51 protein-coding genes and 1 pseudogene (1 of these 52 running past the window's edge) are annotated in these 56095 nt (G+C 66.5%); 21 read left to right on the plus strand and 31 right to left on the minus strand.

Going from position 1 to position 56095, the window contains the following annotated elements; all coding sequences use genetic code 11:
- A protein-coding gene (locus GcLGCM259_RS12040; protein ID WP_175419420.1) for an HNH endonuclease signature motif containing protein crosses the window boundary here: on the plus strand, positions 1-40 show its final stretch. 1523 nt of this gene lie to the left of the window's left edge; only the last 40 of its 1563 coding nucleotides appear in the window; the start codon falls outside the window, past its left edge; its stop codon occupies positions 38-40.
- Positions 41-92: 52 nt separating this feature from the next.
- Here GcLGCM259_RS12040 and GcLGCM259_RS12045 read toward each other — a convergent pair whose 3' ends face one another.
- Together GcLGCM259_RS12045 and GcLGCM259_RS12050 are read right to left on the minus strand one after the other, a co-directional pair.
- A complete protein-coding gene (locus GcLGCM259_RS12045; protein WP_138926733.1) occupies positions 93-1202 on the minus strand; it encodes a glutathione S-transferase family protein in 1110 nt (369 codons plus the stop codon).
- A 245-nt stretch (positions 1203-1447) separates the two neighbouring features.
- Complete coding sequence (locus GcLGCM259_RS12050; RefSeq protein ID WP_138176570.1) at positions 1448-2023, minus strand: NADPH-dependent FMN reductase; 576 nt, start codon at positions 2021-2023, stop codon at positions 1448-1450.
- A gap of 139 nt (positions 2024-2162) precedes the next feature.
- Here GcLGCM259_RS12050 and GcLGCM259_RS12055 point away from each other — a divergent pair, with 139 nt between their 5' ends.
- On the plus strand, positions 2163-2654 hold the full coding sequence (locus GcLGCM259_RS12055) for a MarR family winged helix-turn-helix transcriptional regulator (RefSeq protein ID WP_138926734.1): 492 nt from the start codon (positions 2163-2165) through the stop codon (positions 2652-2654).
- Here the strand turns inward: GcLGCM259_RS12055 and GcLGCM259_RS12060 are convergent.
- Positions 2644-4494, minus strand: a complete 1851-nt coding sequence (locus tag GcLGCM259_RS12060; protein WP_138926735.1) for an ABC transporter ATP-binding protein — start codon at positions 4492-4494, stop codon at positions 2644-2646. The two genes, GcLGCM259_RS12055 and GcLGCM259_RS12060, sit on opposite strands and share 11 nt — an antisense overlap.
- 168 nt (positions 4495-4662) lie before the next feature.
- Here GcLGCM259_RS12060 and GcLGCM259_RS12065 point away from each other — a divergent pair, with 168 nt between their 5' ends.
- A complete protein-coding gene (locus GcLGCM259_RS12065) occupies positions 4663-5052 on the plus strand; it encodes a MarR family winged helix-turn-helix transcriptional regulator (RefSeq protein ID WP_246049567.1) in 390 nt (129 codons plus the stop codon).
- 147 nt (positions 5053-5199) lie between these two features.
- Here the strand turns inward: GcLGCM259_RS12065 and GcLGCM259_RS12070 are convergent, their stop codons facing one another.
- Genes GcLGCM259_RS12070 through GcLGCM259_RS12080 form a run of 3 tightly spaced genes read right to left on the minus strand, consistent with a single transcriptional unit; the run spans position 5200 to position 9191 of the window.
- Positions 5200-7104 carry an SIP domain-containing protein gene (locus tag GcLGCM259_RS12070; RefSeq protein ID WP_138926737.1) on the minus strand — a complete coding sequence of 635 codons (1905 nt, stop codon included), beginning with the start codon at positions 7102-7104 and terminating at the stop codon, positions 5200-5202.
- Between the two features lie 3 nt (positions 7105-7107).
- Entirely contained in the window at positions 7108-8157 is a 1050-nt protein-coding gene (locus GcLGCM259_RS12075; RefSeq protein WP_138926738.1) for a FecCD family ABC transporter permease, read from the minus strand.
- Entirely contained in the window at positions 8154-9191 is a 1038-nt protein-coding gene (locus GcLGCM259_RS12080; protein WP_138926739.1) for a FecCD family ABC transporter permease, read from the minus strand. Before GcLGCM259_RS12080 ends, GcLGCM259_RS12075 begins: the two co-directional genes overlap by 4 nt.
- Positions 9192-9211: 20 nt before the next feature.
- Between GcLGCM259_RS12080 and GcLGCM259_RS12085 the strand changes: the two genes are divergently transcribed.
- Positions 9212-10006, plus strand: coding sequence for an MBL fold metallo-hydrolase (locus GcLGCM259_RS12085; protein ID WP_138926740.1), 795 nt, complete (start codon positions 9212-9214; stop codon positions 10004-10006).
- 14 nt (positions 10007-10020) lie between these two features.
- Here GcLGCM259_RS12085 and GcLGCM259_RS12090 read toward each other — a convergent pair whose 3' ends face one another.
- The 3 genes from GcLGCM259_RS12090 to GcLGCM259_RS12100 form a co-directional block, all read right to left on the minus strand.
- Positions 10021-11061 carry an ABC transporter substrate-binding protein gene (locus GcLGCM259_RS12090; RefSeq protein ID WP_138176551.1) on the minus strand — a complete coding sequence of 347 codons (1041 nt, stop codon included), beginning with the start codon at positions 11059-11061 and terminating at the stop codon, positions 10021-10023.
- Positions 11062-11366: 305 nt separating this feature from the next.
- Positions 11367-12719, minus strand: coding sequence for an FtsX-like permease family protein (locus tag GcLGCM259_RS12095; RefSeq protein ID WP_138926741.1), 1353 nt, complete (start codon positions 12717-12719; stop codon positions 11367-11369).
- Positions 12719-13441 carry an ABC transporter ATP-binding protein gene (locus GcLGCM259_RS12100; protein WP_138926742.1) on the minus strand — a complete coding sequence of 241 codons (723 nt, stop codon included), beginning with the start codon at positions 13439-13441 and terminating at the stop codon, positions 12719-12721. Before GcLGCM259_RS12100 ends, GcLGCM259_RS12095 begins: the two co-directional genes overlap by 1 nt.
- Positions 13442-13569: 128 nt before the next feature.
- Between GcLGCM259_RS12100 and GcLGCM259_RS12105 the strand changes: the two genes are divergently transcribed.
- On the plus strand, positions 13570-13827 hold the full coding sequence (locus tag GcLGCM259_RS12105) for a thioredoxin (protein ID WP_138926743.1): 258 nt from the start codon (positions 13570-13572) through the stop codon (positions 13825-13827).
- Positions 13828-13932: 105 nt separating this feature from the next.
- Complete coding sequence (locus GcLGCM259_RS12110) at positions 13933-14601, plus strand: YqaJ viral recombinase family protein (protein ID WP_425459782.1); 669 nt, start codon at positions 13933-13935, stop codon at positions 14599-14601.
- 162 nt (positions 14602-14763) lie between these two features.
- On the opposite strand, the gene GcLGCM259_RS12115 is transcribed toward GcLGCM259_RS12110, so the two are convergent.
- Positions 14764-15867 carry a mechanosensitive ion channel family protein gene (locus GcLGCM259_RS12115; RefSeq protein WP_054821715.1) on the minus strand — a complete coding sequence of 368 codons (1104 nt, stop codon included), beginning with the start codon at positions 15865-15867 and terminating at the stop codon, positions 14764-14766.
- 217 nt (positions 15868-16084) lie between these two features.
- On the opposite strand from GcLGCM259_RS12115, the gene GcLGCM259_RS12120 reads away from it, so the two are divergent.
- From GcLGCM259_RS12120 to GcLGCM259_RS12130, 3 genes are all read left to right on the plus strand, one after another.
- Positions 16085-16648: an AMIN-like domain-containing (lipo)protein gene (locus tag GcLGCM259_RS12120; protein ID WP_138176541.1), complete on the plus strand. Its 564-nt coding sequence runs from the start codon at positions 16085-16087 to the stop codon at positions 16646-16648.
- 146 nt (positions 16649-16794) lie between these two features.
- The gene (locus GcLGCM259_RS12125; RefSeq protein ID WP_246049569.1) at positions 16795-17799 is read left to right on the plus strand and encodes a PhzF family protein; all 1005 of its coding nucleotides are present in this window, start codon (positions 16795-16797) and stop codon (positions 17797-17799) included.
- 45 nt (positions 17800-17844) lie between these two features.
- Complete coding sequence (locus GcLGCM259_RS12130) at positions 17845-19359, plus strand: MFS transporter (RefSeq protein ID WP_246049570.1); 1515 nt, start codon at positions 17845-17847, stop codon at positions 19357-19359.
- Positions 19360-19513: 154 nt separating this feature from the next.
- Here the strand turns inward: GcLGCM259_RS12130 and GcLGCM259_RS12135 are convergent, their stop codons facing one another.
- Positions 19514-19954, minus strand: coding sequence for a DoxX family membrane protein (locus tag GcLGCM259_RS12135; RefSeq protein WP_138176537.1), 441 nt, complete (start codon positions 19952-19954; stop codon positions 19514-19516).
- 252 nt (positions 19955-20206) lie between these two features.
- Here GcLGCM259_RS12135 and GcLGCM259_RS12140 point away from each other — a divergent pair, with 252 nt between their 5' ends.
- Positions 20207-20896: a TetR/AcrR family transcriptional regulator gene (locus GcLGCM259_RS12140; RefSeq protein ID WP_138176535.1), complete on the plus strand. Its 690-nt coding sequence runs from the start codon at positions 20207-20209 to the stop codon at positions 20894-20896.
- A 114-nt stretch (positions 20897-21010) separates the two neighbouring features.
- Positions 21011-22240, plus strand: a complete 1230-nt coding sequence (locus GcLGCM259_RS12145; protein WP_138926746.1) for an acyl-CoA dehydrogenase family protein — start codon at positions 21011-21013, stop codon at positions 22238-22240.
- Positions 22241-22343: 103 nt separating this feature from the next.
- Here GcLGCM259_RS12145 and hrpB read toward each other — a convergent pair whose 3' ends face one another.
- Both hrpB and GcLGCM259_RS12155 read right to left on the minus strand, forming a co-directional pair.
- Positions 22344-24923, minus strand: coding sequence for an ATP-dependent helicase HrpB (hrpB, locus tag GcLGCM259_RS12150; RefSeq protein WP_138926747.1), 2580 nt, complete (start codon positions 24921-24923; stop codon positions 22344-22346).
- A 6-nt stretch (positions 24924-24929) separates the two neighbouring features.
- A complete protein-coding gene (locus GcLGCM259_RS12155; protein ID WP_138926748.1) occupies positions 24930-25712 on the minus strand; it encodes an alpha/beta fold hydrolase in 783 nt (260 codons plus the stop codon).
- 681 nt (positions 25713-26393) lie between these two features.
- Here GcLGCM259_RS12155 and mgrA point away from each other — a divergent pair.
- Entirely contained in the window at positions 26394-27455 is a 1062-nt protein-coding gene (gene mgrA, locus GcLGCM259_RS12160; RefSeq protein WP_246049572.1) for an L-glyceraldehyde 3-phosphate reductase, read from the plus strand.
- A gap of 242 nt (positions 27456-27697) precedes the next feature.
- Complete coding sequence (locus GcLGCM259_RS12165; protein ID WP_138926749.1) at positions 27698-29080, plus strand: NAD-dependent succinate-semialdehyde dehydrogenase; 1383 nt, start codon at positions 27698-27700, stop codon at positions 29078-29080.
- Between the two features lie 63 nt (positions 29081-29143).
- Here the strand turns inward: GcLGCM259_RS12165 and GcLGCM259_RS12170 are convergent, their stop codons facing one another.
- The 4 genes and pseudogenes from GcLGCM259_RS12170 to GcLGCM259_RS15400 form a co-directional block, all read right to left on the minus strand.
- Positions 29144-30262 (minus strand): HTTM domain-containing protein, encoded by a 1119-nt coding sequence (locus GcLGCM259_RS12170; RefSeq protein ID WP_138926750.1) that lies wholly within the window; start codon positions 30260-30262, stop codon positions 29144-29146.
- A 26-nt stretch (positions 30263-30288) separates the two neighbouring features.
- Complete coding sequence (locus GcLGCM259_RS12175; RefSeq protein ID WP_138926751.1) at positions 30289-31077, minus strand: DUF5819 family protein; 789 nt, start codon at positions 31075-31077, stop codon at positions 30289-30291.
- A gap of 186 nt (positions 31078-31263) precedes the next feature.
- Positions 31264-31803 (minus strand): LPXTG cell wall anchor domain-containing protein, encoded by a 540-nt coding sequence (locus GcLGCM259_RS12180; protein ID WP_138926752.1) that lies wholly within the window; start codon positions 31801-31803, stop codon positions 31264-31266.
- A 560-nt stretch (positions 31804-32363) separates the two neighbouring features.
- Positions 32364-32528, minus strand: a pseudogene (locus tag GcLGCM259_RS15400) (IS1/IS1595 family N-terminal zinc-binding domain-containing protein); the annotation flags it as partial.
- Positions 32529-32845: 317 nt separating this feature from the next.
- Between GcLGCM259_RS15400 and GcLGCM259_RS12185 the strand changes: the two are divergent.
- From GcLGCM259_RS12185 to GcLGCM259_RS12195, 3 genes are all read left to right on the plus strand, one after another.
- Entirely contained in the window at positions 32846-33469 is a 624-nt protein-coding gene (locus GcLGCM259_RS12185; RefSeq protein WP_138926753.1) for a DUF3060 domain-containing protein, read from the plus strand.
- 63 nt (positions 33470-33532) lie between these two features.
- Complete coding sequence (locus tag GcLGCM259_RS12190; protein WP_138175917.1) at positions 33533-34264, plus strand: response regulator transcription factor; 732 nt, start codon at positions 33533-33535, stop codon at positions 34262-34264.
- Entirely contained in the window at positions 34257-35231 is a 975-nt protein-coding gene (locus GcLGCM259_RS12195) for a sensor histidine kinase (protein ID WP_138926754.1), read from the plus strand. Before GcLGCM259_RS12190 ends, GcLGCM259_RS12195 begins: the two co-directional genes overlap by 8 nt.
- Here the strand turns inward: GcLGCM259_RS12195 and GcLGCM259_RS12200 are convergent.
- The 3 genes from GcLGCM259_RS12200 to GcLGCM259_RS12210 all read right to left on the minus strand — a co-directional run bounded on the left by GcLGCM259_RS12200 (position 35228) and on the right by GcLGCM259_RS12210 (position 39997).
- A complete protein-coding gene (locus GcLGCM259_RS12200) occupies positions 35228-36286 on the minus strand; it encodes a S66 family peptidase (protein WP_138926755.1) in 1059 nt (352 codons plus the stop codon). The genes GcLGCM259_RS12195 and GcLGCM259_RS12200 overlap by 4 nt on opposite strands.
- Positions 36287-36358: 72 nt before the next feature.
- Positions 36359-39076 carry an aminotransferase class I/II-fold pyridoxal phosphate-dependent enzyme gene (locus GcLGCM259_RS12205; RefSeq protein WP_138926756.1) on the minus strand — a complete coding sequence of 906 codons (2718 nt, stop codon included), beginning with the start codon at positions 39074-39076 and terminating at the stop codon, positions 36359-36361.
- A 381-nt stretch (positions 39077-39457) separates the two neighbouring features.
- The gene (locus GcLGCM259_RS12210) at positions 39458-39997 is read right to left on the minus strand and encodes a hypothetical protein (protein WP_138926757.1); all 540 of its coding nucleotides are present in this window, start codon (positions 39995-39997) and stop codon (positions 39458-39460) included.
- A 309-nt stretch (positions 39998-40306) separates the two neighbouring features.
- On the opposite strand from GcLGCM259_RS12210, the gene hutH reads away from it, so the two are divergent.
- On the plus strand, positions 40307-41836 hold the full coding sequence (gene hutH / locus GcLGCM259_RS12215) for a histidine ammonia-lyase (RefSeq protein WP_425459783.1): 1530 nt from the start codon (positions 40307-40309) through the stop codon (positions 41834-41836).
- 104 nt (positions 41837-41940) lie between these two features.
- Positions 41941-42363 (plus strand): aspartate 1-decarboxylase, encoded by a 423-nt coding sequence (gene panD / locus GcLGCM259_RS12220; RefSeq protein ID WP_138926759.1) that lies wholly within the window; start codon positions 41941-41943, stop codon positions 42361-42363.
- Between the two features lie 9 nt (positions 42364-42372).
- Here panD and uvrA read toward each other — a convergent pair whose 3' ends face one another.
- Positions 42373-44892, minus strand: a complete 2520-nt coding sequence (uvrA, locus tag GcLGCM259_RS12225; protein ID WP_246049889.1) for an excinuclease ABC subunit UvrA — start codon at positions 44890-44892, stop codon at positions 42373-42375.
- A gap of 224 nt (positions 44893-45116) precedes the next feature.
- On the opposite strand from uvrA, the gene GcLGCM259_RS12230 reads away from it, so the two are divergent.
- Positions 45117-45605, plus strand: coding sequence for a DUF6328 family protein (locus GcLGCM259_RS12230; protein ID WP_246049574.1), 489 nt, complete (start codon positions 45117-45119; stop codon positions 45603-45605).
- Here GcLGCM259_RS12230 and GcLGCM259_RS12235 read toward each other — a convergent pair.
- Positions 45602-46408 carry an oxygenase MpaB family protein gene (locus tag GcLGCM259_RS12235; RefSeq protein ID WP_138926760.1) on the minus strand — a complete coding sequence of 269 codons (807 nt, stop codon included), beginning with the start codon at positions 46406-46408 and terminating at the stop codon, positions 45602-45604. The two genes, GcLGCM259_RS12230 and GcLGCM259_RS12235, sit on opposite strands and share 4 nt — an antisense overlap.
- A 112-nt stretch (positions 46409-46520) precedes the next feature.
- Between GcLGCM259_RS12235 and GcLGCM259_RS12240 the strand changes: the two genes are divergently transcribed.
- On the plus strand, positions 46521-47195 hold the full coding sequence (locus tag GcLGCM259_RS12240) for a metal-dependent transcriptional regulator (RefSeq protein WP_138175901.1): 675 nt from the start codon (positions 46521-46523) through the stop codon (positions 47193-47195).
- Here the strand turns inward: GcLGCM259_RS12240 and GcLGCM259_RS12245 are convergent.
- The 8 genes from GcLGCM259_RS12245 to GcLGCM259_RS12280 all read right to left on the minus strand — a co-directional run bounded on the left by GcLGCM259_RS12245 (position 47192) and on the right by GcLGCM259_RS12280 (position 54247).
- Positions 47192-48067, minus strand: a complete 876-nt coding sequence (locus tag GcLGCM259_RS12245) for a metal ABC transporter permease (protein WP_138926761.1) — start codon at positions 48065-48067, stop codon at positions 47192-47194. The two genes, GcLGCM259_RS12240 and GcLGCM259_RS12245, sit on opposite strands and share 4 nt — an antisense overlap.
- Entirely contained in the window at positions 48064-48801 is a 738-nt protein-coding gene (locus GcLGCM259_RS12250; RefSeq protein ID WP_138175897.1) for a metal ABC transporter ATP-binding protein, read from the minus strand. The genes GcLGCM259_RS12245 and GcLGCM259_RS12250 overlap by 4 nt, the downstream gene beginning before the upstream one ends.
- Positions 48798-49757 (minus strand): metal ABC transporter substrate-binding protein, encoded by a 960-nt coding sequence (locus GcLGCM259_RS12255; RefSeq protein WP_138926762.1) that lies wholly within the window; start codon positions 49755-49757, stop codon positions 48798-48800. Before GcLGCM259_RS12255 ends, GcLGCM259_RS12250 begins: the two co-directional genes overlap by 4 nt.
- A gap of 168 nt (positions 49758-49925) precedes the next feature.
- Positions 49926-50276: a cupin domain-containing protein gene (locus tag GcLGCM259_RS12260; RefSeq protein ID WP_138926763.1), complete on the minus strand. Its 351-nt coding sequence runs from the start codon at positions 50274-50276 to the stop codon at positions 49926-49928.
- A 102-nt stretch (positions 50277-50378) separates the two neighbouring features.
- Positions 50379-51029 carry an aminoacyl-tRNA hydrolase gene (locus tag GcLGCM259_RS12265; protein ID WP_138175891.1) on the minus strand — a complete coding sequence of 217 codons (651 nt, stop codon included), beginning with the start codon at positions 51027-51029 and terminating at the stop codon, positions 50379-50381.
- A 76-nt stretch (positions 51030-51105) separates the two neighbouring features.
- Positions 51106-51456, minus strand: coding sequence for a cupin domain-containing protein (locus tag GcLGCM259_RS12270; RefSeq protein WP_138926764.1), 351 nt, complete (start codon positions 51454-51456; stop codon positions 51106-51108).
- Positions 51457-51556: 100 nt separating this feature from the next.
- Positions 51557-53374 carry an SH3 domain-containing protein gene (locus GcLGCM259_RS12275; RefSeq protein ID WP_138926765.1) on the minus strand — a complete coding sequence of 606 codons (1818 nt, stop codon included), beginning with the start codon at positions 53372-53374 and terminating at the stop codon, positions 51557-51559.
- Positions 53375-53623: 249 nt separating this feature from the next.
- Complete coding sequence (locus GcLGCM259_RS12280) at positions 53624-54247, minus strand: flavin reductase family protein (protein ID WP_138926766.1); 624 nt, start codon at positions 54245-54247, stop codon at positions 53624-53626.
- Between the two features lie 82 nt (positions 54248-54329).
- Between GcLGCM259_RS12280 and GcLGCM259_RS12285 the strand changes: the two genes are divergently transcribed.
- A complete protein-coding gene (locus GcLGCM259_RS12285; protein ID WP_138926767.1) occupies positions 54330-54908 on the plus strand; it encodes a sugar O-acetyltransferase in 579 nt (192 codons plus the stop codon).
- Positions 54909-54915: 7 nt separating this feature from the next.
- Here GcLGCM259_RS12285 and GcLGCM259_RS12290 read toward each other — a convergent pair whose 3' ends face one another.
- Positions 54916-55764 (minus strand): hypothetical protein, encoded by an 849-nt coding sequence (locus GcLGCM259_RS12290; RefSeq protein ID WP_138926768.1) that lies wholly within the window; start codon positions 55762-55764, stop codon positions 54916-54918.
- Positions 55765-56095 lie beyond the last annotated feature (331 nt).

A 56095-nucleotide genomic window follows, 5' to 3' on the forward strand; every position in this document is an offset into this window, starting at 1 on the left:
CTGGGTCTGGCACCCCAACCAGCCGGCACTGGCCGCGTAGGGCCACTACCGGCTGGGGCGTCGGCCGGGCTGGGGCCACCTGGGGCGTCGAACTAGGCCGGGTAGAGCGGGTTGTGCCCGGCCGGAACCCGTTCCTCCTCCCGCACCGGATCCGGTGCGGTGCCGTCCAGGAACTGGGGACCGTTGGCCAGCGACTCGCGCCCGTGGGGTTCGAGCCACACGGACAGGTCCGGGCCCTTGGGCACGATCTGGGTCGGGTTCACGTCCTCGTGCACGATGTAGTAGTGCTGCTTGATCTGCACGAAGTCGATGGTGTCGCCGAACCCCGGGGTCTGGAACAGGTCCCGGGCGTACCCCCACAGATTGGGCATCTCGGTGAGCTTGTTGCGGTTGGACTTGAAGTGTCCGTGGTAGACGGCGTCGAAGCGCACCAGGGTCACGAACAGGCGCACATCCGCCTCGGTGATGTGGTCCCCCATCAGGTAGCGGCGGGTTTCCAGGCGCTCCTCGAGCTGGTCCAGGGCCGCGAACAGGCGGTCGTAGGCATCCTCATAGGCCTGCTGGTTCCCGGCAAACCCGGCACGATAGACCCCGTTGTTCACCTCGGTGAAGATCAGCTTGATCAGCGGCAGCATTTCCTCCAGCTGCTCACGCGGGAACAGGTTCGGGGCCCCTTCGCGGTGGAACTGCTTCCACTGGGTGGAGAAGTCCCAGGTGATCTGGGGGTAGTCGTTGGTGACCACGCCGCCGCTGGGGATGTCCACAAGCGCCGGCACGGTGATGCCCCGCGGGTAGCCGGCGAAGCGCTTGAGGTAGTTTTCCTGCAGCCGCTCGGTGCCCAGCACCGGGTCGCGGCCATCGGGATCCAGGTCGAAGGACCAGCTGCGGGCGTCGTGGGTGGGCCCGGGCATGCCGACCGAGATCGCGTCTTCCAGGCCCATCAGCCGGCGCACGATCAGGGTGCGGTTCGCCCAGGGGCAGGCGCGTGCCGCGATGAGCCGGTACCGCCCGGCCTCCACGGGCCAGGTTTCGGCGCCCTCGCCCAGCGCGGCGTCCGGGTGGCCGATCTTGCTGTCCGACGGGCCGGCGGCCTGCTCCAGGTCGGTGTCCGCGTCCACGATCCGGTCCTGGATGTAGTTGGTGTCCCGCTTGAACTCGTCGCCGGTCACATAGGTGCCCTTGGTGGAATGTTCCTCGCTCATGATGCCCTCCTGCAATCATTGGTCACGGATGCAGCTCATTGATCACACCCTAACGCGTTGGCATGGCAGCGCAATGAGCGGGGTCGGTGAAAAATGTTAATGCTCGGTGGAAAACGTTAAAGCACTGGCGCGGGGGCGGGGAGGCGCTGCTCCGCGCACTCCCGCGCCGTGCGATGGGTTATCGGTGTGCCCGCCTTCGCGGCTCGCGGTCGGTGACCGGCTCGCGCGAGGCGGCGTGCCGGCTGCTAGGCGTCGGCCAGGGCCGGCTTGCGCACCGAGTTCATGGCGGTGGTCCAGGCGGCGAGCTGGTCAAACATCGGTTCCACCGAGGTGGCCGAGATCTCGGTCGGGGCGAAGCTGGTGAAGTTCTCAAAGTCGGTGAACAGGGAGAACAGCCCGGTCTTCTGCACGTGGGCGACCTGCAGTTCGGAGAGCATCCCGCGCAGGTGCTCGATCGCGCGGGCGCCCATGGCCGAGCCGTAGCCCACGATGCCGGCGGCCTTGTTGTTCAGCTCCAGGTTCACGTAGCTCAGTGCGTTGGCCAGGGCCGGCTGCACGGAGTGGTTGTACTCGCCGGTGATGAAGATGTAACCGTCGAATTCCTCCAGCTTGGCGGCCCAGGCCTTGGTGTGCTCCTGCTGGTAGTTCTGGTAGGCGGCCGGGAACGGCTCATCGAGCACCGGCAGGTTGAAGTCCTGGATGTCGACGATTTCATATTCGGCGTCCCCGCGCTGCTGGGCACGCTCCAGCACCCACTGGGCAACGGAGAGGTTCAGGCGTCCGGGGCGGGTGGAGCCGGTAACGATGGCGATCTTGTTCATGTGCTGCTTTCCTCACTGGGTCGAACTGCGCCATCAAATTGACGCGTCATCTATGTTTGCCAAAAACAGAATGCCACGGAATAATTGATGTGTCAACAACATCTAGCATTCCGGGGTTCCGACGAGGAGATGACGGCACATGGCCGAGGAAACGCGCTGGCTCGATGACCAGGAGCAGCGCCTGTGGCGCATCATCCGCGAGTTCCTGTGGCACTTTCCCAGTGCCATGGACCGCCAGCTGATGCGGGATTCAAAGATGCAGTCCGGAGAGTACTCCGTACTGGCCACCCTATCGGAATCCAGCTCCAAGCAGCTGCGCCCGGCCGATGTGGCGCGTGAACTGGATTGGGACCGCTCCCGCCTGTCCCACCTGCTGCGCCGAATGGAGAACAAGGGGCTGATCGAACGCTGCACGGACGCCCGCGACGGGCGCGGCAACCTGATCAGCCTGACCGAGCAGGGCTGGCACACCATCCGCACCGCCGCCCCCAGCCATGTGAACTTCATCCGCGAAGCCATCTTCGATCAGCTGGAGGCCGACGAGCGCGAGGTCATCGGCCGCGCCCTGACCCGGATCCTTTCCAACCTCGACGGCCAGCAGCCCGGCGGGCAGCCGGAGGCTAACTGCTGAGCTGGCGCGAGTAGTCGCTGCTGCCCAGCAGCCGGGCAAAGGCGCCGCCGGCGGCAGCCAGCCCATCGAACGAGCCTTCTTCCACGACGCGCCCGGCATCAAGCACCACGATCTTTTCCGCCCGGGCAATGGTGCTCAGCCGGTGGGCGATCAGCAGCGTCGTGCGCCCCTGGGCCAGGCGGTCCAGGGCCCGCTGCACCTGCGCCTCGGTCACGGTATCCAGCGCACTGGTGGCCTCATCGAGCACCAGCACCTTCGGATTGCGCAGCATCGTGCGGGCGATCGCCAGGCGCTGCTGCTCCCCGCCGGAGAAGCGGTGCCCGCGCTGGCCGACCATGGTCTCCAGCCCCTCGGGCAGCGAGGAGATCAGCTCGGCGATCTGCGCATCCTCAAGCACCTGCCACATCTGCTCCTCGGTGGCCTGCGGTGCCGCCCAGGACAGATTCTCGCGGATCGTGCCGTGCAGCAGGTAGCTCTCCTGGGAGACCACCCCCACCACCGCGGCCACATCCTGCGGGTCCAGGGTGCGAAGATCCTGCCCGTCCAGCAGCACCCGGCCGCTGGTGGGATCGGCCAGGCGCGGGATCAGCGAGCCCAGGGTGGACTTGCCCGAGCCGGTGGCCCCGACCACCGCGGTCGTCTGCCCGGCGACCAGTTCCAGGTTGATCCCGCGCAGCGTGTCCTGGTGCCCCTGCGGGTAGCGGAATCCAACGTTCTCCAGACGCACCTGTCCGCGCACCCGCGTCGGCTCCAGGCGCACGGGCCGCTCGGGCAACGGCAGCGCCTGGTCGGTATCCAGGTACTCAAAGACCCGGCTGAACAACGCCAAGGCGGAAACCCACTGCACCGAGACGCTCATCAGCCCCATGACCGGGCGGAAGATCCCGGCCTGCAGCCCGGTGAAGGCCACCAGCGTGCCGATGGTCATCCCGCCGGAGGTGGCCGGCAGCCCGGCGGCCAGGTAGAGCAGCGCCGGCACCACCGCGAAGATCACCGACATGGTGGCCATGCGCCAGCGTCCGGCCAGCTGGCTGCGCATTTCCAGGTCGATCAGCCGGGCGCTGGATTCGGAGAAGCGGGCGCTGTCCGCGGCGGTGGTTCCCATCAGCTTGGCCAGGCGCACCCCGGAGATGCTCAGCCGCTCCTCGATCAATGAGGTGAGCGTGGACATTTCGGCCTGCCGCCGGGAGGTGATCCGGCGGCGCAGCTGCGCGACCTGGCGGGCGAGGATGATGGCCAGGGGCAGCACCACCAGGGAGATCAGGCTCAACCGCCAGGAGATGGCGACCATCGCCGCCGCGGTGGCGACCACCGTGGTCAGGTTGGAGGCGATGGTGGTCGCCGAGTTGGTGACCACGGACTGCATCTGGCCCACGTCGTTAATGAGCCGGGACTGCACCTCCCCGGAGCGCGACCGGGTGAAGAACGCCAGCGACTGGCGCTGCAGGTGGCTGAACAGTGAGGTGCGCAGCCCGTGCATGACCTTTTGCCCCATCAGCGTGGCCCGCCAGGTCTGGATCACCCCGAACAGCGCGGTAATCACCGCAACCCCCACCAGCCCGGCGGCACCCAGCACCAGCGCGCGCACGTCCTGCTGCGGAATGGCGTGGTCGATCAGCTCGCGCACGATGAACGGCTGGGCCAGCCCGATCAGCGAGGAGGCTACGATCAGCAGCACCACCACGATCAGCGTGGCGCGGTGCGGGGCGAACAGGGCCCCGATGCGGCGCAGCGAGACCGGGTGCTGCTCAAGCTGGGCGCGGTCCTGGCGCAGCTTGCGTTCGCGGTTGGATCCGCCGGCGCGCTCGGTTCCGGGCGCTGCCCGATGGGTTTGGCTCATGTCCGCCTCCTGGGGTGCGGGAAAACTTACCACCCAATAATAACAGAGGTAACCTCACTATGTGGCTGCATCTTGAATTTCTTGGCGGCACTGCCATATTCTGAATCCATGCCCGATGCGAAAACACAGCCCGACTTGGCCTCCCTCTTCCACCGTGCGGCCCGGTCTGTGAGGCGGCAGACACGCCTGGCCCTGGACCCGCACGGCATCACCCCGCACCAGTCCCGGGCGATGATGCTGCTCGCCCGCGCCAGTCAGGGTGGGGATGGCCCTGGCGGGCTGCGCAATTCCCAACTGGCCGAACAGTTGCGCATCGCGCCGCGCTCGGCCACCGAGGTGGTCGACCAGCTGCAGGACAAGCAGCTGGTGCGCCGCACCCAGGACCCGGCCGACCGCCGTGCCTGGCTGATCAGCCTGACCCCGGCCGGCGCGGAACTGAGCGCCGTGCTGCGCGAGGACCGCCGCGTGCAGATGAACGACTTCTTCGCCCGGCTGGACCCGGCGGACCAGGCCCAGCTGGCCCGGATCCTCACCGCGCTGATCGACGACGACTGCTAGGCACGCCCCTTGGCGCAGCGCAGCGCACCGCACCGCACCGCATCCGCGCCGGGTTCGGGTTAACGACCGCGGGGCAGGAGCGCGGAACATCCGCACTCCTGCCCCGGCAGCAACTCCGTCTGGCGTCGAAAAAGGGAGGGTGGCAGCCTAGTTTTCGGTCTTCCCCTCGCGCCAGTAGCCCATGAAGGCCACCTGCTTGCGGTCGATGCCCACGTCCTTGACCAGGTAGCGGCGCAGCGTCTTGACCGCGGAGGCCTCCCCGGCGATCCACGCGTAGAACGGCCCGGCCGAGCCGCCGCCGGTTTCCCACAGGATCGTCGAATCGATGTCCACGTCCTCCGGGTCGGCGTTGGTGTGCACCACCCCCGCCGCGGGGATCGCCACCGCCTCCCGCACGGCGGACTCCAACAGCTTGCCGTGCGGCTGGGTGCCGCGGGTCAGCCACTGCACCGACACCCCGGAGGCGGTCGTGGTGCCCAGGATGTCCCCGGCCTCCGGGACCTCGATGAACGCATCGCCGGTCACCGTGGAGGGCAGCGCCTCCAGGATCGAGCAGATCGCCGGCGCGGCGGTCTCATCGCCCACCAGCAGCACGCGGGTGGCGTTGCCGGGCCGGAATTCGATGCCGCCGTAGCTGGCGTCGTTCAGCGCCTTGTTCGGCCCCAGCAGGAGCATCCGGTCCCCGAGCTTCGCCCCGGCGCCCCATTCGGTGGCCGGCCCGCCCTGCAGGTGCCCGTCCACGTAGCGTCCGTGCAGCACGAAGTCGATGTCCAGTTCCGGCCAGTCCCCGCTCTGGTTGTCGCGGTGCCCGGCGTCGCGGAAGGCGCGCACCGTGTAGGTGCGCATCACCCCGCGCTCCTGCGGGTCGATCGCCAGCCAGCGCTGGTACCAGCCGGCCTGCTCGGCGGGGCTGGTCAGCCCGGCCGGGCGCATCGCGGCCAGCTCCTGGGGCAGCATGCCGGCCTTGTTGGTGGCCAGCAGCAGCTTGATGCGCATGTCCAGCGGGTGGCTGTTGGTGCCAAAGTGCTCCAGGTCCGGACCGGCCAGGGTGATGCGCCGGAAGGAGTGGGAGATGTTCTCGGCGCGTACCACCTCGGTCTCAAACGCCAGGGTCGGGCAGTGCTCGGCACTGGGCCGCAGCTCGGCGGAGAGCTCCTGCCGCCCCTCCGGGGTCCGCGGCTGCTTCGCCGGCTGCTCGGTGACCTCCGGGGTGGAGATGTCCCGGCGCACGATCCCGTTCGCGGCCAGCAGGCTTTCGGCGCGCAGCACCCGGTGCTTGCCGATGGGCAGCACCAGCGGGGTGCCGGCCACCGGGTCGGGGATGACCCGCGAGGGCATCCCGAACACCTCCTTGACGGTTTTCTCGGTGACCACCACGCTGGGGTGCCCGGAGGCGAAGACCTTCCCGTCCTTCAGCGCCACCAGGTGGTCGGCGTAGCGGGCGGCCAGATTCAGATCGTGCAGCACGATCACCACGGTGATCCCGCGGGTGCGGTTCAGCTCGGCGATCACGTCCAGCACCTCGAGCTGGTGGGCGATGTCCAGGTAGGTGGTCGGCTCATCCAGCAGCAGCAGCCCGGTTTCCTGGGCCAGCGCCATCGCGATCCACACGCGCTGGCGCTGCCCGCCGGAGAGCTCATCGACCGGGCGTTCGGACAGCTCCGAGGTGCGGGTCAGCTCCATGGCCCGGGCCACGGCGGCCTCGTCCTCCGCGGAGAAGCGCTTGAACCAGCCCTGGTGCGGGTAGCGGCCGCGGCTGATCAGCTCGCGCACGGTGATCCCGTCCGGGGCGTTGGGGGTCTGCGGCAGCAGCCCCAGCTTCTTGGCCACCTCCCGCGCCGGGCGGGTGTGGATGTCCGAGCCGTCCAGCAGCACCTGGCCCTGGGCGGGCTTGAGCAGCCGGGCCAGCGCGCGCAGCAGCGTGGACTTTCCGCAGCCGTTGGCGCCGACCACCATGGTCACTTCCCCGGTGGGGATTTGCAGTGAGAGTTCATCGACGATGGTGACCTTGTCGTAGGCCAGCGTCAGGCCTGTGGCCCGCAGATCGGCCATGGGTTATCCCCCGTTTCCAGTTGAGTTGGCACGCACCAGGACCCATAGCAGGAACGGTGCGCCGAATGCTCCGGTGATCACGCCCACCGGCAGGGACACTTGCGCAAAGAGGTTCGCGGCCGCGAAGTTCGCCACCACGACGATCACCGCGCCGGTCAGGGCTGATAATCCAATGTTAATGGCCGATCGGGTCAGCGCGGCACTGATCGGCCCGGCCAGGAAGGCGACGAAGGCCAGCGGGCCGGTGACCGCCACCGGGATCGCGCCCATCGCCACCGCGGTGAACACCAGCAGCGCACGGGCCGCCGGAACGTTCAGCCCCAGTGCCGCGGCGGTGTCCTCCCCCAGCTCCAGCAGCTTCAGCTGGCGCACCACCACCGGCACCAGCACCAGGCCCACCACCCCCAGCCCGAGGCCCAGCACCGTCGCCGCATCCCAGGTGGCGGCGGACAGCGAGCCGGTCAGCCAGCGGATCGCGTCCCCGGCGGTGTTCAGCTGGGCCTGGGTGAGCAGGTACTGGATCACCGCCTGCAGCATCGCCCCGATCGCCAGCCCGGCCAGGATCAGCCGCGGGCCGGTGCGGGTGCCGGAGGCCGAGAGCCAGTAGATCACCGCCGCCACCCCCAGCCCGCCGGCCAGGGCGGCGGCGTTCATCGCCCAGCCGTTGACCCCGAAGTACACCATCGCCACGATCGCCGCGGCCGCCGCACCGTATCCGACGCCGATCACGTCGGGGCTGGCCAGCGGGTTGCCCAGCCAGCGCTGGAACAGGGCGCCGCTGACCCCGAAACCGGCCCCGGCCAGCGCCCCGACCACCAGGCGGGGCAGGCGGTCCTCCATCACGATGAACGAGGTGCCCGGCACGCTTTGCCCGCCCAGCACGGCCAGCACCTCGCCGGGGTCCAGGGCCTCGCGCCCCCAGAACAGGTAGGCGGCGGCGCCGCCCAGCAGCGCCAGCACCAGCCACAGGGCGCTGGCCGCTGCCCGGGTGCGCCGCGGGGCGCGTTCGGCCAGGGCGGCGGTGACCCGGGATTTTGAGGTTGGCAGGTTCACAGGCTCACCGCCTTCATGCCGCGGCGCATCAGCGCGATGAACAGCGGCGCGCCAACCAGCGCGCACATCACCCCGGCCTGCACTTCCCCCGGCGGGGCGATCAGCCGTCCAAGCACGTCGGCGGCGAGCATCAGCACCGGCCCGGCCAGCAGGCACCCCGGCATCAGCCAGCGGTAGTCCGAACCGATCAGCAGGCGCACCGCATGCGGGATGATCAGCCCGACGAACGCGATCGGCCCGGCCACCGCGGTGGCGGTCCCGGCCAGCAGCACGATCCCGATCGACCCCAGCAGCCGCATCCGGCCCAGGTTGAAGCCCAGCGCGGTCGCGGTCTGCTCGCCCATCGCCACCGCATTGGAGACCCGGGCGGTGCCCAGCACGATGAGGCAGCCCAGCAGCACCACCGGCAGGGCGGTGAGGTAGGTGTCCACCCCGCGCGCGGCCAGGGTGCCGATCTGCCAGAACCGGAATTCGTCCAGCGCGGCCCGGGAAATCATCAGCAGCGCGTTGGTCACCGCGGTCAGCCCCACCGCCAGGGCGGCGCCGGCCAACGCCAGCTTGATCGGGGTGGCGCCCTCCCGCCCGATGGAGGCGACCAGGTAGACCAGGGTCATCACCGCCGCGGCCCCGGCAAACGCGGCCAGCATCATCCCGCCCAGGCCCAGCGAGCCGAACAGCGCGATCGAGGCGACCACCGCCAGCGCGGCGCCGGCGTTCAGCCCCAGGATCCCGGGGTCGGCCAGCGGGTTGCGGGTCAGCCCCTGCATCCCGGCCCCGGCCAGCCCCAGCGCCGCGCCGGTGACCAGGGCCCCGACGGTGCGCGCAATGCGCGAATGCACCACCGCATGTTCCGGGTTGGCCGCGTCATAATCGGCCAGGGTGCCCAGCACCGAGGCCAACGGCACCGGCCGGGCCCCCAACGCCAGGGAGGCGCCCACGCCCAGGATGAGCAGCAGCAGCAGGCCCAGGCACACCCCGAGCTTGCGCCCGGGGCGGATCGCGGTGCTGCGCGTTGTACTTTCGATCGCGCTCATTGCTTCCTACACTCGTTGCTATGAAAGATCTTGCCAGTCCCACCATTCTGGGCCCCGGGCTCGCCGTGCTGCGGGCCGCGAACCCCTCGCAGATGACCCTGGAGGGCACCAACAGCTACCTGCTCTTCGACGTCCACGCCACGCTGGGCTCCGGCAGCCCCGTGGTGCTCATCGATCCGGGCCCGGACCTGGAGGAGCACCTGGCCGCGTTGGCCGCCCACCGGGTGGTGCTGGTGCTGATCACCCACCGGCATGCCGATCACACCGGCGGGATCGACCGGCTGCACCGGCTGACCAACGCCCCGGTGCGCGCGCTGCTGCCCGAGCACTGCCGCGACGCCGCGCCGCTGTCGGACCGGGAGGTCATCGACGCGGCCGGGGTGCGGCTGCAGGTGCTCACCACGCCGGGGCACACCTCCGATTCGGTGTGCTTCCTCCGCCAGGACGCGCCGGGGCTGTTCACCGGGGACACGATCCTGGGCCGGGGCACCACCATCCTGGAGCACCCGGACGGCACACTGGTGGACTACCTGGATTCGCTGCAGCGCCTGGCCGGGTTGCCGGACCTGCCGCTGCATCCAGCCCACGGGCCGCAGCATGCCGGGTCGCACGCGCTGATCGCCGCCTACCGGCAGCACCGCGAACAGCGCCTGGAGCAGGTGCGTGCCGGGTTGCGCGCATTGGGCAAGGCCGGGGCCCACGCCACGCCCGCTGAACTGCTGGACCTGGTGTACCCCGACCTTGATCCGCGCCTTGTCGGCGCGGCAACCCATTCGCTTGAGGCGCAACTGCACTACCTGGCGATCAACTCCTAGCCGCAAACGCGGCGCTACTTGGCCTCGGCGGCCTTCTGGGCGGCGTCGGCCAGCTTCGGCACGACGTTGTCGATGGCCCAGGACAGGGACAGCGGGGAGGCCGCGGAGACCGAAAGCACCTGCTGGTCGTTCTCCATGGCCACCAGCCCGCCGGTCTTGGAGGCCGGGATCTGGGCGAAGAGCTCGTTGCTCTTCAGCGCGTCCTGCACAGTGGTGCCCGAGGCGACCGAGGCGAAGAAGATGTCGGACTTCAGCTCATTGGCCTTCTCCGGGGACCATTCGAAGTAGAAGGAGCCTTCCGGGGTGTTCTGGGTGACCACTTCGGCCTGCTTCATGCCCAGCGAGGTCAGGAAGCGCGGGCGGTTGTCCTCCCCGGCGTACAGGCTGATGGTCTTGGGCTGGGACAAATCCCCGGCGATGAAGCTGGTGTCCTTGAAGACCGGGTACTTCTCGGCCTGCCCGGCCAACTCACCTTCCAGGTCCTCGATCAGCTGCTGCGCCTGCTCGTCCTTGCCCAGCAGCTCGCCGGCCGCTTCGGTGGTCTGCTGCCAGCTGGTCAGGTAGTTGGCCTCGATCGGCCCCACGGTCGGAGCGATCTTGGACAGCTTGTCGTACTCCTCCTTGGTCAACCCGGAGTACGCGGCAAAGATGGCCTGCGGCTTGGCCTGGGCGATCGCCTCGAAGTCGATCCCGTCGGCGACGGAGAACTGCGTCGGCGCGTTCTCGGAGCCGATCTGCGCGCCCAGCTCCTTGAGCTTGGCGTCCTTCCAGTCGGTCGAGTTGTTGGCGTTCTGCCCCCAGATGTCGCTGTCCATGCCGACCGGAACGGTGTCCAGGGCCAGCAGGGCGTCGGCATTGACCCAGGAGATCGTGGCGATGTCCTCGGGCACCTGGTCGAAGGTGGTTTCCCCATAGATGTGCTCGATGGTGATCGGGCCGGAGGCGGCAGCGCTGCTCTGCTGCGCCTCCTTCGCGGTGTCCGCGGCGCAGCCGGTCAGGGCCAGCGCGGTGGCGGCCGCCGCGGCGACCAGGGTATGACGACGAGTTAGTTTCATCTTGTTTCCATCTGCAGTAGCAAGGGACCAAAAACCGGCCAAGGTTGGTTAGGCAAACCATACCTGGACCGGATGCAACATTACGCGGTGCCGCATTCATTAGGCAACACGCGTCAACTGTAATTCAGGCCACAGCTTCGAGTGGGTTTCCGCCATCCCCGGTTTTCCGGTGCGGTGCGGCCACCGGCACCGATGAACAAATATTGCGCCCCAACCCGGAACCGCCCCGCCAGACGCTAAGGGAACGGGTCGGCGACAGCCCGATGCTCGCCGCCGACCCGTTCCGGGCCTGCCCGGTGCCCGCCCTATTCGGCGAGCGCGTGGATCCCGCCGCGCTCCCCGGCCGAAAGCAGGCGTTGCGGGGCGGCAACGGAAATCGCCAGGCGGATCAGCAGCAGCCCGGCGCCGGTCGCCCCGACGCAGACGGTCAGCACGGTCAGCGGCTGCATGATCAGGGCCATTCCGGCCAGCGGGAACACCAGGACCAGGGAGGCCAGCCCAAACCCGATGGCCGCGGTGAGGGTGGGGATCATGACCGACTTCACCCGGGCCCGGTTCATCAGCTCGTAGGGCATGCCCAGCCGGTTCAGCCCGTGGTACAGGTCCGCCCGGTCCAGGGTGGCGGCGGCCTGGGTGATCGTGCTGGAGGCGGCCACGCAGATGAAGCTCACCGCCAGGGTCAGCAGCACCCCGCTCAGCACGTCCTTGCCCAGGTGCTGCTCCCATCCGGCGCTGCCGGTGTCCCCGGTCAGCTGCATCATCGCCGCGCCGGTGCCGCCGACCACGGCGATGAAGGCGGCCATCGCCACCCCGGAGACCTGGCGCCAGGCCTGCTGCGGGGATTCCAGGATCATCCGGGCCGCCAGCAGTTGCGCCCCGTCCTGGGCCTTGCGCAGCTTGGCACGGCCCACCATGGCCACCAGCCACGGGCCGACCAGGTTCATCACGCCCAGCCCCATTCCCATGCCCAGCACCAGGATCACCAGCATCGTAGCCAGATCCCGGGCGATGACATCCAGGTAGGTGAACACGTTGTACAGCACCACCAGCACGCCCAGGGCGATCAGGGCGCGCACCCAGCGGGGCTTGGGGGTCAGTGCGCGGCGGCGCACGGCCAGCGGGGTGATCACCAGTTTGCGCAGCCCGATCAGCGAGCTGATCACCGAAAGCACCGCCACCGCCAGCAGCACCCCGACCACCACCAGCGCGGAGGCGTAGACCGCGTTGCCCAGCGCCCGGCCCTGGAAGTGGATCAGCCCCACCAGCGGGGCCAGCAGGTAATACAGCCCCACGCCCAGCACCGCGCCGGCCATCGCCGCGGCCACCGCCTGCAGCACGCTGATCCATCGCACCTGCCCACCGGTGGCGCCCATCAGGCGCAGCGAGGACAGGGCCCGGTCGTGGCTGCGCGCCGAGAGCTGGGCCGCGGCCCGTCCAAGCACCAGCAACGGGATGATCAGCAGCATGACCGCCAGTGCGGCCAGGGACAGGTAGGTGCCCTGGGCCTCGGCCGGCAGCTGGCGGAATGCCAGTGCACCGCCGACCACGGTGAGCACCAGGGCGGTGACCACCGCGTAGCTGGTGATCGTCAGCAGCAGGGGCCCGCGCCGCCCGCTGGTGCGCCGCCCCAGCAGCCAGGCCAGATACAGCGAGTTCATCAGCGCAACACCCCGTCGGCCTGGCCGGAGAGCGAATCGCTGGCGATCCGCCCGTCGAGCAGGCGCACCACGCGGTCGCAGCGCGAGGCGACCTGTTCGTCGTGGGTGACCATCACCAGGGTCTTGCCTTCGGCGACGGTGCCGGCAAAGAGCGCGTCCAGCACCTCGGCCCCGGTGGCCGAATCCAGCGCACCGGTGGGCTCATCGGCGAAGATCAGCTGGGCGCCGGTGACCTGGGCGCGGGCGATCGCCACGCGCTGCGCCTGCCCGCCGGACAGTTCACCGATCCGCCGCTGCTCCATGCCGGCCAGCCCCATCCGGACCAGCGCCTGGCGGCCCAGTTCGATGGCCCGCTGGCGCGGGGTGGAGTTGATCAGCAGGGCCATCGCCACGTTCTCCTCCGCGGTCAGCTCCGGGATCAGCAGCCCGGACTGGAAGACGAAGCCGAACGCCTCACGGCGCAGCTTCGAGCGCTGCCCCTCCCCCAGGCCGGTGATTTCCACCGGGACCCGGCCGGGCAGAGCCAGGGTGACGGACCCGGAGTTCGGGGCCTCGATCCCGGCCAGGGTGTGCAGCAGGGTGGACTTCCCGGATCCGGAGGGCCCCATGATGGCCAGGGAGCCTCCGCGCGCCACGTCCAGGTCCACCCCGTCCAGGGCGGTGGTCGAACCGTAGCGGCGGGTCAGGGCCCGGGCACTGAGAACAGCAGTATTTTCAAGCATGATCCCAGCTTTCCAGCCGCGCACCCACCGCGTCCTCGGCCGAGCGGGCGAAAAACGCCGCCCGTTTTCTCCTACCGTGGTAGCACTCACGGCGGGCCGGGCCAACGCCCGGGTATGCTGGGCGCACCATGGTTTTGGAACTCTACACCCAGCCGTTTTGTGCCCCCTGCGTCCGTGCCCGCCAGGTGGTGCGCCGGGTGGCGGAGCTGGTCCCGGCGCTGGAGGTGCGCGAGGTCGACGTGGTGGCCCAGTGGCAGCTGGGCCGGGAGCTGGGGATCAGTTCCACCCCGGTGATCCGGCTGCTGGATGAGGACCGCCAGCTGCTGCGCGCCGAATCGGTGCCCACCGTGAACCAGCTGCTGGCAGCGGTCGCCGAGCACCTCTAGGTCCGGCGCTGGCCCGCCGGTGTGACGCATCCCGGATCCCGGGTGGTGCGACTCGCACCCCGCCGAAGCCGGGTTTCGGCCCCCGGATGGGGAACAATGGGACGGGTGAGTGTTGCTTCTTCCCTTGGTTCGCCGGTCGGGTCCCCTGCGGGGCATGAGTGCTTCCAGCGGGTGCTGGCCGATTCGTCGAACCGCATCGAATGGCTGCGGGCCCGCTCACAGGGCATCACCGCCACCGACGTGGCCAAGCTGTCCACCGAACGCTCCATCAAGTCCGCGGCCTGGGACAAGCTGTACGGTTCCGGTTTTTCCGGCAACCCCTACACCGAGCACGGCCGGCGCCGCGAGCCGGTGATCGCCAACTGGGTGCTGGAGAACTTCAACATCTTCCCCTCCAGCCAGCTGTTCCATTCCCGGGAGAACCGCCTGCACCTGGCCACCCCGGACGGGCTGGGCTTCGATGCCCAGGGCACCCCGGTGCTGGCTGAAATCAAGACCACGAACAAGCCCTTCAACCGGGTTCCGCGCCACTACCTGCGCCAGATCCTGTGGCAGCAGTACGTGATCGGCGCCGAACGCACGCTGTTCGTGTGGGAACAGCACGAGAACTTCATCCCGCTGAACGCGGTGCCCGAATTCCGTTGGGTTGAGCGCGATGACACCATGATCGCGGACCTGATCGCCAAGGCGGGGTCGCTGATCGACGAGCTGCGCCGCCGCACCCTGCGCCAGCAGCAGCTCGACGACTACGGCCCGGCCGCCCTGCGCCTCTAGGCGTCCTGCTTCCGCCGCTACCCCCCTTGCGCCGAACCCGGCCGGCAACGAACCGCGGCACACCCACGCTCTGCCGCCCAAGGCTGCACGGGCGTTAAACGGCGACGGCGCCGGCAGCACAGGCTGCGGGCGCCGTCCTCAGCTGCGGCCGGCCGGATGCGGCTAGGAGCCGATCTCGGGCTGGATCCGCGGGTCGGGCAGGCTTTCGGGGTAGTCGGCCACCAGCTCCGCGAGCAGCTTTTCGCGCACCATGTTGCGCAGGTCCCACAGGTCGCCGGCGTTGCGGGCCGATAAATAGATGGTCACGGTCTGCAGCCCGCCGACCGCGTCGGTCACGACCAGGGAGTTGCTGCGCCCGTCCCACAGGTCCGAGGACTCCAGCAGTTCGGTGGTGCGCTTGCGCAGGTAGTCCACCGGGGCGTTCCACTTCAGCTCCAGCACCACATTGCCGCTGATCTCGGTGGAGCGCCGCGACCAGTTCTCAAACGGCGTGGTGGTGAAGTAGGTGGAGGGCAGGATCATGCGCCGCCCGTCCAGCAGCAGGACCACCACGTAGCTCAGGGTGATCTCCTCCACCGAGCCGCGTTCGCCTTCCACCACGATGGTGTCGCCCACGCGGATCGAGTCGGTGAAGGCCACCTGCATGCCGGCAAAAACATTGGACAGCGGGGTCTGCACCGCCAGGCCGACGACCACCGACATCAGGCCGGCGGAGGCCAGAATACCGGCGCCCAGCGCCCTGACCTGTTCGATTGTCAGCAGGATCGCGGCGACCGCCAGCACCACCAGGATCGCGGCCAGCACCCGGCGCAGCAGCCCGATCTGGGTTTCCACCTTCGCCAGCTTGCGTCCGGTGCCGATCTTCTTCTGCAACCGCTCCAGCATGAAGTTCTCGATCCCCTTGGACAGGCGGATCAGGAACCAGGTGACGCAGGTGACCAGCACGACCAGCCAGGCGAACTGCCAGAACTGGTATCCGGTCTGGTCCCGGCGCAGTGCCAGCAGTGCGCTCTTGACCACAATTGCGGCCAGGGCGCCGAAGAACGGCAGCCGGGTGGCGGCAATGTCGCTGGACATGGTCTGGCTGCGGTGGAAAATCCGGGTGAACGCGAAGCTGAGCACGAAGGTCAGGACCGCCGCCAGCAGTAACCCGACCGCGATCACCGCCCAGAATCGCAACGATTCGGGTAGGAACCCGGAGGCTTCGACAACGTCGGTGACTTTGCTTTCGAGGTCTTCAATCGGTGCAGTAGGACTGGGAAGCATGTTCACAGCATGTCACAGTCGGCTTTAACGTTGCTGGGCGACATCCGAATGTACGCCCAGCGTGGAACCGCGCAAAGTTCCTAGGTATCGAACCGATACCGTTTGGGCGCCGAATCCAACAGTCCCTTGTTTTCGTGGGGCACACCACCTGTACTGGTTTCATGGATCACTGTGCTGTGGTCCAGGCGCTCAAACAGAAGGGAAGCCGGTGAGGGCAATGCGCCGCAAGAAGCTCGGATTAGCCGCGGCAATAATAGCAACAGGACTCATGACAGTGGCACCATCGGCCACTGCAGTATCGGTGCCGGCAGCGTCGCCGGCCACCGCATGCGCCACCGTCTACTGGGGATCGCTGACCAAGACGGTGTCCACCCATGCACGATCCACCAGCGTTGACGATGTGCGTACCGGACGCCACGCCTGCTTCGACCGCCTGGTCATTGACCTGACGGGCAAGAAGACCGGGTACACCGTCAAGTACGTCAACGCGCTCTACGCCCCGGGCAGCGGCAAGAAGGTCACGCTGCGCGGCGGGGCCACGCTGTCCATCACGGTCAACGCCCCGGCCTACAACTCCAAGGGGCAGCCGACCTACAACCCGGGGGCGACGATCCGCTCCCTGGACTACACCACCTTCCGGCAGCTGGCCTACCTGGGCAGCTTCGAAGGCCAAACCGACTGGGGCCTGTCCACCCGGGCCCGGCTGCCGATGCGGGCCTTCACGCTGGATGGACCGGGCACCGGTTCACGGCTGGTGATCGATGTCGCCCACCATTGGTAGGCAGCCTGTAGGCCGTCACCCGGCGGCTGTCAGTTTGCCCCTCCGGCCCGTGGGCCGGCAACGCTAAGGGTCAGCCGGTGTCATGCGCCCACTTCAGTGCGTAACACCGGCTGACCCGCGCGCACGGATGTGCCACCATGCAATATATGAACCCCGTCTTCGCCTATCAGCAGGTTGATGTGTTCGCGCCCACCGCCTTCAGCGGCAACGGGCTGGCCGTGGTCTTCGACGCCGATGAGCTGGACACCGAGGCGATGCAGAGCTTCGCACGGTGGATGAACCAGTCCGAAACCGTTTTCTTCATTGCCCCCACCGAGCCGGGGGCCGACTACTCCATCCGGATCTTCACCCCCAGCACGGAGCTGCCCTTCGCCGGGCACCCCACCCTGGGTGCCGCCCAGGCCTGGCTGGAGGCCGGCGGGCAGCCGGCCCGCGACGAACACCTGGTTCAGCAGTGCGCCGCGGGCCTGATCGAGGTGCGCGTCGAGCGGGAGGCCGGGGCGAAGCACCTGCGCCGCCTTTCCTTCCTGGCCCCGCCGCTGACGCGCAGCGGACCGGTGGAGGACGATGTGCTGCAGTGGGCGATCAGCGGGCTGGGGATCAGCCCGAAGGACGTGCTCGCCCACCAGTGGCTGGTTAACGGGCCGAACCATGTGGGGCTGCTGCTGCGCGATGCGGACGTGGTGCTGGGCATCGAACCGGACTACCCCGCCCTGGAGGGCCTGGAGCTGGGGGTGATCGGGCCCTACACCTCCTCCAGCGTCACCTTTGGTTCCTGGCAGCCGCGCGGCAGCGTGCTGCCCCGCGTGTCCGGCACCCGGGAGGAGCTGCGCCCGCTGGATGCCTCGGACCGCTACCGTTCCGAGGAGCGCTTCGGCTCGGTGGTGCTGCAGCCTCCGGCCGACTTCGAGGCCCGCTCCTTCGTGCCCAGCGAGGCGATCCAGGAGGACCCGGCCACCGGCTCGCTGAACGCCGGATTCGGGCAGTGGCTGACCGAGGCGGCCCTGGCCCCGCAGCGCTACACCGTCCGCCAGGGCACCCGGGTGGGGCGCTCGGCGATCCTGCACGTGGAAAACGACGGCACCGGCATCTGGGTGGGCGGGGATGTGGTCACCCGGATCTGCGGCAACGTGGAATTCCCCTCACCCTAGGCCCAGGGAACGGCAAGCCGGGCCACAGGGGTCTAAGCTTGGCAGGTGACTTCCCCCGAATTTGACTCCAAGGCCGCATGGCGGGCGCTATGGGCGCTGGTCATCGGCTTCTTCATGATCCTGCTGGACACCACGATCGTGTCCATGGCGATGCCGGCCATCATGGGGGCGCTGCACGCGGATTTGACCGCGATCATCTGGGTGAACAGCGCCTACCTGCTCACCTTTGCGGTGCCGCTGCTGATTACCGGGCGCCTGGGCGACCGCTTCGGCCCGCGCAACATCTACCTGATCGGTCTGGTGCTGTTCACCGGCGCCTCGGCCTGGTGCGGGCTTTCCCCCAGCATCGGCTCGCTGATTGCCGCCCGCGCCGTGCAGGGCTTCGGCGCGGCGATGATGTCCCCGCAGTCGATGACGATGATCACCCGGCTCTTCCCCTACCGTCACCGTGGCGCGGCCATGGGCGTGTGGGGCGCGGTGGCCGGGGTGGCCTCGCTGGTGGGCCCGATCGCCGGCGGGCTGCTGGTGGACACCCTGGGCTGGGAGTGGATCTTCTTCATCAACCTGCCGGTGGGCGTGCTGACCTTCATCCTGGTGATGCGCTGGGTGCCCAAGCTCCAGCCGCACTCGCCGACCTTCGACACGCTGGGCGTGATCCTCTCCGCGGCGGCCATGTTCGCCCTGGTCTACGGCATCCAGGAGGGGGATTCCACCAACTGGGAACCGTTCATCGGGCCGATCGGCTCGGTGCACCTGATCATTGCCGGGCTGGTGCTGCTCGCGGCGTTCATCTGGTGGCAGTCGCGCACCACCAAGGAACCGCTGGTGCCGCTGGGCCTCTTCCGCGACCGGAACTTCTCCCTGGCGAACCTGGGCATCAGCTTCATGGGCCTGGCCATCACCACGCTGAGCCTGCCGATGATCTTCTACCTGCAGTCGGTGCGCGAACTGAGCCCCACCCAGGCGGCGCTGCTGATGTCACCGATGGCGATCGTCTCGGCCGTGTGCGCACCGTGGGTGGGCAAGCGCGTGACCGCCCACGACCCGCGCAAGTTCGCGATCCCGGGCTTCGCACTGTTCGGCGGGGGCATCGTCAGCTACGCGTTCCTGATGCACGCCGACACCCCACTGTGGGTGCTGCTGCTTCCACCGGTGCTGCAGGGGCTGGGTTCGGCCATGATCTGGCCGTCGCTGTCACTGACCGCCACCCGCGACCTGGGCCCGGCCAACGCCGGGGCCGGTTCCGGGGTGTACAACACGACCCGGCAGATCGGTGCGGTGCTCGGCTCGGCGCTGATCGCGGTGATGATGCAGTCGCGCATCTCGGCGCAGGTGCAGTCCCAGGCCGGCCCGGACGCCCCGCTGCCCGATGTCTCCGGGGAGCTGACCCCGGGCGCGGTGCTACCCGACTTCCTGCATGAGCCGATCTCGGTGGGCCTGGGGCAGGCAATGCTGCTGCCCGGGCTGGTGGCCCTGGCCGCCATCCTGGTGGTCGTCTTCTTCCGCGGCCGCCCGGCGGAGCAGCCGCAGCAGGCCAAGCAGCCGGTCCAGCAGGACTAGGCGCAGACGCAAAAACCGCGGTGTTGGCATGACCGAAACTGGTCCTGCCAACACCGCGGTTTTGCTTAAGCCACCCCGAACCAACCGCGCCCGCCCCGGCCGGGACGGACATCGGCGATGGCGGGGGCACCCGGTGGGTTCGGCCCCGAAAAGCCTACTTGTTGTTGTTCTTCTTCTTTTGCTGCCGGTAGGAGCGGCGCCCGAAGATCAGGGCGACGGCGATTCCGGCCAGCCACACGTCCTTGGCCAGGGTGCCGCCCTCGGCGGTGGGGCGGATGCCGTCGGACTCGGTCAGCCCCGGGGTGCGCAGGTACATGCTGAGCATGACTCCGGAGAAGCCGGCCAGCCCCAGTCCGGCCAGACGGGAGGGAACCAGTGGCAGCAGCAGCGCAGAGCCCAGCGAGATCTCGGTGGCGGAGACCGCCTTGCCGAACGCTGCCGGTTCCATGTTGCCCAGCTGCGGCACGCCGTTGGAGGCCATCTGCTGCAGCCCGGCGGCGCTTTCCTCATCCAGGCGCAGCTTGTTGATGCCGCTGTTGAGGATGTACGCACCGCTGACCAGACGTAGTGCGGCATTTGCAATTGAGATACCCATCGATCCTCACTTCTTTCGTTTCAGGTCGTGCTTCGGGCCGATGCCCACACCACAGTGCGGCGCATCATGTTGTTTAGCCTAATCACGGCGGCGGCCTATCACAATCTCAACGCGGCCCCACACTGGCAGATCCCAGCTTCGGCCCAACGCCCCGTCCCACTGCGAAGCTGGGGCACCGCCGTCGTGGCCGGGGTGGCACACCCGGGTCGGACGGGGCGGGAAACCGCGGAAACATGCTAGATTCAACAAATCATGATCACTTCTTCCGCCGTGCCCGTTGCCGCCCTCGAACTGCTGATCGACCAGGGATTTGACGCCACCAGCGTCGATGAGCTGGCCAACGCCGCCGGCATGTCCCGTTCCACGTTTTTCCGCCGTTTCGGTTCCAAGGAGAATATGGTCTTCGCGGACCAGGAAATGATCATCACCCATCTGCAGACGGTGCTGGGCACCAGTTCGGCCCCGACCATGCAGGCGCTGACCGAGGCGGTGTCGGTCGTGTTTGACCAGTACACCGCCAATCCCCCGGCAGCGGAACTGCGCCACCAGCTGCTGCAGGAGGTGCCCGCGCTGCGTGACCGGGAGCTGGTTTCCACCCACCGCTTCGAACGGGCCTTTAACGACTATCTGCGCGCCAAGGGATTGTTTGCCGCACCCGGGGAGCGTTCCCTGCGCCTGGGGCTGAGCGCGGCCCTGGTCTCGATCCACAACGATCACCTGCGCACCTGGCTGCGCGACCATGCGGCGACCGGCCGTGACGAGCTGGCCGCGGACGTGCGCCGCTTCCTGAGCCGCTTTGCCGACCTCATTTCCCCGGAGCAGGCCGAGACGGCTCCCGGGCAGCGCACCACCGTGGTGGTTTCCGTGATCAACCCCGGCGGCGACCAGCAGGCCGTGCTGGATGAGGTGGCCCAGGCGCTGAAGCAGGCCGGCGGGATCTGAACCGCGCCGCCGACGGCGGCAGACGAAGATATGACACAAAGTTTCTTGACATGAAACTGAGTTCCATTAGGCTGGTGGACGAGAGATTCACCTTCGCCGATGGAGCAACCTGCCATGACCCAAGAAACCACCTACGAATTCCCCACCGGTGTCACCGAGCCGGACTACGAGCTGTGGACCACCGACGTGGAGATCGATCCCACCGGCGTCTTCGAGGACCTTGACCCCGAGGACCGGGCCTGGTGGGACAAGGCCCGCGCCTTCACCTTGGATGAGGTGCGCCCGGTCGCGCACGAATACTGGGAGACCGCCGACTACCCGCTGCACCTGGTCAAGAAGCTGGGCGACGCCGATCTGCTGCGCGACGGGCAGACCCCCAAGGGGTACGCCCCCATGAGCGCCATGGCCGCCGGGCTGGTGAACATGGAGCTGCACCGCGGCGACGGCTCGGTGGGCACCATTGTGGGCGTGCAGGCCGGGTTGGCACTGCGTTCCATCCTGCAGTGTGGCAGCCCCGAGCAGATCGAAAAGTTCGGCGTGCCGATGCTGCGCGGGGAACTGCCCGGCGCCTTCGCCCTGACCGAACCCACCCACGGTTCGGACTCGGTGTCCCTGGAAACCCGGGCCACCCGGGTGGAGGGCGGCTACGTGCTCAACGGCGAGAAGAAGTGGATCGGCAACGGCTCGGTCGGCGGGATCAGCGTGGTCTGGGCGCGTGATGACGAGGGCAAGGTGCGCGGGTTGCTGGTGGACCAGCAGTCCGCGGGCTACACCGCGACCACGATCAAGAACAAGCTGTCGCTGCGCGCCATCTGGCAGGCGCACATCCGGCTGGAGAACGTGTTTGTTCCCGATGAGATGGTCCTGCCCGGCGCGAACAGCTTCAAGGACACCGCCGCGGTGCTCTTCGCCACCCGCCTGGGCGTGGCCTGGGCGGCGGTTGGGCATGCGACCGCCTGCTATGAATCCGCGGTGGCCTACGCCAAGCAGCGCGTGCAGTTCGGTCGCCCGCTGGCCGCCTCCCAGGTGGTGCAGGAGCGACTGGCGCGCATGCAGTCCGAGCTGGCGACCATCCAACTGCTGGCCGTGCAGTCCACCCGCCGCGAAATGGCGGGCAAGCTCACCGGCCCGGCCGCCTCGCTGGCCAAGTACACCGCCACCCGCACCGCCCGTTCGATCGCGGCGAACGCGCGGGACCTGTTGGGCGGCAACGGCATCCTGACCGACAACCGGGTGGCCCGCCACTTCGCGGACATGGAGGCGCTGCACACCTATGAGGGCACCGAAACGGTGCAGGCGCTGATCATGGGCCGGGCGATCACCGGCATCTCCGCCTTCGCCTAAGCCCAGGCCTTCGGCGACCCGTGGCACCAGTGATCCCCGCCAGCTGCACCCAGCTGGCGGGGATCACCCGTTCCGGGCGGCCGCAAGCACTGGCCAGCGGCGCCTAGCGCAACCGGTTTTTGGTTTTTGCGGTGGCCACGTGCTCCCAGGGGTTTTCCGGCCACGGATGCTTGGGATAGCGCCCGCGCATCTCTGCGCGCACCTGTCGGTACGGGCCATCCCAGAAACTGCGCAGGTCATCGGTGACCGCCAGGGGCCGGCCGGCCGGGGAGAGCAGGTGGAACTGGATCGGCACCTGTCCGTGCAGCAGCCGCGGCGTTTGGGCCAGCCCGAAGCATTCCTGCAGCTTCACCGCCGCCACCACCCGGCCCTGCGCCGTGCCCGGCTCCGGGTACTGCAGGGCGATGCGCGAGCCGCTGGGAACCTGCAGCCGCTCGGGCAGCAGCTCATCCAGGTCATGGGCGTGCTGCCAGGGAATCAACGAGCGCAGCGCCTGGGCCAAGTCGACCTTTGCCGCCGCGGTCCCCCGGGCCATCTGCAGCAGCCCCTCCTGCAGCCACTCATCAGCCCGCTGCAGCAACGCCGGTTCATCCATGGCCGTGAACGGTTCGCCCAGTTCCCGGTGCGCCAGCGCCAGGCGGGCGCGCAGCGCCTGGAACTTCGGCTGCTGCCCGAAAATCCCCAGGCCCTCGGCCTGCAGCGCCCGCAGCACCGCGGCCCCGGCCTGCTCGGCGGTGGGTTTGACCGGGCGGGTTGAAAGCTCGATGGCGCCCAGCAGCTGTACCTGCCGCGCGCTCACCTTCCCGGCCGTGAACTCGGCCCGGGTCTGCACCCGGTGCATCTGCGGCAGCAGTTCCAGCAGCAGCTCCAACTCGATCCCGGCGGCGGAGCGGATCACCGCCCCGGCCCCGGCGCGGGCCACATCGGCGATGGCCAGGAACTCATGCCCGTGCAGCGGGCTGTGGCGCGGCAGGCTGGCCCGGGTGCCCGAGGCCAGCAGATACTCGTCCCCGGCCACCAGCCGCCCCACCCACTGCGGGTAGGCCAGGGCCATCACCCCGGCCAGCGCCGCGGATTCCGCGCCCGCCCCCGGGGTGGGCGCAACCTCGGCCGGGGCCTGCTGCCGGCGCAGCAGCTGGGCAAAGCGCCGGGTTTCGGCGGCCCAGGGGCCGTGGCCAGGATGCCCGCCCCGGCGCAGTTCGCGCAACAGCGCCCCGGCATCGGCGCCGCCGGCCCGTTCGGTGCCGCTGAGCATGGCCACCGCCTCGGCGGCCGCGCGGGGCCCGAAGTGCCGTGCCCCTTCCAGCAGGGCGCGGGCCAGCCGCGGGTCGGCCGGCACCTGCACCAGGCGCTGCCCGGCAGGGGTCAGCTGCCCGGTCTCGTCGATCGCGCCCAATGAGCGCAGCACGGATTCGGCATCATCCAACGCGGCGGCCGGAGGCTGCTGCCACAACTCCAACCCCTCCCCGCGCGGGGTCCCCCACGCCGCCAGGTACAGCGCCGCCTGGGTCAGCTCCGCGGTGGCGATCTGCGGGCTGGTGAAGGCCGGGGCGGCGGCGAAGGAACGCTGATCCAGGGTGCGCACCACCCGGCCGGGCTCCAGGCGTCCGGCACGGCCGGCCCGCTGGGTGGCCGAGGCGCGGCTGGCCACCACGGTGACCAGCCCGCTCATCCCGCGCACCGCGTCCCGCCGCGGTTCCCGGGCGTACCCGGCGTCCACCACCAGGTTCACCCGCGGCACCGTGAGGGAGGATTCGGCGATCGGGGTGGAAATGATGATCCGCGGCCGCGCCGCAGGGCCCGGGTCCTGCAGGATCGCATCCTGCGCCGCGGCCTCGACCTGCCCGTGCAGGGCCAGGACCTCAAAGCGCGGATCGCCGGCCGCCAGCGCCCGCACCCGCTCCACCTCCCCGGCCCCGGGCACGAACACCAGGGTGTCCCGGGCCGGGCCCTGGGCGGTGTTGCGGGCGGTCTGCTCGACGGCGGTGGCCGCCACGTGGTCCAGGTAGCCACGCTCCAGCCCGCGTTCGGCGTTGCGGGTGCCGCTGTAGGAACAGAATTCCTCGGCGACCGGATGCTGGATGCCGGACCCGGAAATGATCCCGGCCGCTGCCCCGCGCCCCAGATAGCCGGCCAGGTCCTCGGCGTGCAGGGTTGCGCTCATCACCAGCAGGGCCAGGTCATCGCGCAGCTGGTTGACCTGGTTGAGCATCGCCAGCACCAGGTCGGTTTCAATGGAGCGCTCATGGACCTCATCGACGATCACCGCGCCCACCGAGGCCAGGTCCGGGTCGGCCAGCAGCCGGCGCAGCAGCAGCCCGGCGGTGACGAACTCAATGCGGGTGCGCGGACCGCTCAGGCTTTGCCCGCGCACCGAGAAGCCGATCCGCTCCCCCAGTTCGCTGCCGTCCAGCTGGGCCAGGCGGCGGGCCGCGGCCCGTGCCGCCATCCGGCGCGGCTGGGTGACGATCACCCGTCCGCCCAACCCTGCGGCGGCCAGGGCGTTGGCCACGGTGGGCGGCACGATCGTGGTCTTGCCGGAGCCCGGCGGGGCCTGGATGACCAGCGGGGCATCCACCGCGTCGCCCAGGCGTCGGCTGATTTGGGTGTGCGCCGGGCCGAAGGCAAGGCCCCGGCCGATCGCGGCAAGGTCAAAGGGGGCGCTGGCGCGGTTCACCATCATCGGCTCCTACCGGTCGTGGCGGTCCAGGAACTGTGCAATCTGGGTGGCTCCCGGTTCGATCGGGAACAGGGTGCTGCCGTGGGTGCGGTCGACCAGCGGCACCAGCCGGGCGTGGGGCATGGTGCGGGCCATCACCTTGTTGTGTTCAAAGCGCGGCTGGTCGCGGGTTCCGGCCAGCAGCAGGGTCGGCACCCGTAGGGCGCGCAGCTGCTCCAGTTCCAGGCGCTGCAGGGTTTCGGCGGCCTCGAAGTAGGCGGCCAGGGCCAGCGGGTCGTTGGCCAGGAACGCCATCCGGGTCGCCGGGTCCAGGCGCCCCTGCCCGCTGACGAAGCCCTCGATGTCCCCGGCGCGCAGGACCTGGAGGTAGCCCTCGAAGAACAGCCCGTCGATCTCGCCGCTTTCAATCGCGTAGGTTCCGCCCAGCATGCTCAGGCTAAGCACCCGTTCGGGCTGCTGCAGTGCGATCGACAGGGCGGTGCGGCTGCCAAAGGAGTACCCCAGCAGGTGGGCCCGCTCGATACCCAGGGAATCCAGCACGGCCAGCACGTCCCCGGTGATCAGCTCCATGGTGTAGGACTCGGTCCGGTGCGGCTTGCCGGACTTGCCGTGCCCGCGCAGGTCGATGCGGATGTTGCGGCGTCCGGCCCCCACCGTCTTGGTGTAGCCCAGGCCGCGCCAAATGGAGCGGGAGAGTGCTGAACCGTGCAGGTAGACGACGGCCTCGCCCGCGGCGCGGTCATCGTCGAAGAAGATCTCGGTTCCGTCGGCTGGATTCGTGATGCTGGGCATGTCTCGATTAAAACCCAGTGCGGGCGGCGCCGCCCAATCCTGGGCGGCGCCGCTTCCGCCTGCCACCGGCGGGCAGGGGCCGATCCCTCGACAACCCGGACGAAAAGTAGAACACTGAAAGTACCTCAGGATTGCCCGTTAGGGCACCAGCGGAAGGAGGGGCCATGACACAGCAGCCTCAGGAACGAAGCGACGAGGACGTCCGGCACGACCATGATGAGGAACTGGTCGAGGAGTGGGAGGACGAATCCTTTCCCGCCTCGGACCCACCCTCGAACTACTAGCGCCTGGTTGAGCGCCGGGCATCGTCCCGCCCTGGCACCGGGACCAGGGTTGTCCCCGGCCCGGTGCCAACCGGCGCGCACAAAGCATTGCCGCGGCCGGACCCGCCCCGCTCGCGTCACGCTTTCTCTATGTGACCGCTCATTCGACGCACAGCTAATAACAAGAATCGCTTCCTATAGTGGTTATTACCTTCTCAAGGTGCGAGTGATCTAGAAGAACCGATCCGAAGCGGCGTTACCTCCTTGGCCGCCCGGGTCGGTTCTTCATGTTAAGCACCGTGAACCATGGGGCACCGGTGGGTGCGTCGTGGCCCCGATGAATCGGATCCGGCCCTTTTCCTGCCCTAGTCTTGAACTTGTGCAATGGCATCTGCCGCCAAGAAGAGAAAGGTGCACCGTGGAGTACGAGCGCTTCCAACCAGTTGTTGATTCACACCGCCCATGGGTCGCGTCAGAAGACCGCTACGAGCATTTCGGCTACCGCCGCGTCGGCGCCTCCGGGCTGCTGCTGCCGCCGATCTCGCTGGGTCTGTGGTGGAACTTCGGCGACAACCGAACCTTCGACTCCCAGCGTGAAATCCTGCGCCATGCCTTCGACTCGGGCATCAACCACTTCGACCTGGCCAACAACTACGGCCCGCCGGCCGGTTCGGCGGAGGAGAACTTCGGCCGGATGCTGCGCGGGGACTTCCGCCCCTACCGCGATGAACTGATCATCTCCTCCAAGGCCGGCTGGGACATGTGGCAGGGCCCGTTTGGCACATTTGGTTCGCGCAAGTACCTGATGGCCTCCGCCGATGCGTCCCTGGAGCGCCTGGGCGTGGACTACGTGGACGTCTTCTACTCGCACCGCTTTGATCCCAAGACGCCGCTGGAGGAGACCATCGGCGCGCTGGATACCCTCGTGCGCCAGGGCAAGGCCCTCTACGTGGGCATCTCCTCCTACTCGGCCGAACGCACCGCCGAGGCCGCCGCGATCGCCAAGGACCTGGGCACCCCGCTGGTCATTCACCAGCCCTCGTACAACATGCTCAACCCCTGGGTGGAGCACGGTCTGCTGCAAACCCTGGAGCAGGAGCGGATGGGCTCGATCGCGTTCACCCCGTTGGCGCAGGGGCTGCTGACCAACAAGTACCTGGGCACCACCGACGTCGAACGCTCCGGCGGGCGCCGCTCGCTGCAGGACCAGCTGACCGAGGAGAACCTGAAGAAGATCCGCAGCCTGAACGAGCTGGCACAACAGCGTGGCCAGTCGCTGGCGCAGATGGCGATCGCCTGGCTGCTGCGCGACGGCGCGGCCACCTCGGTGCTCATCGGCGCCTCCTCCACGCAGCAGCTGGATGAGAACCTGGCGGCGCTGCAGAACACCGAGTTCACCACCCAGGAGCTGGAGCAGATTTCCACCATCACCCAGGGCGATGCCGGCATCGACTGGTGGAAGAGTTCGGCCATCGGCTAAATCCACACCCCATGCCAGGGCCGGGAGCACCGCTTCCGGCCCTGTTTCGCGCTTTGGCGCTACGGTTTCCGAATCGAAAATCTGCTGTACGTACTGAATTCGTAGTAGCTATATTCTCGTACGGACGATATGCTCAGAGGAGAGCTTCGTGACCGGGTTCACAGCCCTCCCGATCGGAGGGTTCGGGCACGGACACGAGCGCCAGCTGACAGTCCATTGCATGCACTATGACAGGAGCGAGAATGAGCGCCCAAACCTATAAGGTCCTGAATCCTGCCACCGGCGAAACGGTCGAGGAATTCCCGGTGGCCACCGATGAGCAGGTGCAGGAGACCCTGAGTGCAGCCTCCTCAGCCTACGAGTCGTGGGGCAAGACCGACATCAACGAGCGCGCCAAGATCGTGCACCGCATCGCCGAGCTGTTCGGCGAGCGTGCCGAGGAGCTGGGCAAGATCATGACCACCGAGATGGGCAAGCCGCTGTCCGAGGCCGTCGGTGAGGCAGAGTTCTGCAAGGACATTTTCGAGTACTTCGCCACCGAGGGCCCGACCCTGGCCGCCGACCAGGAAATCAAGTCGCTCTCCGGCGGCCGCGCGGTCGTGCAGAAGCGTCCGATCGGCCCGCTGCTGGGCATCATGCCGTGGAACTTCCCGCTGTACCAGGTGGCCCGCTTCGCGGCGCCAAACCTGATGCTGGGCAACACCATCATCCTCAAGCACGCCGAGTCCTGCCCGCGCTCCGCGCTGGCCATCCAGGAAATCTTCGACGAGGCCGGAGTACCGGCCGGGGTCTACAACAACCTGTTCGCCACCCACGACCAGATCTCCACCATCATCGAGGACCCGCGTATCCAGGGTGTCTCGCTGACCGGTTCCGAGCGCGCCGGCGCCATCATCGGCGAACAGGCCGGACGCAACCTGAAGAAGGCCGTCCTGGAGCTGGGCGGTTCGGATCCGTTCGTCGTCCTGGACTCGCAGAACATCTCCGACATCGCCGAAACCGCGTGGGGCTTCCGCATCGACAACACCGGCCAGGCCTGCAACTCGAACAAGCGAATGATCGTCATGGAGGACATCTACGACGAGTTCGTCTCCGAGCTGACCAAGCGCGCCGAAGGCCTTCAGCCCGGCGACCCGATGAAGGAAGAGGATGGGACCTTCGCCCCGATGTCTTCCCGCAAGGCGGCCGAGGACCTGCACGAGCAGGTCCAGGACGCCGTCTCCAAGGGTGCCACCCTGCACGCGGGCGGTGTGCTGCACGACGGCCCGGCAGCCTACTACTCCCCCGCCGTGCTCACCGGTGTCACCAAGGACATGCGCGCCTACTACGAGGAGCTCTTCGGGCCGGTTGCCGTGGTCTACAAGGTCTCCAGCGATGAAGAGGCGCTGGAAATGGCCAATGACACCGTCTACGGCCTGGGTGGCTCGGTGCACTCCGAGGACCGGGCACGCGCGGAGAAGGTTGCCATGGGCCTGCAGGCCGGTATGGCCAGCGTGAACGCCGCCAGCGCCGAGGGCGCCGAGATGCCGTTCGGCGGCGTGAAGCGTTCGGGCTTCGGCCGCGAGCTTGGCCCGCTGGGAATGGACGAGTTCGTCAACAAGCGCCTGTACTACATCGGCGAGTAATCGCTGAAACAAAGAGAGGGGAAGCACCAGCCGGCGCTTCCCCTCTCGTCATATCTTGACTTCTTAAGCGCCGACGGTGACACGGTATTCCTCGTGTGACTCAATAGGTGACGTTTCCTCGACGTTTGATGCTGTTTGCACGTATTCCGTCTCGCGCGCGGAACGCTTGAACCAATTAGTCAATCGCGCCCAGGTGACATCGCGGATGAAAATGGCATCAATGCCAACCATAGCCAGTGAGAACCAGGGCAGGCCCATCAGGATAGCGATTCCAGCGTGGAAAGAAATCATCGCGAAGAGAACCGGAATACGGGTCCAGCGGAAGAGCAAGGCTCCCGGGAAGCACACCTGAAGAATTACGGAACCGATGCTTCCCACCGCCACGACCCAGCCGAAGGTAGTTACCAGCTCGCTCAACTCAGGCCACGGTCCGAATCGCATGGTATGTAGTGGACCATAGATTGCGGTACCGTTCTGCCATGGTTTACCACCAGCCTTGAACAGCGCACCGGAAACGTAGATCATGAAGACCTGGCAGGCTAGCACCACGAGCGCCAGGTTGTGCCATAGATTGGTCAGGTTCTCCGGGACGAAACGGGTTCCCCTCCACATTTTGGCGAGTAGCGAACCTTGATAATTTGTGTTTCGTTCACGGCGACGCTCATCGAATGACCATTTGGCGGAATGATCAGTAAACAGCATTAGGAACAGGGCGATACGAAGTGCGTTGTCTCCCTGGTCGCCGCCGAAGTACGGAGTCTCAATCAAGCCGATCCAAAGAGCCAGGAACACCGGAAGAACGATCCTGGCTCGATACCCTACGAGAAGCGCGGCTGCTAGTACGATCAGCATGAGGAAATAGGCGGTCACTGCCGCGTCGTTGCTCGCGATATTGAAAAAGAGCCCGAAGAACGGATTGCCCGCGAAACTCCCGTTTGGTTCCTCTAACTGCCCACTCCATGCAGCACCGCTGCCGTACGTGTAGTGACGTGTGCTGAAGTTCGTCATAAGCAACCCGAGTGCCGAGGCTGCGAAGATCATTCGGGCTACGGCAATGCCGTACGTAGCGTGTTTCCCGTCAAATAGCCAGTCGTCAATAATAGCAACGACGCCCCTAGAGGCGTCCAGCAAATGAACCGGCCCTTCCTTCCAAAAGGCAGACCAGATCCGTGCCAGTTTCATAGCGAAGTTGAACTTTCCCACTATGCTTATTTCACGCCTTCCAAGGAATTGAAAACTTCGGCAAAGTTCTGTTCGTTCTGGCCGTCGCGAACGGTCAGCCCACGCCAACCGGATTCGATTATCGCTGGGCTGGGCCGTATAGCCCCGGGTTTGTTGCGCTGTTCGAAAGGGATCACGCCCTGACGTCCGACCCTGAACTGCACCGACCTGACTTCCTGCCCCCACAGAGCTTTGGCAACCTGCGTGGCGTAGGCGCTGGCAGTGCGTTCGGACTCAACAAAAGACATCGTGTTCTTCTGCGAGCTACCGGTCTTCGCCGCACGCTCGTTCAACTCACGAGCCAGCCGCTGAGTCCAGTCGTCACCCTTGAAATATCCAAGTTTAACGATGTCTCTCTGTCTATCGTTAAGTTTCTGCCACCCTGTTCTGTAATCGCTAGCCAGCTGGTTACCTGCTAATGATGCCCTGGCAGGGAAAAGGTTGCGGTGGATCATGCCCATTTCTAGATTGACCGCATCCACCCATTGCGTAGGGCTTGGTTTGCCACTGGTATCCTCCAGCATGGCGCGCACTTCAAAGGAATAGTCGCCATCAATCGGCTTCGGGGCAAAAACTGACCAGCTTTGTCCAAACATCGGCTGTATGTAACTCCGTAGCGCGTTGCCCGGTATTGCATTGCGCAGCTCGCTGGGGGGAGAGACCCAGAGGAATGTCGCATAAACGTGCCATATAGTCAGCCCAATGCAGGCCACCGCAACTAAGCGAAGCCATAAGGGTCGCTTTTTGATCTTGGACGTGCTGTCAGTTTCGGTCATGACCCTGTCCTGTCAGTTCGGGAATTCGGTTGGGCTGGAAACAATCAGCTGCGGCAACCGACTAGGATGTGCAAAGTCGAGAAGCCAAATGCCAGCAGTCTCATGACTACTGGCATTCGGCTGGCGATTAGCCGAGATGGCCTATAGGTCATCCCGGCTAATCGTTATGAGCGCGTCACAACGCGGTTACGCCTTCTTGCGGCGGGCGAACAAGACGCCAGCACCTGCCAGGGCAAGTATCAGTGCAGCGCCTGCCGCAATCAGTACACCATTGGCACCAGTATCAGCCAGTTCGTCCTTGTTACCGCCGGATTCAGGCTTGGAAGGTGAGTCCTCATCCTTGCCGCCCGTGGATGCGTCGGTTTCAGTGGACGAAGTGTCGCTTGCACCTTCGGTAGCCGACGAATCACTGCCACCCTCGGTAGCCGACGAATCACTGCCTACCGATGGATCGACGACAAAGAAAGTAGTCGTGTCCTCGGTAAGACCGTCAGCCGCATGGGCTGTGTACTTACCGGACTCAACACCGGCAACGGTCACGGACCAGTTGCCCTCATCATCGGCATCGGTCTCCTGCTGCGGATTGGTGACGGCAGCCTTGGCTGCGGCGCCTTCAGGCACGCGGGAAACGGAAACCGTTACCTTTGCATTCGGATCCGAGACACCAGAAATCGTGATGTTTGGACCCTCAACTTCTGAGTTTTCTTTGGGCGAGGTGATATTCACCGGTTCGTAATCAGCATCGGTGTCGCCATCGACATCTGCGTCTGTCTGGCCGTTGGCATTAGCCTCGGCACTCGCATCCGCCTGGGCGTTGGAAGTTGCATCAGCCTGAGCATCCGCACCGGACTCAGCATCAGCGTTGGTGTCAGCCTCAGCATCAGCGTTGGCGTCAGCATTAGCCTGAGCATCAGCGTTGGCGTCGGCATTAGCCTGAGCATCAGCGTTGGCGTCAGCATCAGCGTTGGCATCAGCCTGAGCGTCCGCACCGGACTCAGCATCAGCGTTGGCATCAGCCTGAGCATCCGCACCGGACTCAGTATCAGCGTCGGCATCAGCGTTGGCGTTGGCTTCAGCGTCGGCGTCGGCATTAGCCTGAGCATCAGCGTTGGCGTCAGCATCAGCGTCGGTGTCGGCATTAGCCTGAGCATCAGCATCCGCATCAGCGTTGGTGTCAGCCTCAGCATCAGCGTTTGCGTCGGCGCTGGCATCAGCCTCAGCATCAGCGTTGGCGTCAGCAGTTGCATCAGCCTGAGCGTCCGCACCGGACTCAGCATCAGCGTTGGCGCTGTGGTGTCAGCTCGCTGGAAAGTGGTGCTGCAATTGCCGTTCTTGCATCGCCAGCGTTGGGTTCCTTTGGATGTCGTGCCGTTCTTTTTCATGGGTGAATGGCAGATAATACAAGTATGGGATTGTCCAGCAAGCTTCACACTTATGGATTGAATACCCATGTGAACCTTGATCCTGTCCCGGCTTTCCGGGGCAGGATCAGGTTTTCAGACACACTTTATTGCCTATAGGCCACGACTACCGCCTCCACCCGCCCACGGGTGTGACCGGCAGATGGTCGGCGCGGCTGGCACCAGGACACTGGTGCCAGCCGCTTTTTCGTCTGCGGCCCGCTACCTGCGTGAAGATCGCCTGTCGCAAAACTGCGACAACCCTGAAACAGCGGTGCGACCTGCCCAGGACCGAAACCCCATAGGCTCAAGGGTAGAAAGATTGATTTTGGCGGGATCCCCGCCTTGACGATAAGGAGTCGTTCACCGTGGAAAAGAAGACAATGCATAGCGCGGGACTCTCGCTGGCGGTCCTCCTGCTCGCCTCCGCCGGGTTGAGCGGTTGTGTGAGCGTGCAACCGGAAAACGGCACCGAAACCTCCAGCGGACCGATCACCAGCCCCTCGGCCCCGGAGCAGGACACCCAGTCCCCCACCGCGCAGCCGAGCCCCAGCTCCTCCGCCCCGGCGGCCACCTCTTCCAGCCCCGCCGCGAAGGGCGCCCAGGAGGCGAGCTTCTCGGAAATCTTCAAGAGCATCAATTCCAACGCCGCCAAGAAGCTGGAGTGCCTGGATGAGGACCATGGCCGGAACGACGCCGATGACCTGTACATCAAGGACAAGAACACGGTCATCAGCATCACCGGCGACTGTGACGACGTGGTGATCAGCGGGCACAACCTGGTGATTGCCGCCACCGAGATTGATGACCTGATCGTGCGCGGGAACAACAACGTCATCGCCGTGCAGGACCTGGACAACGTGGAGGTCAGCGGTTCGGGCAACCACGTGGGCTGGGATCCGGCCTATGAGGATGACCCGGATGTGGAGAACCACGGGTCCAAGAACGTGCTGCGCCACGACGCGGTGGGCAGCGCCGAACTGGATCTCTAGGCCGCAAGCTCAATAGGCTGGGATCCTGTCCACCACCCGCCCACCGGTAAGGAAACTTCGCCCATGACCGCTAGCGACGGCGCCTCGGTCCTGCTCGTCGATGACGAGCAGGACATTTTGGCTACCCTGGGCGGCTACCTGCGCCGCAGCGGACTGGAGGTGCACACCGCCGGCAACGGCGCCGAGGCACTGCAGCTGCTGGAGAGCCAACCGGTGTCGGTCATCGTCTCGGATGTGATGATGCCCTACCTGGATGGCAGGGCGCTGCTGCGCACCCTGCGTGAACGCGAGGACTGGACCCCGGTGATCCTCTTGACCGTGGTCGGGGAGGCCGACGAACGTTCGGCGGCGCTGGACGAGGGAGCCGATGACTACCTGAACAAGCCCTTCGCCCCGCAGGAGCTGCTCTCCAGGATCCGGGCGGTGCTGCGCCGCCTGCAGTCCGCCACCCAGTCGCTGGGCAACGCCCAGGTGCTGGTGGCCGAACACGCCGGGGGCACCCTGAAATTGGACCGATCCGCCCGCCGGGTATGGAATTCTGGCTCCGAGGTCACTTTGACCCCCAAGGCGCTGACGCTGCTGGAATACCTGATGAGCCGGCCCGACGAGGTACACAGCCGTGAACGGCTGCTCGAAACCCTGTGGGGCTTTGAATTCGCGGTCTCCACCCGTGCGGTGGACCACCGGATCGCCGAAATCCGCCGCTCCTTTGGTGATGACGCCGCGGCCCCCACCCTGATTGAAACGGTGCCCGGCCACGGGTACCGCCTGGCCGCGCAGGTGCGCCGTGGCTAGGGTACGGACCACCACCGACACCGGCCGCCGTGCCGCCGACGGGGCCCAGCGCGCATTGTTGTTCGCGTTGTTCAGCATCCCGGTGCTCGCCCTGGCGGCCGCGATCCTGCTGTTCTTCTTGGCCGGCGGATTGGACCTGTCCATCCTCATGCCGCTGTGGCTGGTGCCGTTGGTCCTTGGGGTCGCGGCCTTCACCGGCTGCGCCCTGGTGCTGCGCCAGCGCCGCAGCACCGAACGGCAAATCCAGGACCTGCGGGCCAAGATCACCTCCGAGGGCGACCAGGCCCGGCGGCGGCTGCTGCGGCGGCTGGATCACGAGCTGAAAAATCCGCTGACCGTGTTGCAGGCGGTGATCAGCGGCAGTGAGGACCAGCTGCCCGATGCGGCCAGTTGGGGCAGCGTTGCCACCCAAACCCGGCGGCTTTCCCGGCTGGTTGGGGACCTGCGCGGGCTGGCCGAGCTGGAGGTCGCCCAGCTTGAACGCGTTCAGGTGGACGTGGAACAGCTGCTGCGTGACGTGCTGGATGACACGGCCGAAGGACCCCAGGGCCGGGACGCCGAACAACGCCGGATCTCCCTGCACCTGCCCAAGGCTCCATGGCCGCTGCCGGCAATTCAGGGCGACCCGGACCTGCTGCGCCTGAGCCTGCACAACCTGTTGAGCAACGCCATCAAGTACTCATCGGCCGGGGACAGCATCGAGATCACCGCCCAGGAACTGGATGGCTCGCTCATCATTGACATTGCCGACACCGGTCGCGGGATCCCGGAGGAGGAACAGGACCTGGTGCTGGAGGAGCTGGCCCGCGCCTCCAACGCCCGGGACATGCCCGGCTCCGGGATCGGTCTGGCGCTGGTGCGGGTCATCGTGGCCCGCCACGGCGGCACCCTGATCCTGCGTTCGCGTGACGGGCACGGCACATCGGTCTCCATGCGCCTGCCGCTGCACCCGCCGGCCGCGGCCTAGCAGTTCTCGGCGCTCCCGCCTGCCTGGTCCAGCTGCTCGCGGCGGTGCGCGAACCGCAGCTGCACCCTGTCCGGCTGCCCCTGGGCCGGTGTTGCCGCGAGCCGGGCCTGCCCGCCGATGGGCAGGGTGAACATGGGACTGGTGTGCCCGAAGTCCAGGTTCGCGACCACCGGCACCGAGTCAAGCAGCGGATGCTTGTCCACCGCTTGTTGGAGCATTGAGCGGGTGACGCCCGAATCCTGCTGGAAGCGGCCGATTCCAAGACCGGTGATGCCGGCGGCGTCGGGGCGCTGCAGCAGCGCGGCGAGGTTGCGGGCGAATTCATGGATGTCCCCGGCCGCGTCGTCCTCCAGGAACAGCATGGCACCCTCCAGCCGGGGCATCAACCCGGTGCCCTGCAGCAGGTTCAGCGTGCACAGATTCCCGCCGATGACCCGTCCGGTGCCCGCTCCCTCGCGCAAGACCCACGGTCCGTCGGTGGGCAGCGTCTGCCGCCCATCCTGGTTCATGAACCACAAGTCATCGGTGTAGGCCGTGGCCGGCTCAATGCTCCATGCCTGGCCGGAGGTGGCGGCGGTGAACCACTGGCCAGTGGGTTCAAAATGGTCGCGCATGCCAAACATGGACCAGTGCGGGCCAACATAGGTGATCATCCCGGTGCGTGCATGGATCGCGTTGGCCAGCACGGTGAAGTCCGAGTAGCCGCAAAACACCTTCGGGTTGGCGGCAATCAGGTCCCAATCCAGGTACGGCAGCAGCTCGTTGGCGTTAAACCCGCCGATCACGCTCATGATCCCGTCCACCGCCGGATCAGCGAACGCCGCGTGCAGGTCCTCCAGGCGCGAGGTGATCGACGAGCTGTCGAAGTCGTCGCGCTCATCCACATGCCATCCGAAGGAAAGCTTGATCCCCAGGGCCGCGAAACGCTCGTTGATCCAGCGCGTGTTGTCATGTTCCATGACATAGCTGCGCGAGCAGGAGGGGGCAACCACCCGCACCTGAGCGCCGGGGCGCAGCCGGGCGGGAACGGTGACGTGCTTATCAGTCCAAGTCATCGTCCCAGCCTACCGGCCGCACGGCCGCGGCGTGAGCTGGGTCTTAGGGGCGCCGAGCCGCGGTATTGCCCGTTAGCCGCGTTTGTCCTGCTCTACCAGGGCCAGGGCCTCGGGGGTGAACACCTGGTACCCGTATTGGCGGTGGTAGCCGTGGATTTCCCTGGTGTCCAACGCGTCCATGTAGTCCAGGATGGGCAGGCTGATCACCTGGCCGGGCACCAGCACCGGGAAGCCCGGCGGGTAGGGGGTGACGAACGCGGCCGACACCACCTCCTGGCCCGCCGCGATGCGCTCGCGGATGGCCGGGGAATGGTAGAACGTCGTGGCCGGGTCGTCGTAGGTCAGGTAGTAGGCCCGGCGCATGTCCCCGCTCTGTGCTCCCCCGTCGAAGGCCGGGGCGAAATGGCTGAAGTCCGGCAGCGGCACCTGCGGCTGGGCGGTGGGCTGGGCCGGGTAGGCGTCCCGCCCGTCCAGCCGGCGCTGGCGTTCCAGTTCGTTGGCGATCTTGATCAGCACCTCGATCAGGTAGGCGACGGCGCTGCGGTTGGTGCCGATGTTGGTCATCAGCAGCACGCTGGTGCGGCTGGTCTTGTTCACCTGGATGGCGTGCCCGTCCATCAGATAGCTGTGCTTGAACGTGTCCCCGTCCACCCCTGTGCGGCTGATGTCCAGGGTCAGCCGGCTGGGGTCAACCACAAACTCGTCGGTGTCCCAGGCCTGGTCCCAGGCCGCCAGCCCGTCGCGCACCGGGTTGGTATTGCGCGAGGTGCGGAACTGCTCGGGAATCAGATCGCTGCTGTCCAGCACCCGGAAGTACTTGCGCAGCAGGTCGTGGCGGGCAATGGCCTTGGAGATGGACAGGGCCAGGTCGACCTGCCGCTGCACCAGCGCATAGCCTTCCAGCTCCACCTGGCGGCGGCCAATGTCCAGGGAGGCCAGGATCTGGTAGTTCGGCGAGGTGGAGGTGTGCGTCATGTACGCCTCGCGGAAGGAGTTGGCGTTGCGGCTGGCGAAGTCCTGGTCATGCACGTGGATCATCGAGCCCTGGCGCAGCGAGGTCAGGGTCTTGTGGGTGGACTGGGTGGCGTAGATCCGCAGCCGGGTGGCCTGCGGGTCCGGGATGAGCCGGGCGTTCAACCAGGCCTCGTCATTGGCCGGGTCCTCATGCGTGCCCGGTTCGGGCAGCTGCCCAACCTGTTCTTCGTACCGGCGGCGGTGCTGCGCGGTGGACAGGTCCGCCTCCAGGCCGCGGGCCGCGGCCATGGCGGTGCGTTTGCGGTAGATCGGGTGGAATCCGGCAAACGCGTACCAGGCCTCATCCCAAAGGAAGACCAGGTCGGGTTTGATGGCCAGGCATTCCTCCATGACCCGGCGCGGGTCGTAGATGATCCCGTCAAAGGTGCAGTTGGTCAGGGTGATCATCTTGACCTTGTGCAGCTTCCCGGCCCGCCGCAGTTCCAGCAGCGCCTTCTTGATCTCCCGCAGCGGCACCGCCCCGTAGATCGCGTGCTCCTGCAGCGGGTAGGCCTCCAGGTACTTCACGTGCGCGCCGGCCAACACCAGGGAGTAGTGGTGGGATTTGTGGCAGTTGCGGTCCACCAGCACGATGTCCCCGGGAGCCAGAATCGATTGGTGGACGATCTTGTTGGCCGTTGAGGTGCCATTGGTGACGAAGTAGGTGCGGTGCGAACCAAACGCCCGGGCCGCCAGTTCGTGGGCATCCCGGATCGAACCGTGCGGGTCCAGCAGCGAATCCAGACCACCGGAGGTGGCCGAGGTTTCGGCCAGCAGCAGGTTGATCCCGTAGAAGTCGACCAGGTCCCGGGCCCAGGGGGAGTTTTGCACGGATCCGGCACGGGAGATGGGCATGGCGTGGAAAACGCCTCCCGGGCGGCGGGCGTGGCGCTGCAGCGCGTTGAAGAACGGGGTCTCGTAGCGGGAGAGGATTTCGCCAATGATCGACAGGTGCAGGTCCATCCCGTCGTTGCGGGAGAAGATGCGGCGGAACCTGCCGGTCAGTTCCCGGGCCAGGGATTCCAGGGCCACCCCGGCCACCAGGTAGACCGCCACTTCCGGGCGCAGCCGCTCCACCAGGCGTTCCAGGTCCAGCAGCAGGTCAACCTGCTTGCCGCTGGAGAACATCCCGTCCATCTGCGCGCTGATGTAGCCGTGCAGGGCGGTGCTCAGCTTCTGCCGGGTGTGCAGCTCAAAGCGCGGGGTGAGCACGCAGGTTTGAATGGTCGGATTGATCATGAGTGCCACCAGCGCATCCTCCACGCTGGGCACCACCACCAGGTTGTAGGTGAACTCGTCGCTGCTGCGCCGCTGGTCAAGCATTTCCTGCTTGAAGCCCTCGATTTCCTCGACCCGCCCGTTGTCGACCATCAGCACCTCGACCACCGGCGTGAAGCGTGCGGTCGGTTCGTTTTCCTCATCCTCCGCGTGCAGGGTGTCCGGCTCAATGTACTGGGTTTGGGAGCGGAAAGTCTGGTTTACCAGGTATACCTTCTCCATGGCCGGGTCGTAGTCGTCGGCTTCCAGCGCCGCGACCATCTCATTGAAGTAGCTGATGCCCGGGGTCGCCCAATACGGTTCAATGGCAGCGATCAGCCCGATCAGCTTGCCCGCCTCCTGCACCAGCGTTTCGGGTTCCCCCGAGCCGTTGCCCACGACCCGCACCAGCTCGCTGAGAATGTAGCCCAGATGCTCCCAGGCGTCCTTGCGCCGGCGCCAGGCGCTTTCAGGGGTTCCCGTTGCGTTGACGGCTGGCTTGGCTAACCCGGTATCCACGGTGCTGGTCTTTCTCTCGTCCTAGTGCTGCACGAACCCTTGTGCCGGGAAGCCTAGCGGTCTTTGGTGACTGCCGTGTTTCACAGTTTTAACGGTCCGTTAAGGACGGCGCATGACATCGGTGCCTTCGGCATGATCCTCATTGACCGTCCGGTGTAGGCAGACTATGCCAAGTTTGCTTTTGTTGCCCCGTTGAGGCGCAAAGTTACCAGCGAACGCGTCGCCAGGGGTTGCAGCGCCCGTAACACGAAGGATCCGCGCCCAACCGCGCTAAAGGGCGCAGGCGGGGAACCGCGTCCAAGCGCGGTTCCCCCGCCCACATGGTGCCCGGCGGGTTCTGCCCGGCTTCGGGGGTGCCGGACAGGACCCGTTGCTGGTTTCCTAGCGTTTCAGCAGCCCCAGCTTCACATTCTTGGGCCGCTGCATCTCCCCGTGCTGGGCGCCGAGCACAATCACGGTGGCCGCGAAACCGGGGATCAGCCACTGCAGCTGGCGCAGCTGCTTTTGGGCCTTGGCCAGTTCATCGGAGCTTCCGGCGCGGGGTTCGGTGGCGCCCTTCGCCCCCTCTTCGGCCAGCTGATCCACCTTCTTGCCCAGTACCGCGGCATAGAACGTCACCGCGGCTCCGGCCAGGGTCACTCCGGTCTTGATCCACGTCCAGGCCATCACCCCGTCCTGGGTGGCATACCGGCCCTTGTTTTCCCACAGGATCGGGCCCAGGGAGGCCAGGTGGGCGGCAAACGCACCGGTCTGCACCGGCGCCCATTTCTTCCATCCCAGGCTTGAGAGCCGGGTTCGTTCGGTTGCGTCCTTGGCTTCGGACGTCGCTCCGTTCAGGCCCACGGCACCCATCAGCGAACCGCCGAACCAGGCGGCGGCCGTCAGGTCATGGACCGAGCGCGCAAAGAGATTTCCGGACATGAGTACATACCTTTCCTGAAAGTTGTCTCCCGGCCAGTTTCCCCAGCAGCCCGGGGTGGTGTTCATCGGCCGCGGTTGAACATCTCCACGGTGCCGGGGGCGCCGCCGAGAGGTAAAGACCAACCCGGAAACTGCCAGCTAAGCCAAGGAAGACACCGAAGATCCCCCGGCGCGAAAGTCCGGGATCCCGGACAACGACTTCGAGGGCGCCAGCCATTGCCCCGACCGGTGGCCAATGATGGAAGGTAAGTCCCATTGGCTCTCGTCCCGCGGAAGTGAAGTATGGAAGCAAATCTCAAAAACAGTGCAGTGACCCTGAACCTCGGCGGGACCACCGCCGAGGACGTGATCGCCGTGGCACGGCAGCAGGCCCCGGTGATGATCGCCGATGCGGTGCTCGCCGAGTTGGGGCGGGTACGCACCCACATCGAGCAGATGGCCGCCAGCGACACCCCGGTCTACGGCGTCTCCACCGGCTTCGGTGCCCTGGCCACCCGCCACATCCCCCAGGCCGACCGGGCCAAGCTGCAGCGCTCGCTGATCCGTTCGCACGCCGCCGGCATGGGTGAGCCGGTGGAACGCGAAGTGGTGCGGGCCCTGATGTTCCTGCGCGCCAAGACCCTGGCCACCGGCCGCACCGGCGTGCGCCCGGTGGTGCTGCAGACCATGGTGGAGGTGCTCAACGCCGGGATCACCCCGGTGGTGCGCGAATTCGGTTCGCTGGGCTGCTCCGGTGACCTGGCGCCGCTGGCGCACTGCGCCCTGGTGCTCATGGGTGAGGGTGAGGCGGTGGACCGCCAGGGCGTGCTGCGCCCGGTGCCGCAGCTGCTGGCCGAGGCCGGCATTGAACCGCTGGTGCTGGAGGAAAAGGAGGGCCTGGCCCTGATCAACGGCACCGACGGGATGCTGGGGATGCTGCTTTTGGCGCTGGCGGACCTGGGCGAGCTGGTGGACATCGCGGATTTGAGCGCGGCCATGAGCGTGGAGGCCCAGCTGGGCACCGACCAGGTGTTCCGGGCCGATCTGCACGAGCCGCTGCGCCCGCATCCCGGGCAGGCGACCAGCGCCGCGAACATGTTCAACGCCCTGGCCGGCTCCCCGATCGTGGCCTCCCACCGCGAAGGGGACGGGCGGGTGCAGGACGCCTATTCGCTGCGCTGCTCCCCGCAGGTCACCGGCGCCACCCGGGACACAATGGACCACGCCGCCACCGTCGCCCGGCGCGAACTGGCCGCGGCCATCGACAACCCGGTGGTGCTGCCCGACGGCCGGATCAGCTCCAACGGCAACTTCCATGGTGCCCCGGTCGCCTACGTGCTGGACTTCCTGGCCATTGCCGTCGCCGATTTGGGGTCCATCGCCGAACGGCGCACCGACCGGATGCTGGATCCGGCCCGTTCCCGGGATCTTCCGGCCTTCCTGGCCGATGATCCGGGGGTGGATTCGGGGATGATGATCGCCCAGTACACCCAGGCTGGTTTGGTGGCCGAAAACAAGCGCCTGGCCGTGCCGGCCAGCGCGGACTCGATTCCCAGCTCGGCGATGCAGGAGGATCATGTGTCCCTGGGGTGGCATGCCGCCCGCAAGCTGCGCAAATCCGTGGAGAACCTGCGCCGCATCCTGTCGATCGAGCTGGTGGTGGCCGGGCGCGCCCTGGACCTGCGCCGGCCGTTGCAGCCCTCCCCGGTGACCGGCGCGGTGCTGGGGCTGCTGCGCAGCAAGGTGCAGGGCCCGGGTCCGGATCGGTTCCTCTCCGCCGATTTGGAGGCCGCCTACCAGCTGCTGGCCGACGGGCAGGTGCACCGGGTGCTGCGCGAGGCGCTGGCCGGGGGCCGTTAACCCCCGCCCCGGGCAGGGTGAGCAGTACCGCAGCCTGCCCGGGGCGGAAAGGGCGTAAACTTGGTGAGCAAGAATTCGCTCTGCCTGCAGGAAAGAACCAGCTGATGCAACGCACCATGTTCAAGTCCAAGATCCACCGCGCCACCGTGACCCAGGCGGATCTGCACTACGTCGGGTCGGTCACCATTGACCAGGACCTGTTGGACGCCTCCGACATCCTGCCCGGGGAGCTGGTGAGCATCGTGGATGTGACCAACGGGGCCCGCCTGGAGACCTACACGATCGCCGGCGAGCGCGGCAGCGGCGTGGTGGGCATCAACGGGGCCGCGGCCCACCTGGTGCACCCCGGTGACCTGGTCATCATCATCAGCTACGCGCAGATGGAAGATGCCCAGGCCCGCGCCTACGCCCCGGCGGTGGTGCACGTGGATGAGCACAACCGGATGATCCACCTGGGTGATGACCCGGCGGTGGCGGTCGCCGACGGTGTGCAGACTCCCCCGTTCGCGCAGGTCACCGGCAACTAGTCGAGCCTGCTAGCCGGCGTCCGGCTGCGGCTTCGTCCCGGGCCGGTCCTGGTCGGGGAACCGGGCGGCCAGGTAGGTTCCGGTGCGGCTGGCCGGGTTGGCCGCCACCTGTTGCGGGGTCCCCGCTGCGATGATCCGTCCCCCGGCGTCCCCGCCGGCAGGGCCCAGATCGATTACCCAGTCCGCGGCCGCGACCACGTCCAGGTGGTGTTCGACCACCACCACAGTGTTGCCCTGCTCCACCAGCCGGTGCAGCTGCGCCACCAGCAGCTGCACGTCGGCCGGGTGCAGACCCGTGGTCGGCTCATCAAGCAGATACAGGGTGTGCCCGCGCCGGGCGCGTTGTAGCTCGGTGGCCAGTTTGATGCGCTGGGCTTCCCCGCCGGAGAGTTCGGTGGCCGGCTGCCCCAGGCTGAGGTACCCCAGCCCCACTTCCTGCAGGGTTGCCAGCGCCCGGGCGGCGGCCGGGATTGGGTGCAGGAATTCTGCGGCCTCGTCCACGCTCATCGCCAGCACTTCGGCAATGTTCTTAGGCTGCGCGCCGTCCGTCGGCTGGTAGGTCACCTCCAGGGTCTGCGGGTTGTACCGGGCCCCGTGGCAGGTGGGACACGGTCCGTAGGTGCCGGGCAGGAAGAGAAGCTCGATTTCCAGGTAGCCCTCCCCCTGGCAGGTTTCGCAGCGCCCGCCGGCCACGTTGAAGGAGAACCGGCCAGCCCCGTAGCCGCGTTCCCGCGCCAGCTGGGTGTCGGCGAACGTCTTGCGCACCGCATCGAACAGGCCGGTGTAGGTGGCCAGGTTGGAGCGCGGGGTGCGCCCAATAGGTTTTTGATCCATGACCACGCAGCGGTTCAGGGCCTCGGCGCCCAGCACCCGACCGACCTGTGCGGTGACTTCCTCGGAAGGCTCGGCGTTCCTTGGGCTGGCGGGGGCGGTGCGCAGCTTGCCCTGCACGGATTGGGCCAGGGCGTGAGAGACCAGGGAGGACTTGCCCGAACCGGACACCCCGGTCACCGCGGTGAAGACCCCCAACGGGAAACGGGCCTGCAGATCCATCAGGTTGTGCAGGTTCACCCCCTGCAGTTCCAGCCAGCCGCTGGCCTGCCGTATCTGGTGGTCGGGGGCCGGGGGCGGGGTCAGGAAGCGGCGGGTCACCGAGGACTGAACTTCCTTCAGCCCGGGCACCGGGCCACTGTAGAGGACTTGTCCCCCGTTGCGTCCGGCCCGCGGGCCGACATCCACGATCCAGTCGGCGGCGGCGACCACATCCATGTTGTGCTCCACCACGAACACCGAGTTTCCGGCCTCCTTCAGCGAACCGAGCACCTGGATCAGCGGCTGCGCGTCGGCCGGGTGCAGTCCCGCGGAGGGTTCATCCAGCACGTAGATCACTCCGAACAGGCCCGAGCGCAACTGGGTGGCGATGCGCAGGCGCTGCATCTCCCCCGGGGAAAGGGTGGGGGTGGCCCTGTTCAGGCTCAGGTAGCCCAGCCCCAGGTCCAGCAGCACCTGGATGCGGGCGCGCAGGTCCGTGCCGATGGTCTGGGCGACCTGCTGCTCGGCGGCGGTGGCCTGCTGCTGGGGTTGATAGGTATCAAGCAGTTCGGCCAGCTCGGTGAGCGAGGCCGCGTTGAACTCGGCAATGGTGCGCTCTGCGAAGCGCACCGCGAGGGACTCCTGGCGGAATCCGCTGCCCCCGCACAGCGGGCAGGGCCCGGTCTTCAGGAAGCGCAGGGCCTTGGCCCGCATGGTTTCACTCTTGGACTCGGCCACCGTATGCAGCACATAGCGTTTGGCGCTCCAGAACCGGCCCTTGTACGGCTTTTCGATGCGGTCCCGTTCCGGGGTCACCTCCACCACCGGCTGCTCGTCCGTGAACAGCAGCCAGTCCCGGTCCTTGCGGGCCAGCTGCCCGAAGGGCTTGTCCACGTCATAACCCAGGTGGCTGGCCACGTCGCGCAGGTTCTTGCCCTGCCAGGCCCCGGGCCAGGCGGCGATCGCGCCCTGTCGGATGCTCAGGGACGGGTCGGGCACCAGCAGCTCCTCGCTGACCGTGTGGGCCTGGCCCAGCCCGTGGCATTGCGGGCAGGCACCGACCGCGGTGTTCGGGGAGAACGCGTCCGAATCCAGGCGCGCCGCACCCGGCGGGTAGCTGCCGGCCCGGGAGAAGAGCATGCGCACCGAATTGGACAGGGTGGTCAGGGTGCCCACGCTGGAGCGGGAGCTGGAACCGGCGCGGCGCTGCTGCAGCGCCACCGCCGGGGGCAGACCTGAAATGTACTCGACCTTCGGGGTGTGGCCCTGGGAAATCAGCCGGCGCGCGTAGGGAGCCACGGATTCCAGGAAGCGGCGCTGGGCCTCGGCGAAGATGGTGCCAAACGCGAGCGAGGACTTGCCCGAACCGGAGACCCCGGTGAACGCCACGATCGCATCCCGCGGGATGCGCACCTCCACGTTCTGCAGGTTGTTCTCACTCGCCCCGCGCACGTGCAAGAACCCGTCCTGCCCGGCCGTGGCGCCGGGCGCCGGCAGTGCGGGAGCGGGGTCGGCGCCCGGGGTGGGGTGAATGCTGTCGTGCTGCTGGTCCAAGGTCTTCACGTTCCCCACCCTAGGCGCAAGCGCCCGGGCCGCTCAATGAACTGGCTTACCCTTGTCCGTTGGCAGGAAACACTCTGGACGCCGCTCCGCCGGGCGGTGCGGTTGCGGTAGGCTTTCGACACTTGCACGCTGTGTTGTTGTCACGAGGAGTCCGGAATATGGGGAAACGGCGAAGCATGCCCGATGACAGTCCCGAGGCGCCGCACCGCCAGTGGAATGAGCTGTTGCAGGAGATGCGCGTCATGCAGACGGGCATCCAGATCCTGGCGGCGTTCCTGGTGGTGCTGCCCTTCCAGTCGCGGTTCGAGATCGTTGAGCCGCGCGAACAGGTGATCTATGCGGTGCTGCTGCTGGTCTCGGTGCTGCTGATCCTGCTGATGATCTTCCCGGTGGCGGTCCACCGCTACCTGTTCGGGCAGCGGGTGAAGGCCACCACCGTGCACCTGGGGCATATCGTGGTCAAGGTCGTCGGGATCGGGGTGGGCCTGCTGATCTGCGGTTGTGTCTGGTTCGTGGTGCAGGTGCTGTTCGGCTGGCAGATCGGCTCGCTGGTCGGCGGTTCACTGATGCTGGTGACCATCTTCCTGCTGGTGATCCTGCCGCGGCTGGTCACCCCGCTGGACACCCTGCCGCAGCAGGACCGCTAGCCCAGCCGCCCCTTGTCAATGCGGCGCAGACTGTAGCGCATCGGGGCATGGCGCACCGCCCGGGGCAGTACCCGGTTCGCGGTACGCAGCACCCGAACCACCGCGCCGTAGCGCCGACGCACCGTGGGGGTGAGCCGGTACCCGTAGAGTTCGCGCACCCGCGGCGGCAGCTGGGCAATGGTCACATCCCGCACCAGCGGCAGCACCGCCCGAATCCACCAGGGGGCGTGGCGCCCGGTGAACAGCTCATCTGCTGCCTGGCGCACCTCCTCGGTGACCTGCAGCTGTCCCAGCATCTGCTGGAAGTAGCGTTCAAATTCCGCGAGGTCCGCCGGCCAGAAACCCTCGGGCATCTGCAGCGCGCTTCCCAGCACGGCGTACTCGCGGTACAACGCCTCCTCATCGTTCGCTTCCAGGGCCGGCAGCGTCAGCCGGGCGGCGAGGGTCGCCGAATCGTAGAGGGTTGCCGCCACCCACACCTGTAGCCGGGGGTCACGGGCGGAGTAGGCCGGGGCCCCGTGCAGCGGATCACGCGGAGCATGCACCGGCCGGTGGGCGGCGTCCACGAAGTTCACCACGCGCTCGCGCTGCCGTTCGTTGCCGGCACCCAGTGCGTAGACGTAGGCAAGGGTATTGTGCAGCCGGGAGAGCGGGTCGGCGACAAAGTTCGAGTGGCGCACCACTGCGGTGCCGATGCGCGGTTCGGCCAGCTGCAGCAAGATGGCCCTCCCCGCCCCCAGCAGCAGGCTCGCCTCCGGGGCGATGCGACGCAGAAGGCCTTCTTGGGGCTGGCGTGAATCCATGGTGTCCAGAATAGGGCAGCGCCCTGCATAGCCGATGGGAAGGCGTCGGTGCGGCCACGCCTGGACCTGTCCACCAAGCTGGCACCAATCAGCATTGACTATGATGTAAGACGTGTCAGTCACCCAGCTTTCGGATAGCGCGCAGAACTACCTGAAGATCATTTTCAGTCTCAAGGAGTGGTCTGATGAGCCGGTCACGCCCACGGTGATTGCCGAACGGGCCGGAGTGAAGCTTTCCACGGTCTCCGGGGCTTTGGGCAAGCTGCGTCAGCAGGACCTGCTGGATCACGCCCCCTACGGAGAAGTCAGTCTCACCGAGACCGGGCGCGCCTACGCGGTGGCCATGGTCCGCCGCCACCGGCTGATTGAAACGTTCCTGGTGCAAATGCTCGGGTACCGCTGGGACCAGGTCCACGCGGAGGCCGAACACCTGGAGCATGCGGTCTCGGATTTCATGATCAGCCGGATCGACGAGCTGTTGGGCCACCCGACCCGGGACCCGCACGGAGACCCGATTCCCAGCGCCGACGGACTAATCGACATGCCCAACGCCCACCCCTTGGGGGAAACCGCCCCGGGCAGCGACGTGGTGGTTGAACGGATCTCGGATGCGGATTCGCAGCTGCTGCAGTACTTCTCCGACCACGGCATTGTGGTTGGCGCCCGGCTGCACGTCACCGGTGGGGATCCGTTCTCGGACACCATCGAGGTCAGCGCCGGGCCCGAGGCCAAGACCGTGGTCCTGGGCAGCCGGGCCTCCGGCGCCGTGTGGGTCTCCGCGGCTTAGGCGCGGGCCGTCAGTGCCTTGCGTCGCCGGGCCGCGCGCACGGATTTGGCGACCATCCCCTGCCTCGGGCTGAAGAGGTAGACCCCCAGGAAGATCAGGCCCTGGGCCAGTACCACCATGCCGCCGGTCGAGGCGTCCAGGTAGTAGCTGGCGTACACGCCCACCACCCCGGCTGAGGCGGCCAGCACCGGTGCGATCACCAGCATTCGTCCAAAGCGATCGGTCAGCAGGTACGCGGTGGCACCGGGAATGATCAGCATGGCCACCACCAGGATCACCCCCACCGCCTGCAGCGCGACCACCGAGGTCATGGCCAGCAGGCCAAGCAGAACCGCTCCCAGGATCCTGGGGTTCATGCCCAGCGCGTGGGCGTGGATGGGGTCAAAGGCATAGAGCGTGAAGTCTTTGCGCTTGGTGATCAGCACCGCGAAGGTGACCGCCCCCAGGGCCAGCACTTGCCACAGGTCTGCCCGGGATACACCCAGCAGGTTGCCGAACAGGATGTGGTTCAAATCCAGGTGGCTGGGAGTCACGGAGATCAGCACCAGCCCGAACGCAAACAGGGTGGTGAACACGATCCCGATTGCCGCGTCCTCCTTCACCCGGCTGGTGTCGCGCAGTCCCCCGATCAGCGCCACCGCCAGCAGCCCGAACACCACCGCCCCCAGCGCGAACGGCGCCCCAAGGATGTAGGCGATCACCACCCCGGGCAGCACCGCATGGGAGACCGCATCCCCCATCAGTGACCAGCCGATCAGCACCAGCCAGCAGGAGAGCACCGCACACAGCACCGCGGCGATCACGGTCACGGCCAGGGCGCGCAGCATGAAGGTGTAGCCCAGCGGCTCGGAGAGCAGTTCGATCAGATTCATTTTCCGCCTCGGTTCATCGGGTCCAGGCCAAAGGCCAGCGCCAGGTTCTCGGGTTGCAGCACGCTCTGCGGGCTGCCGTGCATCAAAACCCGGGTCATCAGCAACACGGCTTCATCGGCCAGGTTCGGCAGGGCATGCAGGTCATGGGTGGAGATCAGCACACTGCCGCCCTCCGCGGCGATCTCACGCAGCAGTTCGGTGATGGTCCCCTCACTGCGCTTGTCCACCCCGGCGAACGGCTCGTCCAGCAGCATGATGGTCGCCTCCTGGGCGATGCAGCGGGCCACGAAGGTGCGTTTCTTTTGACCCCCGGAGAGCTGGCCGATTTGCCGGTCCGCGTGCTTGGCCAGGCCCACGCGTTCCAGGGCAGTGTCAACGGCCCGGTGATCGGCCTTGCTGGGTCGGCGCAGGAAACCCATCCGCCCATAGCGTCCGGTCATCACCACTTCACGCACGGAGATTGGAAAGTCCCAGTCCACTGCCTCGTTCTGCGGCACGTAACCGATGGCGGCCCGCTTGCGCGCCAATTGCGGGTCCATTCCGTTGATCCGCACGGTGCCGGTGTCCGGGCGAATCAGGCCCATGATCGTCTTGAACAAGGTGGACTTGCCCGAGCCGTTCATGCCGATCAGCGCACACACGCTGCCGGGGTGAACCTGCAGGCTGGCCGAGTCCAGGGCCAGCACCGGCCCGTAGTGCACGGTGGCGTCACGCACGTCGATTGCTGGTGTCATTTTCCGTTTCCATTCAGGGCCCGGGCGATCGCCCGGGTGTCGTGGGTGATCAGGTCCAGGTAAGTGGGTACCGGACCGTCGGGTTCGGAGAGCGAATCCACATAGAGCGCTCCCCCGTAGACGGCGTCGGTGGACTCAACGACCCGCTGCATCGCGGCATCGGAGACCGTGGATTCGCAAAAGACCGCAGGCACCTGGTGCTCACGCACATAGTCGATGGTGGAGGCCACCTTGCGGGGGGTGGCCTGGGATTCGGAGTTCACCGCCCACAGGTACTGTTCATGCAGCCCGGCATCGCGGGCCAGGTAGGAGAACGCGCCTTCGCAGCTGACCAGCGCCCGCTTGGTCTTGGGCAGGTGGGCCACGTCGGCCAGCAGCTGATCGTGCACCTGCTGCAGTTCCCGCTGGTAGTCGGCCGCGTTCTGCCGGTAGTCGGCGGCGTGCGGCGGATCCAATGCCGCAAACGCCTCTGCCATGTTCTGCACATAGGTTTGCACGTTGACCGGGCTCATCCAGGCATGGGGATTGGGTAGGCCGCTGGCATCCCCGTGCGCGATGGCAATCGGTTCGATGCCCTGGCTGACGTTCACGTGCGGCGCATCGACGTCCGCAACGAACTGCTCAAACCAGGCTTCGAGCCCCAGCCCGTTGTCCAGGATCAGATCCGCCCCGGCTGCGCGGCGCAGGTCATCGGGGGTAGGTTCATAGCCGTGGATCTCCGCCCCGAACTTAGTGATCGATTCGACGCGCAGATGCTCACCGGCAACGTTGTGTGCGATATCGGCCAGCACGGTAAACGTCGTGAGCACGGTGGGGCGTGAATCGGCGGCGGGTTCGGCGCTGGCATCCGTGCTGGCTGGCGCCGCGCAGCCTGCCAGCAGCAAGGCCAGGACCAGCGCGAGCGCTGCTGGGCAGGTCACGGCGTGCCGCCGTTTCCAGCTTTCGGGTAGGTGCATCAGCGGACCCCGACTCCATTCTCATTGTGCAGAATGCGGCACCTCTGTGTGCCACACCCCCAGAGTAATGTTTGAGGGGTCAAACATTCAAATTTGATACACCTGACCTGAAGTTCGTGACCAAGGATTCCCTTCGGCGAACCGTGAAGGTTCCGGTGTGCCCCGCAGCTAGTGGTACAGGAAGATCAACAACAGCCGCGCCTGCTCCAGGGCGGTGACCGAATGCTCCAGGGACGCCTCCAAATGCATCATCGCCCCGGCGGCCAACCGATGCACCGTTCCACCGATCTCCAGCTCAACGCTCCCGGAGGCTACCTGGATGATCACCGGGTGCGGCGAGGAATGCTCACTGAGGACCACCTGGTCGTCAAAGGCCAGCTCGGTCACCCGGAAGTTATCGGCCTTGTAATGGGTGTGGGGGGAAATTCTTCCCGGCTTAAAAGGATTGGTCTCGGCCAGCTGACCGACCCCGGTCGTAATTACGCCTCGGGGCAAGTCGCTGTTGACTGGGTGCTCCATCTGCTGCGTCCCTTCGCTCGCTGCCGCTTAGTGCAACCTTGGCACAACTGACGGCAAGGAACCAGAGCCAACGTTGCCCCGTGGGGCTCTACCGCCCCAACGCTATCCGGCCAGCAGCACGTAGGCCGTGGCCGAGCCCGGTTCGATTTCGGTGCGTCCGGCGTCATGAATCACCGGGCCGTGGGCAAGCTCCATGCTGGCGGTGAAGTCATCACGGCTCAGCTGCCGCACCCCAAGGGTGGCGCCGTCGGCGATCCATTGCTGCACGATATCCTCGTCGGCTTCCAGCAACCAGGCAAACAGGGCGTGGGCGGCCTGGGCGCTGGCCTTGCCGGTGGACATCTCCAGGGAGGCGTCCAGGACGATCACCACTTGCCCGCCCAGCACCCCGCCGGATTGCGGCAGCTGTGTGCCGGAGACCTGCAGCTTAGCCAGGATCTTGGGCATGTCATCGGCCGGAACCGGGGCAAGCCCGGCGGCCTGTGCACCGCCAATTTCAATGAGGGCGTGCTCGGGGAACTCCTGCCGCACCTTGGCGAACGCCTTGGGGTTCGCCCGTCGCACCGACTTGCCGAAAGCCCCATGCGCCCAGGGCTGCCAGGCTGGGTTCACCGGATCCTGCAGGAAAGCGGCGATCGAAGCCAGTGCGACGGCGGCAATGGCTTCGTCCTCGCCGGCCGGGTCTTCCTTGTCGACCAGCAGGATGATGGGTTGAATCAGCTCCGAGGCGACACGTTCGGTATATTCGCTCATTGCTTCATCTTCGCATTCCCGGGCGGATTACGGCACTCGTTGACTTCGGCGGCGTCCTTCGTCCGGGTGAGGACGTTTAGCGGTTGAGGAAGGTGACCGTGATGCGTGCCGGTTCGGGAGCGAAGACGGCGTGGGGAACCATCTCCTCCAGGTGGATCACGCCGCCGACCCCCAGGCGGTGGACTTCTCCACCCACTGTGAAGTCGACTTCCCCGTCAATGACCTGCACCAGGATTGGGGTCCGGGCCTTGTGATCGGGCAGCTCCACCCCGGCGTCGAATGCGATCTCGGTAATCTGCACCGTCTGACCGGCGAAGATCCTTTTTGCCGAATACTTGCCCGACTTAACAGGGTTGCGCTCGACATAGTCCTGCACGCTCTGTGCAATCAGCGTCGATTCCTGCGGCGTGCCGCTTTCCTTCGCCACTACGGTGTCCTCCTTGGATGCTGGACGTTGAGCTGCCTTGCCACCATCATCTCCCCAAGGGCACGGCCTTGTCTGCCGGGGCGACACGCACGGCAGCGGGTCAGCGCACCGCGCTGTCGTCCAGCTTGCCGCCGGTTGCGGCGTTGCCATAGGTTTCCACGTGCACGTGGTCATTGTGCAAGGTGGTGTCATTCCAATTGCCGGTGAACTGGGTCCCGTATTTTCCGGACTTGGAGTACTCGGTCCACCCGGTGGTCGGCAGCCAGATCTTGTCCCGCCAGATCAGGTACTCCACGCCCAGCTCCATGCGGTTGTCCAGCAAGAACTGCGCGATTCGGTTACCGGCGGCGATGGACTGCGGGTCCTTGTAGTTGCGGATCATGATGTCCACCGCGCGGCCACTGCTGTGCCCCACGGATCCGGAGCGCAGGGTTCCCATGGAGGTGTAGTAGCCAGCGAACCGCTGTTGGACGGCTTTCATGACGGCACGGGTGTCGGGCTGCACCGTCGCCGGGCCGGAGGTGCTCAGGTAGCGTTCACTGACCCAGCCGGTGCCCTTGGTGCTGGAGATGTACGCCCACCCGGTGTCCGCCTTCAGGTAGGTGACCTTTTCGGCCTGGGGAACGACTGCCTTGCTCGGGTAGCTGGTTCCAGCCCCGGTGCGCAGGTTCAGGTTGGCGGTGGTCCATCGATACTGGATGGCTTCGGGGCGGGGTGCTTGCGGCTTGGGCGGGGCCGGCTGCTGCGTGGGCGCAGTGGCCGCCGGGGCCTTGGAGGAGAGATAGCTGCTGCTGACCCAGCCGATTCCCTTGCTGGTTTGGACCCGGCTCCACCCGGCGGAGGTCCCCTTGACCGTCAGGCGTTCCCCGGTTGGCAGCACACCGACCGACTTGTACATCGTGCCGGCCCCCGACCGCAGGTTCAGGTTCGTGGTGGTCCACCGGTATTGTCCACTGACCGGGGTGTAGGCGGTGGTGATGAGTGATGAGGTGGGCACCCAGCCGGTTCCCTTTGAGGTTTTCACCTGGCTCCAGCTGCCCTTGCTCTGCAGCAGGTCCACCTTCTGGCCAGCAGGAATTGTTCCCAGCGAGCCGGCCGTCGTGGAAGCACTCTTGCGAACGGCGGTGGGGTCAACGAACCAGCGCTGTCCAATGACCTTGGGAGCCTGCGGAGTTGGCTTGGCAGGAGGCTTCGGAGCGCTGGTGGACAGCTGCTTCGAGGCAACCCACACGGGGCCCTTCGCCGTGGAAACCTGCGACCACGAACCCGAGGACCGCAACCACTCGACCTTCGTCCCGGCCGCCAAACTCACGACCTTACTCGACTTGGTACTGGCGCTCTTATACCCGGTCTGCTTCGAAGTCAGCCACCGGTACGAAGCCGCAGGAGCCTTCACCCCCAACTGATTCGAAGGCACGAAACCGGTCTTGCCAGAGACCTTGACCTTGCTCCACGAACCAGACGCGCCCAGGTACTGGACCTTGGTCTTACGCGTGACCGCGCCCAGCGACTTCGACTTCGCCGACGCCGAAGCCCGCAACTCCTGATACGACTGCGCATACCGATACACCGCAGCCTTCGGAGCGCTGGTGGAAGTCAGGTACTTGCCGGAGACCCAACCCGTTTTTGACGCATATTTCACCTGCTCCCAGGTGCCGCTCTTCTTTAGGACGGTCAGCGTGACGCCTGTAGGAATCACCAGAAGCGACTTGGATGAGGCCGTTGGTTTTTGGCGCAGGTTGAGGTTGGTAGTGGTCTTCTTCTTGATCGTTGCCTTGGCTGTGGCAACGCTGGCAGATGCGACAGGAGAAGCCAGCGCTGCCGCTGCGACGGGACCTGCCGTAGCGGCGGGCAGGGCTCCACCGACGACAACGGACAGGGCAAGCAGCAGCGCTGTGCCGCGTAGTGTGCGAGCCATCTATTCAACTTTCACCCGGGGCTGCTCTGCGTCCCGGGTGCCTCAGTACAGCCGGTCGCCAGTCTTGCCTAGCATTCCAAAAGATTGCGCATGCCCTTCGAGCACGGCGCGGGGAAGGGCGACGAGCAGATTCGAAATGTCACGGCTGCTTAATTTTATGTCAGGTTCGTCATAAGAAAGTACACATTTTCTGTTTAGTGCAGCTCGCCCAGTAAGTCCCCAAGTGGTGCGGCAAGAATTGTCGCTTGCTTAGTCGGCGGCGGCTCGCTGTTCGTCCCATTTCTCCACCGGAATTCGGCGAATGCTCATGATGTCGCCGATGGAACACCACTGGGCGCCACCCAATCGCGCCACCGGATTCAGCAGCTGGGCATCCGGGCGCTGCTGGTCATTACAGACGTTGTCATCCACCGCAACGTGCACGACCTCGCCGAGCACCAGGAAGGAATCGCCCACCTCAATAATTTGCTCCAGTTCGCACTCAAGTGCGGCAGGGGAACCAGCCACGCGTGGGGACTTCACACGGAAGCCAGGCTCGGATTCGAGAGCTATTTCCGCGAATTCGCTGCGGCCGGGCCCGAACGCGGTGGCGCTGGCGTTGATTTCCTCGACATGGTGACGAGAGGCGAAGCAAATGGTGAATTGGCCTGTCTCTTCAATATTCCGTAGCGTGTCTTTTCGCCCCACTGAGGTGAACTGAACAATGGGTGGATTCGCGCTGGCAACCGTGAAGAAGGAATGCGGCGCAAGATTCGGCGTCCCGCGCTGATCCACGGTTGACACCCAGGCAATCGGGCGGGGAATGATGAGATTCTTCAACAGGTGGTAGACATCCGCAGCAGCAACTTGCTGCGGATCCGTTTCGATGCGCATGCCAACCAGCTCACCAGATTTCCCTGCGCATTTCCATCAGCGCCTTTGGCCTGGATGCGAAACCATTTTCTATGCTGATGCCATGACTGAGCTATTTGCCGATGACTCCCGCTCCAATCGGGAACGAATGCTTGCCGGTGACCCATACATCGCGGACGCCGAATTGGCGCAACTATCGCAGCAAGCGTTGTCCCGAACCTACGAATATGAGCGGGCCTACCTTGAGGATCCGGCGAGCGCACGTCGCATCCTGGAAAATCTGATCGGCGAGCTGGGAACCGGGGTCGACATTCGCCCACCCTTGCGAGTCGATTACGGAAGCAATATCAGCATCGGTGAAGGCACGTTCATCAACTTCAATTTCACGGCCCTTGACGTCGCACCCATCAAGATCGGCGCCGATTGCCAGATCGGCCCGAACGTCCAACTGCTTACCCCCACTCATCCACTGGATCCGGAAGAGCGTCGCAGCAAGATCGAGTCCGCGCAGCCCATCACACTCGGGGATAATGTTTGGCTCGGCGGGGGCGTCGTCATCGTCCCCGGAATCAGCATCGGACACAACTCGGTCATCGGTGCCGGCGCGGTGGTTACCCGTGATATTCCCGCAGGGGTTGTGGCCGCAGGCAATCCTGCTCGGGTCATCAAACAGCTTGCATGAGCGGCAATCATCGGTGTCGCGCCCGGCGCACGAAGAGGAGGATGACGCTAAGCAGCATGGCCGTGGCCAGCGTGCCCAACCCTAGATAGACGTGGTGAAGCTGGAGCAGCTGCTCGCGGCCGACGGCCCAAAGGTGGTTCGGGGACCGCAGGTCCTCGGCGGACGAGGAGAAGCTGGCAGCCACCGACAACACTGCGGGCATGATCCATTGCACCAGTAGCGCGGCGCACCACAGCAATAGGGCACTACCCCGGGCAAATCCCAGGTAGCCCAAGGCGATGCCCAGCATTATGGGTCCGAGGAAGTCCAAGTGTGTTTGCACCGCGTCCACTGCCAGAACTTCGCCGAGCCAGTACCCCGGCATCAGGCTCAACACCGCCAGGGCTATCGAGAACCCGCCCAAGGGCGCCAAGGACAGTCCGGCATGGAGGACTAATACGCACACCACCATCGACAGTGTCAGTCCGAGATGCACGCCCAGCTGCTCCACGTCGAGCGCCGCGGTGCGAAGCACCGTCCAGGATTGGTAGATGGCCGCCGTCCATCCCGTCAGCAGTCCAAGGCCACAGAGTACCGCGCACCGTCCACGCCGGTAGGCAAGCAGCCGGGTGCCCAGGCCGGTCAGCAGCGCCGAGGCGCCGCCCATGAGGAAAAGAAGGTGGGACTTCTTGCTCGCAAGGGGAAGCAGGCTCGTGGCCGCCTCTTGCCCCGCTGTGGCTTGGATTCCAGGTTCGGCCATCAGCCAGGGAAGCAAGGCCAGCACAACGGCGGCTAATCCCAGCAACCACTGCACCCACCAAACGGTCAGGGCCGAGCGGACGGCGGAGACGAAACGTGAAGTAGTTCGAGGGCTCACACTGCAATTCTCCCAAAAGCGGCCAGCGAATCGATGAGTCCCGCGCGGGTCAAGGATTTGCGGGGCCGACAGATGGGCTGGGGAAGGACCGGGGAGACATGGGCCAAGAGCATCAATATTGCCGCGTCCGGAATAGCTACGGGCGACCGCTGAACATGCAGATGGTCCGAAACGCTTCGCTCTGCCACGAAGCCTTTCGGACCATCTGTAGTGTTTCTGCTGACCCGGTTCGGCTGGTAAGCGTCCTCTGCACCCTGAACATGAATATGCTTGGTTCACGTTCCGGTGGGTCATCGGCCCCGCTGGCGGTAGCCCTCGGTTGCCTGTTCTG

The sequence above is a fragment of the Glutamicibacter creatinolyticus genome (assembly GCF_006094275.1).
Lineage (GTDB): Bacteria > Actinomycetota > Actinomycetes > Actinomycetales > Micrococcaceae > Glutamicibacter > Glutamicibacter creatinolyticus.

Bases quoted from the DNA above. Each gene is read 5' to 3' on its own strand.
- GcLGCM259_RS12235 (WP_138926760.1), bottom strand. From the start codon at position 46,408: ATGGATTCACGCCAGCCCCAAGAAGGCCTTCTGCGTCGCATCGCCCCG.
- GcLGCM259_RS12200 (WP_138926755.1), bottom strand. From the start codon at position 36,286: ATGACTTGGACTGATAAGCACGTCACCGTTCCCGCCCGGCTGCGCCCC.
- GcLGCM259_RS12045 (WP_138926733.1), bottom strand. From the start codon at position 1,202: ATGAGCGAGGAACATTCCACCAAGGGCACCTATGTGACCGGCGACGAG.
- GcLGCM259_RS12050 (WP_138176570.1), bottom strand. From the start codon at position 2,023: ATGAACAAGATCGCCATCGTTACCGGCTCCACCCGCCCCGGACGCCTG.
- GcLGCM259_RS12105 (WP_138926743.1), top strand. From the start codon at position 13,570: ATGGTTTTGGAACTCTACACCCAGCCGTTTTGTGCCCCCTGCGTCCGT.
- GcLGCM259_RS12100 (WP_138926742.1), bottom strand. From the start codon at position 13,441: ATGCTTGAAAATACTGCTGTTCTCAGTGCCCGGGCCCTGACCCGCCGC.
- panD (WP_138926759.1), top strand. From the start codon at position 41,941: ATGCAACGCACCATGTTCAAGTCCAAGATCCACCGCGCCACCGTGACC.
- GcLGCM259_RS12120 (WP_138176541.1), top strand. From the start codon at position 16,085: ATGCGCCGCAAGAAGCTCGGATTAGCCGCGGCAATAATAGCAACAGGA.
- GcLGCM259_RS12135 (WP_138176537.1), bottom strand. From the start codon at position 19,954: ATGGGTATCTCAATTGCAAATGCCGCACTACGTCTGGTCAGCGGTGCG.
- GcLGCM259_RS12070 (WP_138926737.1), bottom strand. From the start codon at position 7,104: ATGGCCGATCTGCGGGCCACAGGCCTGACGCTGGCCTACGACAAGGTC.
- GcLGCM259_RS12210 (WP_138926757.1), bottom strand. From the start codon at position 39,997: ATGTCCGGAAATCTCTTTGCGCGCTCGGTCCATGACCTGACGGCCGCC.
- GcLGCM259_RS12080 (WP_138926739.1), bottom strand. From the start codon at position 9,191: ATGAGCGCGATCGAAAGTACAACGCGCAGCACCGCGATCCGCCCCGGG.
- GcLGCM259_RS12260 (WP_138926763.1), bottom strand. From the start codon at position 50,276: ATGGAGCACCCAGTCAACAGCGACTTGCCCCGAGGCGTAATTACGACC.
- GcLGCM259_RS12165 (WP_138926749.1), top strand. From the start codon at position 27,698: ATGAGCGCCCAAACCTATAAGGTCCTGAATCCTGCCACCGGCGAAACG.
- GcLGCM259_RS12275 (WP_138926765.1), bottom strand. From the start codon at position 53,374: ATGGCTCGCACACTACGCGGCACAGCGCTGCTGCTTGCCCTGTCCGTT.
- GcLGCM259_RS12125 (WP_246049569.1), top strand. From the start codon at position 16,795: ATGAACCCCGTCTTCGCCTATCAGCAGGTTGATGTGTTCGCGCCCACC.
- GcLGCM259_RS12190 (WP_138175917.1), top strand. From the start codon at position 33,533: ATGACCGCTAGCGACGGCGCCTCGGTCCTGCTCGTCGATGACGAGCAG.
- GcLGCM259_RS12145 (WP_138926746.1), top strand. From the start codon at position 21,011: ATGACCCAAGAAACCACCTACGAATTCCCCACCGGTGTCACCGAGCCG.
- GcLGCM259_RS12285 (WP_138926767.1), top strand. From the start codon at position 54,330: ATGACTGAGCTATTTGCCGATGACTCCCGCTCCAATCGGGAACGAATG.
- GcLGCM259_RS12255 (WP_138926762.1), bottom strand. From the start codon at position 49,757: ATGCACCTACCCGAAAGCTGGAAACGGCGGCACGCCGTGACCTGCCCA.
- GcLGCM259_RS12170 (WP_138926750.1), bottom strand. From the start codon at position 30,262: ATGAAACTGGCACGGATCTGGTCTGCCTTTTGGAAGGAAGGGCCGGTT.
- GcLGCM259_RS12060 (WP_138926735.1), bottom strand. From the start codon at position 4,494: ATGAGCCAAACCCATCGGGCAGCGCCCGGAACCGAGCGCGCCGGCGGA.
- GcLGCM259_RS12250 (WP_138175897.1), bottom strand. From the start codon at position 48,801: ATGACACCAGCAATCGACGTGCGTGACGCCACCGTGCACTACGGGCCG.
- GcLGCM259_RS12230 (WP_246049574.1), top strand. From the start codon at position 45,117: ATGGGGAAACGGCGAAGCATGCCCGATGACAGTCCCGAGGCGCCGCAC.
- GcLGCM259_RS12090 (WP_138176551.1), bottom strand. From the start codon at position 11,061: ATGAAACTAACTCGTCGTCATACCCTGGTCGCCGCGGCGGCCGCCACC.
- GcLGCM259_RS12140 (WP_138176535.1), top strand. From the start codon at position 20,207: ATGATCACTTCTTCCGCCGTGCCCGTTGCCGCCCTCGAACTGCTGATC.
- GcLGCM259_RS12175 (WP_138926751.1), bottom strand. From the start codon at position 31,077: ATGACCGAAACTGACAGCACGTCCAAGATCAAAAAGCGACCCTTATGG.
- GcLGCM259_RS12095 (WP_138926741.1), bottom strand. From the start codon at position 12,719: ATGAACTCGCTGTATCTGGCCTGGCTGCTGGGGCGGCGCACCAGCGGG.
- GcLGCM259_RS12265 (WP_138175891.1), bottom strand. From the start codon at position 51,029: ATGAGCGAATATACCGAACGTGTCGCCTCGGAGCTGATTCAACCCATC.
- GcLGCM259_RS12055 (WP_138926734.1), top strand. From the start codon at position 2,163: ATGGCCGAGGAAACGCGCTGGCTCGATGACCAGGAGCAGCGCCTGTGG.
- GcLGCM259_RS12155 (WP_138926748.1), bottom strand. From the start codon at position 25,712: ATGCCCAGCATCACGAATCCAGCCGACGGAACCGAGATCTTCTTCGAC.
- GcLGCM259_RS12115 (WP_054821715.1), bottom strand. From the start codon at position 15,867: ATGCTTCCCAGTCCTACTGCACCGATTGAAGACCTCGAAAGCAAAGTC.
- GcLGCM259_RS12280 (WP_138926766.1), bottom strand. From the start codon at position 54,247: ATGCGCATCGAAACGGATCCGCAGCAAGTTGCTGCTGCGGATGTCTAC.
- GcLGCM259_RS12085 (WP_138926740.1), top strand. From the start codon at position 9,212: ATGAAAGATCTTGCCAGTCCCACCATTCTGGGCCCCGGGCTCGCCGTG.
- GcLGCM259_RS12245 (WP_138926761.1), bottom strand. From the start codon at position 48,067: ATGAATCTGATCGAACTGCTCTCCGAGCCGCTGGGCTACACCTTCATG.
- hrpB (WP_138926747.1), bottom strand. From the start codon at position 24,923: ATGATGGTGAACCGCGCCAGCGCCCCCTTTGACCTTGCCGCGATCGGC.